At 42.3% G+C, this 57,671-nt stretch carries 51 protein-coding genes and 2 tRNA genes (2 of these 53 running past the window's edge); 27 read left to right on the top strand and 26 right to left on the bottom strand.

Annotated features, from left to right (window positions below; genetic code table 11):
- Positions 1-121, bottom strand: partial view of a septal ring lytic transglycosylase RlpA family protein gene (locus ACQKCP_RS08270; protein ID WP_057757673.1) — the 5' end (the start) only. Its footprint begins 242 nt before the window's first position; 121 of the gene's 363 nt are visible here — the first part of the coding sequence; the start codon lies at positions 119-121; the stop codon falls past the left edge of the window.
- Between the two features lie 689 nt (positions 122-810).
- Between ACQKCP_RS08270 and ACQKCP_RS08265 the strand changes: the two genes are divergently transcribed.
- The gene (locus tag ACQKCP_RS08265) at positions 811-1,836 is read left to right on the top strand and encodes a DnaJ C-terminal domain-containing protein (protein WP_427611967.1); all 1,026 of its coding nucleotides are present in this window, start codon (positions 811-813) and stop codon (positions 1,834-1,836) included.
- 100 nt (positions 1,837-1,936) lie between these two features.
- A complete protein-coding gene (locus tag ACQKCP_RS08260; RefSeq protein ID WP_102083164.1) occupies positions 1,937-2,260 on the top strand; it encodes a chaperone modulator CbpM in 324 nt (107 codons plus the stop codon).
- Between the two features lie 80 nt (positions 2,261-2,340).
- On the opposite strand, the gene sstT is transcribed toward ACQKCP_RS08260, so the two are convergent.
- The 4 genes from sstT to ACQKCP_RS08240 form a co-directional block, all read right to left on the bottom strand.
- Positions 2,341-3,543 carry a serine/threonine transporter SstT gene (gene sstT / locus ACQKCP_RS08255; protein ID WP_057757687.1) on the bottom strand — a complete coding sequence of 401 codons (1,203 nt, stop codon included), beginning with the start codon at positions 3,541-3,543 and terminating at the stop codon, positions 2,341-2,343.
- Positions 3,544-3,836: 293 nt separating this feature from the next.
- Positions 3,837-4,334: a DNA polymerase III subunit chi gene (locus tag ACQKCP_RS08250; protein WP_427611966.1), complete on the bottom strand. Its 498-nt coding sequence runs from the start codon at positions 4,332-4,334 to the stop codon at positions 3,837-3,839.
- Between the two features lie 7 nt (positions 4,335-4,341).
- A complete protein-coding gene (locus tag ACQKCP_RS08245; RefSeq protein ID WP_427611965.1) occupies positions 4,342-5,997 on the bottom strand; it encodes a leucyl aminopeptidase in 1,656 nt (551 codons plus the stop codon).
- Positions 5,998-6,222: 225 nt separating this feature from the next.
- Complete coding sequence (locus ACQKCP_RS08240) at positions 6,223-6,840, bottom strand: cysteine hydrolase family protein (protein WP_427611964.1); 618 nt, start codon at positions 6,838-6,840, stop codon at positions 6,223-6,225.
- Positions 6,841-7,333: 493 nt separating this feature from the next.
- Between ACQKCP_RS08240 and ACQKCP_RS08235 the strand changes: the two genes are divergently transcribed.
- Both ACQKCP_RS08235 and lptG read left to right on the top strand, forming a co-directional pair.
- Positions 7,334-8,650, top strand: coding sequence for an LPS export ABC transporter permease LptF (locus tag ACQKCP_RS08235; RefSeq protein ID WP_427611963.1), 1,317 nt, complete (start codon positions 7,334-7,336; stop codon positions 8,648-8,650).
- Entirely contained in the window at positions 8,650-9,858 is a 1,209-nt protein-coding gene (gene lptG, locus ACQKCP_RS08230; RefSeq protein ID WP_427611962.1) for an LPS export ABC transporter permease LptG, read from the top strand. Before ACQKCP_RS08235 ends, lptG begins: the two co-directional genes overlap by 1 nt.
- A gap of 120 nt (positions 9,859-9,978) precedes the next feature.
- Here lptG and ACQKCP_RS08225 read toward each other — a convergent pair whose 3' ends face one another.
- Positions 9,979-10,587 (bottom strand): class I SAM-dependent methyltransferase, encoded by a 609-nt coding sequence (locus ACQKCP_RS08225; RefSeq protein WP_427611961.1) that lies wholly within the window; start codon positions 10,585-10,587, stop codon positions 9,979-9,981.
- Between the two features lie 241 nt (positions 10,588-10,828).
- Here ACQKCP_RS08225 and ACQKCP_RS08220 point away from each other — a divergent pair, with 241 nt between their 5' ends.
- Positions 10,829-11,272, top strand: a complete 444-nt coding sequence (locus ACQKCP_RS08220) for a PH domain-containing protein (RefSeq protein WP_427611960.1) — start codon at positions 10,829-10,831, stop codon at positions 11,270-11,272.
- A 63-nt stretch (positions 11,273-11,335) separates the two neighbouring features.
- On the opposite strand, the gene ACQKCP_RS08215 is transcribed toward ACQKCP_RS08220, so the two are convergent.
- The 7 genes from ACQKCP_RS08215 to recN all read right to left on the bottom strand — a co-directional run bounded on the left by ACQKCP_RS08215 (position 11,336) and on the right by recN (position 16,774).
- Complete coding sequence (locus tag ACQKCP_RS08215; protein WP_427611959.1) at positions 11,336-11,665, bottom strand: DUF3817 domain-containing protein; 330 nt, start codon at positions 11,663-11,665, stop codon at positions 11,336-11,338.
- 68 nt (positions 11,666-11,733) lie between these two features.
- Complete coding sequence (xerD, locus tag ACQKCP_RS08210; protein ID WP_427611958.1) at positions 11,734-12,672, bottom strand: site-specific tyrosine recombinase XerD; 939 nt, start codon at positions 12,670-12,672, stop codon at positions 11,734-11,736.
- Between the two features lie 66 nt (positions 12,673-12,738).
- Positions 12,739-13,065 (bottom strand): sulfurtransferase TusA, encoded by a 327-nt coding sequence (gene tusA, locus ACQKCP_RS08205; RefSeq protein ID WP_114701432.1) that lies wholly within the window; start codon positions 13,063-13,065, stop codon positions 12,739-12,741.
- Positions 13,066-13,157: 92 nt separating this feature from the next.
- Positions 13,158-13,652 (bottom strand): hypothetical protein, encoded by a 495-nt coding sequence (locus ACQKCP_RS08200; protein WP_427611957.1) that lies wholly within the window; start codon positions 13,650-13,652, stop codon positions 13,158-13,160.
- A gap of 86 nt (positions 13,653-13,738) precedes the next feature.
- Positions 13,739-14,314: a Holliday junction resolvase RuvX gene (gene ruvX / locus ACQKCP_RS08195; RefSeq protein WP_427611956.1), complete on the bottom strand. Its 576-nt coding sequence runs from the start codon at positions 14,312-14,314 to the stop codon at positions 13,739-13,741.
- Between the two features lie 50 nt (positions 14,315-14,364).
- Positions 14,365-14,928, bottom strand: coding sequence for a YqgE/AlgH family protein (locus ACQKCP_RS08190; protein ID WP_101204671.1), 564 nt, complete (start codon positions 14,926-14,928; stop codon positions 14,365-14,367).
- A 166-nt stretch (positions 14,929-15,094) separates the two neighbouring features.
- A complete protein-coding gene (gene recN, locus ACQKCP_RS08185) occupies positions 15,095-16,774 on the bottom strand; it encodes a DNA repair protein RecN (protein ID WP_427611955.1) in 1,680 nt (559 codons plus the stop codon).
- Positions 16,775-17,538: 764 nt separating this feature from the next.
- On the opposite strand from recN, the gene ACQKCP_RS08180 reads away from it, so the two are divergent.
- On the top strand, positions 17,539-17,874 hold the full coding sequence (locus tag ACQKCP_RS08180) for a pyrimidine/purine nucleoside phosphorylase (protein WP_427611954.1): 336 nt from the start codon (positions 17,539-17,541) through the stop codon (positions 17,872-17,874).
- Positions 17,875-18,094: 220 nt separating this feature from the next.
- Positions 18,095-18,865, top strand: coding sequence for a 23S rRNA (guanosine(2251)-2'-O)-methyltransferase RlmB (gene rlmB, locus ACQKCP_RS08175; RefSeq protein WP_057757732.1), 771 nt, complete (start codon positions 18,095-18,097; stop codon positions 18,863-18,865).
- Here rlmB and coaE read toward each other — a convergent pair.
- The 4 genes from coaE to pilB form a co-directional block, all read right to left on the bottom strand.
- Positions 18,828-19,514 (bottom strand): dephospho-CoA kinase, encoded by a 687-nt coding sequence (gene coaE, locus ACQKCP_RS08170; protein ID WP_427611953.1) that lies wholly within the window; start codon positions 19,512-19,514, stop codon positions 18,828-18,830. The genes rlmB and coaE overlap by 38 nt on opposite strands.
- A gap of 129 nt (positions 19,515-19,643) precedes the next feature.
- A complete protein-coding gene (locus tag ACQKCP_RS08165; RefSeq protein WP_427611952.1) occupies positions 19,644-20,543 on the bottom strand; it encodes a prepilin peptidase in 900 nt (299 codons plus the stop codon).
- A gap of 7 nt (positions 20,544-20,550) precedes the next feature.
- Positions 20,551-21,774, bottom strand: coding sequence for a type II secretion system F family protein (locus tag ACQKCP_RS08160; RefSeq protein WP_427611951.1), 1,224 nt, complete (start codon positions 21,772-21,774; stop codon positions 20,551-20,553).
- Between the two features lie 220 nt (positions 21,775-21,994).
- Positions 21,995-23,710: a type IV-A pilus assembly ATPase PilB gene (pilB, locus tag ACQKCP_RS08155; protein WP_397476692.1), complete on the bottom strand. Its 1,716-nt coding sequence runs from the start codon at positions 23,708-23,710 to the stop codon at positions 21,995-21,997.
- Positions 23,711-24,094: 384 nt separating this feature from the next.
- Between pilB and tpiA the strand changes: the two genes are divergently transcribed.
- The 14 genes from tpiA (at position 24,095) to pnp (ending at position 37,907) form a co-directional block, all read left to right on the top strand.
- Positions 24,095-24,907 (top strand): triose-phosphate isomerase, encoded by an 813-nt coding sequence (gene tpiA, locus ACQKCP_RS08150; RefSeq protein WP_427611950.1) that lies wholly within the window; start codon positions 24,095-24,097, stop codon positions 24,905-24,907.
- A 214-nt stretch (positions 24,908-25,121) separates the two neighbouring features.
- Positions 25,122-25,430: a preprotein translocase subunit SecG gene (gene secG, locus ACQKCP_RS08145; RefSeq protein WP_021814138.1), complete on the top strand. Its 309-nt coding sequence runs from the start codon at positions 25,122-25,124 to the stop codon at positions 25,428-25,430.
- A 141-nt stretch (positions 25,431-25,571) separates the two neighbouring features.
- Positions 25,572-25,655: transfer RNA gene (locus tag ACQKCP_RS08140), tRNA-Leu, on the top strand.
- Between the two features lie 123 nt (positions 25,656-25,778).
- Positions 25,779-25,855, top strand: a tRNA-Met gene (locus ACQKCP_RS08135).
- A gap of 452 nt (positions 25,856-26,307) precedes the next feature.
- Positions 26,308-26,808, top strand: coding sequence for a ribosome maturation factor RimP (gene rimP / locus ACQKCP_RS08130; RefSeq protein ID WP_057757748.1), 501 nt, complete (start codon positions 26,308-26,310; stop codon positions 26,806-26,808).
- A 135-nt stretch (positions 26,809-26,943) separates the two neighbouring features.
- Positions 26,944-28,428: a transcription termination factor NusA gene (gene nusA / locus ACQKCP_RS08125; RefSeq protein WP_057757751.1), complete on the top strand. Its 1,485-nt coding sequence runs from the start codon at positions 26,944-26,946 to the stop codon at positions 28,426-28,428.
- Positions 28,429-28,576: 148 nt separating this feature from the next.
- A complete protein-coding gene (infB, locus tag ACQKCP_RS08120) occupies positions 28,577-31,303 on the top strand; it encodes a translation initiation factor IF-2 (protein ID WP_057757754.1) in 2,727 nt (908 codons plus the stop codon).
- Between the two features lie 200 nt (positions 31,304-31,503).
- Positions 31,504-31,893, top strand: a complete 390-nt coding sequence (locus ACQKCP_RS08115) for a ribosome-binding factor A (RefSeq protein WP_102078739.1) — start codon at positions 31,504-31,506, stop codon at positions 31,891-31,893.
- Positions 31,894-31,902: 9 nt separating this feature from the next.
- Positions 31,903-32,994, top strand: coding sequence for a tRNA pseudouridine(55) synthase TruB (gene truB, locus ACQKCP_RS08110; RefSeq protein ID WP_427611949.1), 1,092 nt, complete (start codon positions 31,903-31,905; stop codon positions 32,992-32,994).
- Positions 32,995-33,394: 400 nt separating this feature from the next.
- Complete coding sequence (locus ACQKCP_RS08105; protein WP_102091361.1) at positions 33,395-33,919, top strand: type 1 glutamine amidotransferase domain-containing protein; 525 nt, start codon at positions 33,395-33,397, stop codon at positions 33,917-33,919.
- Positions 33,920-34,016: 97 nt separating this feature from the next.
- Complete coding sequence (locus ACQKCP_RS08100; protein WP_185156577.1) at positions 34,017-34,178, top strand: hypothetical protein; 162 nt, start codon at positions 34,017-34,019, stop codon at positions 34,176-34,178.
- A gap of 113 nt (positions 34,179-34,291) precedes the next feature.
- Positions 34,292-34,468, top strand: a complete 177-nt coding sequence (locus ACQKCP_RS08095) for a hypothetical protein (protein ID WP_427611948.1) — start codon at positions 34,292-34,294, stop codon at positions 34,466-34,468.
- Between the two features lie 379 nt (positions 34,469-34,847).
- Positions 34,848-35,114 (top strand): 30S ribosomal protein S15, encoded by a 267-nt coding sequence (gene rpsO, locus ACQKCP_RS08090; protein ID WP_045443035.1) that lies wholly within the window; start codon positions 34,848-34,850, stop codon positions 35,112-35,114.
- Positions 35,115-35,804: 690 nt separating this feature from the next.
- On the top strand, positions 35,805-37,907 hold the full coding sequence (gene pnp / locus ACQKCP_RS08085) for a polyribonucleotide nucleotidyltransferase (RefSeq protein ID WP_427611947.1): 2,103 nt from the start codon (positions 35,805-35,807) through the stop codon (positions 37,905-37,907).
- A 119-nt stretch (positions 37,908-38,026) separates the two neighbouring features.
- Here pnp and ACQKCP_RS08080 read toward each other — a convergent pair whose 3' ends face one another.
- The 4 genes from ACQKCP_RS08080 to ACQKCP_RS08065 form a co-directional block, all read right to left on the bottom strand.
- Positions 38,027-38,590: a hypothetical protein gene (locus tag ACQKCP_RS08080; RefSeq protein WP_427611946.1), complete on the bottom strand. Its 564-nt coding sequence runs from the start codon at positions 38,588-38,590 to the stop codon at positions 38,027-38,029.
- A gap of 34 nt (positions 38,591-38,624) precedes the next feature.
- Complete coding sequence (locus tag ACQKCP_RS08075) at positions 38,625-39,173, bottom strand: hypothetical protein (protein ID WP_427611945.1); 549 nt, start codon at positions 39,171-39,173, stop codon at positions 38,625-38,627.
- Between the two features lie 142 nt (positions 39,174-39,315).
- On the bottom strand, positions 39,316-39,573 hold the full coding sequence (locus tag ACQKCP_RS08070) for a YheV family putative metal-binding protein (protein WP_134292263.1): 258 nt from the start codon (positions 39,571-39,573) through the stop codon (positions 39,316-39,318).
- Positions 39,574-41,769 (bottom strand): M3 family metallopeptidase, encoded by a 2,196-nt coding sequence (locus tag ACQKCP_RS08065; RefSeq protein ID WP_427611944.1) that lies wholly within the window; start codon positions 41,767-41,769, stop codon positions 39,574-39,576.
- A 487-nt stretch (positions 41,770-42,256) separates the two neighbouring features.
- Here ACQKCP_RS08065 and ACQKCP_RS08060 point away from each other — a divergent pair, with 487 nt between their 5' ends.
- The 4 genes from ACQKCP_RS08060 (at position 42,257) to ACQKCP_RS08045 (ending at position 46,605) form a co-directional block, all read left to right on the top strand.
- Positions 42,257-43,369, top strand: a complete 1,113-nt coding sequence (locus ACQKCP_RS08060; protein ID WP_427611943.1) for a hypothetical protein — start codon at positions 42,257-42,259, stop codon at positions 43,367-43,369.
- 208 nt (positions 43,370-43,577) lie between these two features.
- Positions 43,578-44,333: an endonuclease/exonuclease/phosphatase family protein gene (locus ACQKCP_RS08055; RefSeq protein WP_427611942.1), complete on the top strand. Its 756-nt coding sequence runs from the start codon at positions 43,578-43,580 to the stop codon at positions 44,331-44,333.
- 186 nt (positions 44,334-44,519) lie between these two features.
- A complete protein-coding gene (locus ACQKCP_RS08050) occupies positions 44,520-45,551 on the top strand; it encodes an NADP-dependent oxidoreductase (protein WP_427611941.1) in 1,032 nt (343 codons plus the stop codon).
- A 196-nt stretch (positions 45,552-45,747) separates the two neighbouring features.
- Positions 45,748-46,605, top strand: coding sequence for an EcsC family protein (locus ACQKCP_RS08045; protein ID WP_427611940.1), 858 nt, complete (start codon positions 45,748-45,750; stop codon positions 46,603-46,605).
- Positions 46,606-46,637: 32 nt separating this feature from the next.
- Here the strand turns inward: ACQKCP_RS08045 and ACQKCP_RS08040 are convergent, their stop codons facing one another.
- The 3 genes from ACQKCP_RS08040 to ACQKCP_RS08030 form a co-directional block, all read right to left on the bottom strand.
- Entirely contained in the window at positions 46,638-47,255 is a 618-nt protein-coding gene (locus tag ACQKCP_RS08040; protein WP_427611939.1) for an alpha-ketoglutarate-dependent dioxygenase AlkB family protein, read from the bottom strand.
- 20 nt (positions 47,256-47,275) lie between these two features.
- The gene (locus tag ACQKCP_RS08035; RefSeq protein WP_427611938.1) at positions 47,276-48,166 is read right to left on the bottom strand and encodes an alpha/beta fold hydrolase; all 891 of its coding nucleotides are present in this window, start codon (positions 48,164-48,166) and stop codon (positions 47,276-47,278) included.
- 85 nt (positions 48,167-48,251) lie between these two features.
- On the bottom strand, positions 48,252-50,168 hold the full coding sequence (locus tag ACQKCP_RS08030) for an ABC transporter ATP-binding protein (protein ID WP_427611937.1): 1,917 nt from the start codon (positions 50,166-50,168) through the stop codon (positions 48,252-48,254).
- A gap of 369 nt (positions 50,169-50,537) precedes the next feature.
- Between ACQKCP_RS08030 and ACQKCP_RS08025 the strand changes: the two genes are divergently transcribed.
- Positions 50,538-51,386, top strand: coding sequence for an EamA/RhaT family transporter (locus tag ACQKCP_RS08025; RefSeq protein ID WP_427611936.1), 849 nt, complete (start codon positions 50,538-50,540; stop codon positions 51,384-51,386).
- A 175-nt stretch (positions 51,387-51,561) separates the two neighbouring features.
- Entirely contained in the window at positions 51,562-52,452 is an 891-nt protein-coding gene (locus ACQKCP_RS08020) for a fructose bisphosphate aldolase (RefSeq protein ID WP_427611935.1), read from the top strand.
- A gap of 100 nt (positions 52,453-52,552) precedes the next feature.
- On the opposite strand, the gene ACQKCP_RS08015 is transcribed toward ACQKCP_RS08020, so the two are convergent.
- Both ACQKCP_RS08015 and thiC read right to left on the bottom strand, forming a co-directional pair.
- The gene (locus tag ACQKCP_RS08015) at positions 52,553-55,807 is read right to left on the bottom strand and encodes an autotransporter domain-containing protein (protein WP_427611934.1); all 3,255 of its coding nucleotides are present in this window, start codon (positions 55,805-55,807) and stop codon (positions 52,553-52,555) included.
- Positions 55,808-56,138: 331 nt separating this feature from the next.
- Positions 56,139-57,671: the 3' portion of a phosphomethylpyrimidine synthase ThiC gene (thiC, locus tag ACQKCP_RS08010; RefSeq protein ID WP_427611933.1), read on the bottom strand. 582 nt of this gene lie beyond the right edge of the window; only the last 1,533 of its 2,115 coding nucleotides appear in the window; its start codon lies beyond the right edge, outside the window; it ends in the stop codon at positions 56,139-56,141.

Below are 57,671 nucleotides of genomic sequence, written 5' to 3'. Positions count from 1 at the left end.
TACCACTCGCTGTGCGCTTGCCATGAAACTTACTACCATAATAACTGGTATTGGCAGCGAAAACTGTGGTGCTAAGTAGTAGCGATAAAGTGACAACCAAAGACTTGATTAAATAAGACATTTAATACCTTTAAGCAATTAATAAAATAGACAGATGCTCTTGCCTACGTTATCTATACTCCCTATGAGTATGAATAATAGGGGATTCTACAAGAGCTAGCTTGTCATATTATTACTGCCGTGTAAAAAACTCATGAGGTCAAATACCTGTTTTTTAAGGAAAAATAGCTATTTTTTAGCAAAAATAATGATGATGTAGGTACTAAAATTAGACTTATAAAGAGTGATTCTCATAAAGAAGCCGACAAAATACTGGAAAGCCAACAACACAATATAAATAGGTAATATATAAAGACCAAATCTATCGATATAGCATAATTATCGTTATGAAAACCCAATTCAAAATAGATAATATAATGTAAAAAAACCTTGCTATATTCTTACTATTTTGTAAATAGAGAAGGTTTAGCATTATTACAGTTCTAATATAGAGCTGATAATACTAAATTTTTAAGAAATCTAACTTAAGGTAAAGATAAGGTGTTCGCTTACCTGCATTAGAGAGTATTGTAGATATCGCTTGGCATCACTACTGGTAATATTTATATAACGGTGTTTGTTGTAATTATTGTTATGATGATAAGTAGGCTACAAAAATTGCTATAGCAAAATCTAGTAGCCATTTATACCGTATCGTTTGAAGTTGGCAGACTGATACCACTAATATGTTTTTATTTTGGGGAAAATAACATGGCAGAGAAAAACTACTATGACATTTTAGGGGTCAAAAAAGACGCCTCAGACGCTGATATCAAAAAAAAATACCGTAAGCTCGTTCGTCAGTACCATCCCGATGTCAGTGATCATCCAGACGCTGATAATAAAATTGCAGAAATAAACAACGCTTACGAAACGATCAGAGATAAAGAAAAGCGCGCCGAATATGACGCTATGCTCAATAATCCGTTCGCGGGTCAAAGTAGATCAAGTGGGTTTGGGGGCAGTGGGCAAACTGGCGCAGGTCAAGGTGGTTTTCGCTGGGAAGATATCAAAGATCAGTTTGGCGACGGTGAGGCCTTTGGTGATGGTGGTTTTCGCTTCGATGACATTTTTTCAGCATTTGGTCGCGGCGCACGTGGGTCAACTGGGGGACAAACCGGCAGTCACTCTCAAAGCAGCGGCTTCGATCAATTTGGTGGTGGCTTTGGGACGCAAGATAGCAAAGGTCAGGATCAGCATGCCGAGATTACCGTTGATTTGTCTTCAGTATATAGTGGCGACGACTACAGCATTAAGCTAAACGTCCCTGTTCGTCAGCCCAATGGTAATGTCGACTACGATAATAAAACCCTTAAGATAAAAATCCCTAAAGGCATCACTGACGGTAAGCAAATTCGTTTAGCAGGGCAAGGCGCTGCTGGTAGCAGTAATGGCAAAAATGGCGATTTGTTTTTGAAGGTTAAAATTCGTCATGATGCCAATATTCGTATAGAAGGTGCAGACGTTTATCAAACTGTGAATATTGCACCGTGGGAAGCGGCATTGGGTGAAAAAATCAACGTCAGTACGCCAGCGGGTACGCTTGGTGTGACCATTCCTAAGAACAGTAAGTCCGGTAGCAATTTACGTCTTAAAGGCAAGGGTATCCCTGCCAAGCAAGCAGGTGACCTGTATCTAACTCTAAATATTGTCAACCCTGATGTCAGTAGTGATGCGTCGAGACAGGCTTATGAGCAGCTAAAACAAGCCTTTGCTGATACCAATATTAGTCGTTAAACAAGATTATGAATAACCGTTACTCATTATTGAAGTAATAAACGAATAGCAGAGATGAACACGATACCGATGAAATAAAGAGAAAACGAGGATAATAGTTATGAACCACTCGACTGAATTTACAGACATCATCATGAGCTTAGATGAACTGGTCTCTGCCTGTGGCCAAGAGCGCCAATGGGTCATCGAATTAATCGAAGAAAACATCATTGAGTATGATGTACCAGAGCATGAAAAATTTACTGGTTATCAGCTGACGACAGTGCGCCGTGCATCGCGACTGAGTCGTGACTTTGAAGCCAGCGTACCAGCAATTGGTTTGATACTTGAGTTGTTAGATGAAGTTGAGCAACTGCGCCAACTTAAACGTCAAATAGAGCAGCAAACACCAGTCATCGAAGTCGATATAGACAATTTAAAGTAATCAAGTAATCGAAATACCGCATAAAAAAAGGGCCTTATAAAGGCCCTTTTTTATGTCTATAGAAAACCCTTCAGCAGAAATTAACGCGAATACGTCGGATCAGCTGCTGCTGTAAATAATACATCAGTAGAAGAGTTCAAGGCAGTCTCAGCTGAATCCTGAATCACACCGATGATAAAGCCAATCGCAACCACTTGCATCGCGATATCATTTGGAATGCTAAATAAGCTAGCAGCGAGTGGAATCAATAGTAATGAACCACCAGCAACACCAGAAGCACCGCAAGCACTAATCGTAGCAACCAGACTGAGTAGCAGCGCTGATGCAAACGTCACTTCGATACCCAACGTATGAGCGGCAGCAAGCGTTAAGACATTAATGGTAATCGCAGCACCAGCCATATTGATCGTGGCACCTAGTGGAATGGTCACCGAATAAGTGTCTTCATGCAATCCAAGCTTACGAGCAAGGTTCATGTTGACTGGAATATTGGCCGCTGAACTACGTGTAAAGAAGGCAGTAATTCCTGATTCGCGCAGACATCTGAACACGAGTGGATAAGGGTTCTTGCCAGTTTTAATAAGGACAATAAGCGGATTGGCGACCAACGCAATGAATAACATACAGCTGATTAATACCATTAAGATACGCGCGTAGCCTGCCAAAGAAGCAAAGCCTGTCTCAGCAACCGTGCTAGCGACTAGGCCTAAGATACCAAATGGGGCTAAAGCAATAATCCATTTAACCACTTGTGAGATGGCATCAGCGAAATCGCCAACGACATTGCGCGCAGTATCACTGGCTTGGCGCAATGCAAAACCGATAATAATTGCCCATGCTAAGATACCAATATAGTTGGCTTCAGCGATTGCATTGATCGGGTTGGCGACCAAGTTCATGAGCAAGTTGGTCAAGACTTCTTTTAGGTCAGCAGGTGGTACTTGCGCGATATCGGCGTTGATCAAGACCAGCTCAGTTGGGAACAAAAAGCTGGCACCGACTGCCGTTAGCGCTGCCAAAAAAGTGCCAAACATGTACATGATAAGCACCGGCTTTACGTAGACTTCATTACCACTGCGATGTTGACTAATGGCTGCCATAACCAGAATAAATACTAGGATGGGAGCGACTGCTTTTAGTGCGCCGACGAAGAGTGTACCAAGCAACCCTATGGCGGTGCCGATACTTGGCGCTAGCCAACCAATTAACACCCCTAACACCAAACCAATAATAATAAGCGGCACCAGCCCTATACGCTGGTACATCGCAATCAATGAACGCATCTGTACACCCTCAAGTCCGTTAAAAGTAAGTGAATTGTCACAACAGAAAATTTATCGAAGGATGGTAGCATTTTTTGACATATTCGCATACCGCTCATAGCAGTAGCTGTTGCGTGCAAGCAGAGAGATAGTAGAGTTATATGACTAGTATGAAAAAGAATGCGCACTTATAGGCAAGAGCTAGCTACTCAGAATACCTCATCAATGAGAGAGTGAAAGTAGTGATATAGGTAGTGATATATAAGGTAGGAAGACCTTCCGCTGTAAAAGATGAAGGGAAATAAATGGCAGAGCTATACCTTAAAGTGGGTCAGATCGTAACCTAATTGCTGGTAAGCCTTATATTTATTGCGACCTTCTTGTGTACTTGTAGCATCAGGTCGGATCAGCTCAAGGACTCGGGAGGGGTTTGAATTATTGGTAGCAGCCATAAAATCGTTGACGGGACGTGTCGTTGTATTGAGCACGATACCATTAAAATCAGCTGGCATATGATTGCCTAGCAGTACAGGCGCTAATGATTTATGAGTAACAATGTTGATGTTGCTATCATCAGTACCTCTATCACTGGTACTTTTATTGTCAATATCAGAAAGACATTGATGCGGTATAAAACTCGTAGGCTCTTGTGCCCAAAGTGCTGTATCTAGATTTGATAGTAATGTCTCATCTTCAATTAAAATCAGCAAAGACTGAGCGCTTTTGTTAAGCGCCGTCTGAGTCAACTGACAAATAAAGCCCAAGAAATCTTGAGCCTTACTTTCACTTAATACATAAAAACTGATTTTCATAAATGGATTAAGCCATCTCTGCGCTGTTTTTTAGATATTGCATAAACAATGGTACAGGACGTCCAGTGGCTGCTTTGTCTTTGCCTGAATTCCATGCAGTACCAGCGATGTCTAAATGCGCCCATGCTTGACCTTCTTCAATGAAACGCGATAAGAAGCAGGCGGCAGTTACCGCACCAGCACCTTTACCACCGATGTTTTGCATATCGGCGATTGGTGAGTCAAGCTGAGCTTGATATTCGTCATCTAAAGGCATATGCCAAATAAGATCGCCTGATAGGTTGCTGGCATTTTCTAAATCAAACAGGACGTCTTCATCATTACTAAATACGGCTGAACGAACATGGCCTAGCGCAACCACACAAGCGCCAGTCAAGGTGGCAACATCGATGATGGCTTTTGGCTGATAACGCTGCACGTAGCACAAGGTATCTGCTAGGACTAAACGACCTTCAGCATCAGTGTTTAAGATTTCAACTGACTTACCATTCATTGCTTTAACGATATCGCCTGGACGTGTTGCATCACCTGATGGCATGTTTTCAGCACAGGCTAGCGCACCAACGACGTTGATTGGTAGACGAGCTTCACACAACGCTTTGATTGTACCAAGTACTGACGCCGAACCACCCATGTCAAACTTCATCTCATCCATCGCCGCACCTGGCTTGATTGAGATACCGCCTGAATCAAAGGTCACGCCTTTACCGACTAATACAATAGGTGCGTCGTCATTGGCCGCTTGTGCATTGTCATTGCTATTTTTACTTGCATTTTTAGCTGACTTTTTGGTTGGTAGTTTATCGGCCAATGCCTTTAGACCACTCACTTTTGCGTTGCTAGTAGTTTGCTCGGTAGTGCCTGCATCTGAACTAAATTCTGATTTGCCACGGTATTCCATGAGTACCAGCTTACCTTCTTTGGTAGAGCCTTGTGCAACGGCCAAGAAGCAATGCATACCTAGCGCTGCCATCTCGTCTTCACCTAGTACTTTCACGGTTAATAGGTCAGGGTAAGTTTTTGCAAGCTCTTGAGCTTGTTCAGCCATATAAGCTGGGAAGCAAATATTGCCAGGCTCATTGGCCACATCACGAGTGAGGCTCTGACCAGCAAATACTGACTGAGCGAAGGCAAGTGCAGGCTTTAGTGACTCATCCGCTAATAGATAAACATTAGTCAATACAGGACTTGCTTGCTCAGATTTATACTTGTCAAAGCGGTAGCTAGCTGCCAACAGATTAAGGGCAAATTGACCAAAGTGATTTTCTTCCAGTGCATCACCCAAGGCGACAGTGATAGAAGACACACGCTTTTGTGTGCTGCTATAGATGGTATTGGCGATTTTTTGCAGTACGGTGTTGTTGAACTTATCAGTGTTACCTACACCGACCAATAGCAGTTGTACAGGGTTTTGCTTAGTGGTTTTTTTATCACCTGCCAGCGCATAGTCAGCAACAGTCTCACAGGTAGTACCCTTGAAATGTGATACTTCAATCAGCTGCTCAATACGAGTGGTATATTCGGTCAGTACAGATTCAGCCAGAATGTTTTTCTTGTCATCGACCAATACAACCAGACAAGCATCGTCTTTACTTTTGGCTTCTTTTTTCAAGATTTTTTGCGTATGGGTCTTTGGTAAATGCTGAGATAATTTGATATTCATATAGTTATCCTTATTAGAGTTATGAAAATTGCAGGATTTGGATGACTGCTTATACCTGTCAGATTATTAGATTATTTGGTCTGTTGAGCAATCACAGTAGTGTAGCATATTGCGATAATCGTGCGCAGTTAGCAAGGCTTAGGTAATACGTTTGAATTATTATGCTGTACTAACTTACGTTATGGTTTAGCGGTTACATTATCATTTTCCGATGATGCCAACATACTAGCCATTGACCAATTCATCGGTCGTTACCATCGCGGCAAATCTGTCTTGTAGTGCGGCCATGGCAGTATCATGCATGATTTCAGCGCTTATCGGCTCTCTAGTAGCGCTCGGTAGGTCGCGAGTGGCACAGGCATCGTGACAGACGAAACTATCGAAACCTAAGTCAAATGCGGCGCGGACGCTTGAGCTGACGCACATATGACTCATAAAACCCGCAAAAACAATCTGCTTCTTTTCTGCTGCTGAAATCAGTGATTGTAATTGCGTATCATAAAAGGCGTTCGGATGCTTTTTGGCAATCACTGTTTCGCCATCTTGCGGCTGCAACTGTTCGACTATCTCAACGTTAGCTGATAAGGGATCAAAGACATTGCCATTTTCTGCACCGTGATGGGTAATGTGGAATATAGGTAGATCTTGCTGACGCGCTTTATCGAGTACTAGGCGTGCATTGGCGATGGCTTTTGCCCCAGCGTCCCCTAATGGCATAGCGCCATCGACATATTCGTTTTGATAGTCGATAAGAACGAGCGCACAATTTGACCAATCAAGCGCATCGAATGTGCCGCCAGCGAGTTCAAGTAGGGTAGAGGGTGTAGAGGTCGTGTTATTCATTAGTATTATTCTCCGTTTGACGATATAAGTATATTTTTCTATTAGTCAGTCTAGCAATTAATAACAGAGATAAATGTTCGATGATACGAATGACAAACAAACCTTTCTAAAATAAATAAAACAAAAACTTAGCGCTATAAATACTATCAATTCGATGTAATTTGAGGTTTTAGCAATTATTTATCCAATATTTGCTATATTTGTTACTTACTGTCAATAATGCGCTCTCAGCAAGGTGTAGGTAATGTTTTCAAACACATTTCACAGCCATTTTTGGGCAAAACATGCTAGCATTAGCGGTTATATTTGTCGCTTGTGTTTATTGAGTATGACTAACCAGTCGCTTAGTAACGTTTACCGTTATTTGAGTATGTAAATGACTCATATCATGCTGGTGATATGTCGTCGTACGTCCTAAATATTCAATAAGCTCATCATCAATCGCGCGCATACCAACCGTTTAAGAGTACCCATTGTGATATTACGCCGCTACATGACACAACAAGTTGCCTCGACCACTGCCTTAGTGTTGGGGTTTTTGGTAGTGATGATGCTCGGCGGTCGTTTGATACGCTATTTTGGCATCGCTGCTGAAGGTCGTTTGGACGTCAGCCTACTGTTTACGATCATTGGGTATAACCTACCGTACTTTTTAGAGCTGATATTACCGTTAGCATTCTTTATCGCTTTGATGCTGGTATTTGGTCGCTTGTATGTCGATCAAGAAATGGCAGTGATTAATGCTAGTGGCGTATCTCGAGGTAAGCTTGCTCGGTTAATGACACCATTAATATTGGCATTGTTCGTCGGCGAGGCGGCGCTATCTGTCGTTGGTAAGCCTTGGGGTGTCCGCTCGTCTGAGGCTGTCTGGCAGCAGCAAGCATTGACCAGTGCGTTTGATTTGATTCGTCCGAACGAGTTTATCAGTAGCGGTAATTACCATTTATACGTGGGTAGTCTCAGCGATGATAAGAAAAAATTGCAAGATGTCATATTAATCCAATCTGAACCTACGAAAAAAGGTAGTGCTGCTGAAGATGTCGATGCTAGTGCCACTGCTACTGATATGAATAACACGATTGACAGTGAGACGGCCGAACAAATTGGCATCTCTGATATCCCAAAAGATATTATAAATAGCGGTGCAAAGGACATTAGCAAAGACACGATCACGCTGGCTAAGCGTGCTGAGCAAGTTGATACTGGCAATAGCGGCGTGACCCAGTTGGATCTGTTCCAAGGACGTCGTTACGAAGTTGGTGCAGGCAGTCTGAAATATAATCAAGTCGCTTTTGATCGTTATCGCATTACCTTGACTGAGTCTTCACAGGAAGTTATCACCGAAGACAATATTGAAACGCAAAAGATTGGACCATTGTGGCAAGCCGCCACGAGTAGCTCACCATCAGGCACTAACAGTGCAATGCGCGCTGCACAAGGCGAGCTTGGCTATCGTTTGGCGCTACCATGGCTGATGATTATCGCGCCTATGTTGGCCGTGCCACTGGCGCAAGTGCGTCCGCGTCAAGGACGTTGGCTGCGCTTGTTTCCTTCTATCTTATTATTTGTCAGCTGTGCATTAGGTATCATCTCGCTCAAAAACGCAGTGAGCAAAGACAGCATCAGCGTATGGGCGTATGCATGGCTTATCTTAGGATTTATGGCATTGGCGCTTTATATGAATTGGGGTAGCCGTGTGCAACATCGACTACGCTTTCGCAAACAAGAAAATAGACTAGCCGCTGCCACAACTAGTTCAGTTAGCGACATAGATAATCAGAACAACAGCTCACAAGGAGGGCAGTCTTAATGCGCTCTTTATTTGCTAAGTCAGCCAAGTCTGATCAATTGGCTAAAAAACCTGCCAATTTAAAAGTCCTCAGTCGTTATGTCAAACTTAATGCTCTATTGGCTATTATCGCTGCCGTCATTGGTTTGTGGGCATTACAGCTGATTTTTTCTTACTTATCAGAGCTTGATTCGTTAGATGATAACTACACCATGGGCGAGGCGCTCAAATATATCTTTTATCGTTCGCCTTACTTTTTAGAGCAATTTATCCCAACGGGTGCGCTATTGGGTGCTGTCATAGGGTTAGGTTTGCTAGCTAATAAAAGCGAGCTGGTCGTCATGCGCGCGGCTGGGGTCAGTATTTATCGTATCGTCGGCTGGGTATTACAGCCCGCTTTGATATTTGTACTGTTGGCATTAGCTATCAACCAGTTCGTCCTACCGTCTTCTAACCAGTTAGCAAAACAGATTAATGATGAAGACAGCACCTCATTGGTCACATCAGTACGCGGCTACTGGACGATACAGCCACGATTCGAAACCGCAGAAGATGGCAGTGCTACACCTGATGGTAGCGATGTTTTATATATTGATTATGCTGATGTCGCAGGCAACATTGGCGAGGTGAAACGCTGGCATTTGGATAATAATGGCAATTTGCAAACTGCTGTCCATGCGGAAGGTGGAAAGTATACTGGCCGTGAACCAATTGATGTAAATAGTGAAAAGCCAAGCGAGCAGTATCGCTACGAGTGGCAGTTAAACGATATGGTTAAGCTTTCTATCAATCAGGGATTTGAGAGTAGCCAAGCTATTTCACCATCAGATACGTTAAGCTTACCTTTTGCCCCAGAGTCTGTGTATCTGCTAACGCGTAAGGCAGAGGATTTGTCATTGACGCAGCTGTATGAGCATCGCACGTTTATGCGCCAACAGGGCAATCGCTCTTTAGATCATGAAGTGGCCTTTTGGCAAAAGCTACTATCGCCATTATCGATATTGTCGCTAGTGATTGTCGCTTGCTCGTTTGTCTTTGGCTCACTACGGACGCACAGCTTAGGCTTGCGTATCGTCGTGGCGTTGTTGTTTGGTCTACTATTTAGCTATATTCAAGACCTAGTTGGTTTTGTATCGCTAGCGACAGGCTTTTCACCGATGCTTATGGTGCTATTGCCGATTATCGGCAGCGCGCTATTGGGCGGATATTTGATAAAACGCCAGATGTAAAAAGACAATTGGTCATACAAAATAAAAAGCACGCTAAAATTAATTTAGCGTGCTTTTTTATGTCGATTTCAATTTGAGCTTCAGTTTAAATAGCCGAAACTTAATCAGGAAAAGCTAAAACTAGTCTTTGGTCGCCATCGTAATCGTATAGGTTTTACCTTGTTTGATTTTATCGCTATTGCCAAAAACTTCGGTAAACGAGCGTTTCACAAATTGGCGCAGACCATTGATGGTCACGACATAAAAACGGCCACCTGTACGCATGCGTGCATAGGCATCGAGGAAGTATAAATAATGCTGCTCTTTGCCTACTTTGGCTGGCAAGTTCGACATCACAAGGCTAAAGTCTTTGTCTTTTGCCACATGATTAAAGCCATTTGATAAATGCACATCGACATTGTTTAGACCATTTTTCTCACAGTTACGGCGTGCGTATTCTACCGCCATAAAGTCTTTATCAATCAGCGTATGCTGACCATTTGGACATTCACGTGCTGCCGTCATACCAAGTACACCATAACCACAGCCCAAATCGATCGAGTCATCATCTTGCTCAAAATCCACATAATCAAGTAGCATTAAGCTACCGTCATCGAGTTTTTGCGGTGAAAAAATGCCCCACGTGGTCGCAAAATCAAACGGCTTACCCAGCACTTCTTGGCGAAAATTGATATCTTCGCGCCAGTGTTCGGCGTTTTTTAATAGGTCAGCAGGTGGTCTATGGCTCATGGGATTCTCGGATAATAGATAGGTAAAAGGTGGTGCGCAGCCCAGTTAGGCAGCATGTATATCATGATGCACTTTAATAAGGGTATTGTAACGAGAAAAGGGCAGGTTTGCAGCTATCTATTTCTAGAACTGTATTTTGCTATATCGCAAGAATTTTTAAGAAACAATGTTAGAGACATTAGATAAGAGGTATCGCTTAAGATAGAATCAAACTTAACCTGATAGTTTCTAAGTATTATTTATGCAAGACATTACATTCGTATCCAAAATAGACTTTTGGCTCGCAATGCTACTCTGGGGTTTGAGCTTATTTACTGTGTCTGTTCCATTATGGCAGTGGAAGCGAGGTGCTCACAAATCCCTCATACAAACTATATTAATGACTGTTATTCTCATACCTTTTGCAGCACTAATGCTCATCCCTTTTTTCGGTACCGAGTACACATTAACGAATGACCAGCTACAAGTAGATAGTGGATTCTCTGTTCAAAACATCGAGCTTACAGATATCACCTATATTATGCCAACACAAAGCATGAGTTCTGCGCCAGCACTATCACTGGATAGGATTAAAATATCATATCAAGATGAAGAAATACTAATTTCACCAAAAGACAAATCACGTTTTTATCGCGAGATACGGGCACGTAATCCTAAAATAGTGATAGATACAGCAGGCGAATAGAGTGTCATTATCGTTAGCCGGATTCAGATATACATCGTTCTTGATATTGAAGGTTTCTTGAAACTACTTTCTCAAACTCTTCTTTAATAAATGATCAAATACAAATGGTCCAAATGGCAAGAATGAGCCGAGCACACCTGCAGGTAGCGCCCACAGCGGCATTTTTATTCTGCTTGCCGTAATGATTAGCACCACGACATAAGCAACGAATAATACCCCATGCACTGGACCGACATAGCTCACCGCTTCTGGAATATCGAACATATATTTGAGTGGCATCGCGATACCAAGTAACAATAGAAAGGAAGTACCTTCTAAATAACCCATGATAGTGAGGTTTCGGAGTGCAGAGTTTTGACGCTTCGTTAAGGTAGACGGTTGAGCTTGCGACACGGTATATTCCTTTTACAATCATCAATAATATTAGATTTCAATGCTGCCCATATGGCAATATGGCAAGGCTACCCTCGCGGATGATGCTCGGCATGTAACTTCTGCAATCTCGCTGTTGCCACATGAGTATAGATTTGCGTGGTTGATAAATCGCTATGTCCTAGCAATAACTGCACACTACGCAAGTCTGCGCCGTGATTGAGTAGATGCGTGGCAAATGCGTGACGTAGCGTATGCGGGGATAATTCTTTATCGATACTGGCAACTTTGGCGTACTTCTTAAGTAGATACCAAAAGTTCTGCCGCGTCATATAACCGCCTTGCGCCGTCAAAAATACCGCTTGGCAATTGCCCGATTTTAAATGAGCAATCAAATCGCCACGTCCATGAGAAAGATAATCTTCCAATGCATCCGCTGCATATTCGCCGAGGGGCACCAGTCGCGTTTTATTCCCTTTCCCCGTGATTTGTAGCCAGCCAGAGTTAAGATTCACTTGCTCTAATGAGAGATTGATCAACTCGCTGACACGTAGACCGCAGGCGTATAAAACTTCTAGCATGGCTTTATCACGGAGACCGAGCGTAGTACTGGTATCAGGCGCGGCAAGGAGGTTGTCGACATCTGCTTCAGCTAAGTCTTTTGGTAACGGTCGTCCGAGCTTTGGGCTTTTGATACGCTCACAAGGATTGTCCTCACGCAGATTACTGGCAATCATCCATAGATAAAACTGACGCAAGCTTGAGAGCATGCGTGCTTGGGTACGTGGGGTTTTGCCATCATAAGCAAGGAGAGACAGACAGTGCAGCACATCATCAGGCTGCCAACGTGTCAGGGCGATAGGATTGGTCAGCTCGCAAGAGCGTAGGTCACGGACGTACGCATTACGAGTACGCGTCGCTAGACCGCGTGCCAACATGGCTTGACGAAACTCAGTCATATAAGCTGGCTCATCATCGACCGCCAATGCTTTAGGTTGTCGTTGTTGCACGGCGCGATCACGACTCATAAGATAATACTCAGGTAGGGATTAAGTGAGCGATGACAGACAGTCATTAATATAACGTCCAACCTATCATGCCATTTTTTTCTTAACCAGATAGCGATATAGCGTCACGCTTGCAGGCGTATCATCATCGCTATCAATGGTGATTTCGTCAGGATCAGCGTCTAAGCTTACATTTTCAGCTAGCGTTTCTTGACCGATTAGCTCATGACCCAAATGACGACAGAAATTCGGAATGTCGCGCGTGGTAGCCGGATCTGTCGCCAATATTTCAATCACTTCACCGCCATCTGCTTTGCGAATGACGCGATGTAGCATCATGACGGGCTCAGGACAGATCAGCCCTTGAGTATCTAAATGATGGTGGATAGGCGTGTCTGGTATCGAAGTGGTCATAGTCATTATCGTAAAGCTAAATAAGTGGGTTTAAGGACGAGTAGGGTAAGTAGTTTGCTTAAGTACTTATCATGGCGTACTTTGTAGGTCGTCTATGCTTCAGTACTTTCAGCCTCTTCGTCGACTTCAGGTACATCAGCTACTTCTAAAAAGTTAAAAAATCGCTTAAAACTTACTTTAAATAAGAATGCCACGCCTAGCCAACAAGATAATCCTAACCATGCAGTATCAGCAAAAATTAATCCACCAACCAATATAATGGTTGATACACCAATACTCATGGCAATCATCGACGGTTGATTTAAGCGATAACGATAAACGACCAATGCATCATAAATAGTAATGGGAATCGTGAGGGCTACAAGGGCATATGGCAAATTGTAAAATAACTGATAAAGCAGCTGGTTATCATGGAAAGCTTTGATACTAGCAATCGTGCCAAAGACCATAAATGCAAAAATAGCCGCATAAATGAGATAAATCGCTATTTGGTTGGCACGCTGTGCGCCTTTAATACGGGCAATAGCAAGTGGAGCAAAACCATGCTGTGACTTATGTTGCGAAGGTTGGTCTGAGACAGTGGTCATAGTAATCAGTCATTTATCCGTTGAGAAGTACGATGTATCGAAGTGGCATTATAGCCGCACACGTGTCTTTTACCTATTTGGCTGCTTTATTCTGCTTTGATTGCATCGATAGCGTTACTGCTATTAGGATCAGCAAAATAGGTCGACATTAGGATACAAGCAGAGATATCATCGATTGGGTCGCGTTCGTTTTTGATCCAACCATTGTCCCATGCGATTTCTCTTGCTTCGATTGAAGTCAGCCGCTCATCACACAATGATACGGTCACTGGCAAATGTTGCTCCATCACTCTATGAGCTAGACGACGAGCGAATTTGTGCGCTCGTTTTGAAAGCATAGAGCTAGTGCCATCCATATTAAGCGGTAGGCCAACCACGACTTGCGCCACGCCCCAGACTTTGATGATACCAATTAGATTGTCCCAATCTGGCTGACCGTTATTCATTGCCAAAATATCAAAGGCACGCGCCGTCTGTGTGATGGTATTACCGAGCGCCATGCCCATCTTTTTGACGCCGTAGTCTAGCGCCAAGATAAGATGCGGCTTTACCTCTGGCTCGATAGTTTCAGCAGTGCTATTGCTATCGTTATCGAGAGTATCAATATCAATGTCATTATCTATAGCGTCTGTGCTATTGGCTGTAAAAGTACTATCTACCATAGTAATGGGTATCCTTTATGTCTTTATCTAAATTCGCAGAGCGTATGAGATTACGCATGACCTATGTCACTACTAAGATAGTCGAAATTGACTCCGATTTTGTCGGCTGCGATTTGCCAGCGTTCTTCAAACGGGGTATCAAATAATAAATTCAGATCGGCAGGGCAGACTAACCAATCACCATTACTCAGCTCTTGGTCTAGCTGTTTTTTGCCCCAGCTGGCATGACCTAGACACAGCTGATAGTGACCAACACCTTGCCCTGCAGCGATACGCTTTAGAATATCTTGGCTAGTCGTGATGCAAACGTTCTCTGAAATAGCAAAGGAAGAGGCCCATTCTGGCTGACCAGTATGCAGCACAAAGCCAACCTCAGGATACATAGGGCCGCCTTCTAATGCCACATCCTCCATCACTTGTGGATTGGTCACTTCAATATCCAAATCTTCTAGCAACTTACCTACGCGAGATTGCTCAAGCGGACGATTGACCATCAGACCTAGGGCACCGTGCTTATCATGACGGCAAATATATATAAGTGCCTGCTCAAACCTCGGGTCTGACAGCTCTGGTGCTGCAATCAAAAAATGATGGGTCAAATTGGTTTTAGACATAGAAACAAACGCAACCTAATAATAAGGGTGAAAGACCACTATATGGTGATAATCAATAGAAAAGCAAGATTCGCACTAATTGCTACTGACCATCATACAGACTCAGATAACCATCCGTTTTGATGAAAACGAACGATTATTTAAAGTTAGATAGGTCAGATAAGCGTTATTTAACATCGGATAATAAGCTGCGGGCATGATCGCGCGTGACATCAGTGATAATGACACCACCAGACATACGCGCCAGCTCGTCTACTTGCGCACTGTTGGTCAGTATGAGTAGCTCGCTTTCGGTCTGTTCTTGATGGTGCTTTTGTACCAAGATATGTTGATGCGCTTGCGCCGCGACTTGTGCTTGGTGTGTAATAGCCAGTAATTGCTGTGTTTGCCCAAGCGAGCGTAGCAGTTCGCCAACCACTTGCGCAGTACCGCCACTGATACCGACATCGACCTCATCAAATACTAGCATAGGCTTGGCGGCATTGTTATCAGCATTGGTCGCTTGTAAGACTTGCATCACGAGCGCCATACGTGACAGTTCACCACCTGAGGCAATTTTATGTAGGGGCTGCATTGGCATACCGACATTGGCGCTGAATAATAAATCAATATCGAAGCAACCTTGGGCATTGTACTGACTAGGTTCGGTTTTTTTGGTAAAAACAAATTCACAGCGAGCATTAGGTAGCGCAAGCGGTTGTAGTTGTTTGATGAGTTGCTTACTAATTATCGGGGAAGCTTTTGTGCGCTCTTTATTTAACTGTGTCGCCAGAGCGAGATAGTCTTGCCAAGCCTGATCAATTTGCGCTGCCATTGCATCACTGCTTGGCTCGTTCTCTAGCTGCTCTAATTGCGCCTCCCAGCCTTTTGCTTCATCAATTAAATCATTCGCTGGCAAGCTATGCTTACGTGACAGACGATGTCCTAAGCTGATTAGGTTGTCTAGTGTTTGCAAACGTTCAGGATCAGGTAGCTGCTGTTCGGCGTAATCTGATAGCAGGGCAGTTACCTCAGTGATTTGCTGCTGTGCTAGATGGAGCTGTTCGGAAGCTTGTTCAAACGTTTGACTGACGCCTACTTGGTTGTCACAGAGTTTAATCGCTTGCCCGAGCAAGGTCATGACATCTGGCTCGTCAGTATCGTTGTCGAGCAAATGCAGACCATGACTGGCCTCTTGCATTAAGGCTTCAATGTTGGAGAGCTCTTCGTGTTCAGATTCAACTTCTGCGTAGTCCACAGCCAATAACGGCGCAATATCTGCTAATTGGCTCTGCAACAACTGAATACGATCTTGACGCTGGGCTTCGCGGCTCGCGATGTCGTCCGCGCGACGTTTTAGCTGCTGATAGGCTTGATAGCTACTGGTAGTTTGGTTGGCTAACGGTGTTATCTGGGCCATCTCATCAAGCCATTGCACCACAAATTGTGGCTTGAGCAATGCTTGCTGAGCATGTTGGCTATGTATATTGACCAATAAAGCGCCTAAATTCTTTAGCTCCGCTAAGCTAACCGGTGAACCATTTAGCCATGCTTTTGAGCGGCCAGTATTGCTTAATTGTCGACGAATAAGTACTTCAGGCTCTTCTAGCGGTCGCTCATTTTTGGTAAACCATTCAGCGACAACACTGTTATTTTCTACATCAAATTGAGCGTAGATATCTGCATGCGCGGCGCCATGCCTGACCATCGCACTGTCCGCTCGCTCACCGACACACAGTGATAGCGCATCTAGCAATAACGACTTGCCAGCACCTGTTTCACCAGTGATAACATTAAAACCTTCAGCCACGCTCAGCTCATGCTGAGAAATCAATGCAAACTGATGTAAAGTTAACGATACTAGCATCAACGCCTCTCAGGACAGACAATGGACATCATATAAATCTTAGGAAGCCATCTATAAATAGGGTAAATAAGAAAGTGAAAATATCTGTTTAAACTTGCTAATTAGATAAATATTGTAGGCAAATAGTATGGTGTTAAATGTGCGTAAATACAAACTTTAAGACGAGGTGTAACAGAGTTTATTATTGGGAGATTACCATAAAACTATTAAAAACTGACAATAAATCATCGACATAATACCTATGATATTAATCATTAGGGTAATTTTATATCTAAAGATAAGCATAGTATACAAAGAAGTATTTTGACTGATAATAATAAAAATATACCTAAGATAATGGCCTAGCATCCGCCTAGAAAGATACGAAATGAATATTAAATGAACGGGTGGATACTTGTTATCAAATAGAATTTTCCTAGTCGCTTTAACAAACTTTATAGATATAATGTGGTAGCATAATCTCACATAATGATAAACTCTTCTTATGAGTTTGATGCGCTATGCAACCTAATAACGAGTCATGATTTTGTAAAATTGTAGGCGTATAGTGGTAAAAACAGGCCACTCGATCATTATTCAAAAGCGTTTTCATAGAACCTGTGGCTACCTTTAGCGCGCAGATATCTACTATAGAGGGATAAGGTGCCTAAAGCAGGCGTATTTGCTTACTGGTCGCGTATTTGAAGCCCAGTGCAACTCTGTCGGTACTTTAACCCGTTACTTATTTTTTAGTTTTGCCATAATTATTTGATAAGGAAGCCACTATGACAGCGGCGCAATTTACTAACGTAACAGTTAATGCCCAAGCGACAGTATCTTATGATGGTCGCTGCTCAAGCCATACCATTATGTTTGAGGATGGTCGCCATAAAACGCTAGGCGTGATCTTACCTTGTGACAACTTGGTTGAGCATTACCACTTTAGCACCAATACTTCTGAACGTATCGAAATCACTAGTGGTGAGTGTGAAGTGAAGATCAATGGTGATGATGAATTCAGCTACTACCGTGCAGGTCAATCATTTGTCGTTGAAGGCAATAGCGGTTTTAACCTACGTACTGAAGAGATTGTTCAATATATCTGTCATCTAGAAGGCTGATATTATTAATAGGGCGCTTGAGCTTTCATTCTAGCGCCTGCTCTATCACACATTAATGTTTCGAGAAATAAACAATATCGGATTGGTATTGTTTATTTCTTTTTTGACGTTTGGTTTACTGTTCTCTCATCATCAATGAGCTATGACATTTAAAGCCGACGTTATCCTCTTTTATCCCGTCGCCTAGTGCGATATCCACTTTATATTTAGTAGGCCTATTATGGCAAAACCCATTTATTTTTACGGCATTCATGCCATTGATGCATTACTTGAACATCGTCCTCTTGATGGTCTTAGCTTGTTTGTGCAGCAAGGGCGTGAGAGTGACAGTCATGTACAAGCTATCATGGCCGAAGCGGAAGCAAACGGCATTAGCATTCAACCAACCCAAAAAGACAAGCTGACTCAGTTATGTGGTAGTCCGCAGCATCAAGGCGTGGTGCTCAATGCTCGTCCGTTAGGTTTCGCTGATGAAGGTTTGCTTGATACTATTATTGGCCGTGAACAGTGCTTATTATTGGTACTAGATCAAATTACTGATGCACATAACTTTGGCGCCTGCCTACGTACCGCAGTGGCTATGGGTGTGGATGCAGTGGTTTGTCCAAAACACCATGCAGCGAGCCTAACGCCAACAGTCGCTAAAGTATCAGTTGGCGCAGCAGAGATGATGCCGATCATCAGCGTTACGAACTTGGCACGCACATTATCGCAAATCAAAAATGCAGGCGTTTTCGTATTTGGTACGGCACTTAGTGAAGAGGCTAAACCAATACATGCTGCTGACCTAACTGGCAAGACCGCTATCATTATGGGTTCAGAAGGAGAGGGTATGCGTCGCCTAACAATGGAGAGCTGTGATGAGTTGGTTTATATTCCAATGTCAGGAAACGAGCATGGTAATCTACAGAGCCTAAACGTGAGTGTTGCTACTGGCATGGCATTGTATGAGGTTAATCGCCAGCGAACTTTAGCTGCTGGGCAAGCGTAAGATATTCTTGATGTAAAGGTTCTAGTTGTAGATATAGAGAGACGAGGTCGCTCTCATTGAGTATGACATTGTCTGCATGACGATTACGCTCTTCACGACTAAGCTGATTGGTCATAATGGCTTTAATCTTTTGTATGCTTTGATCATCACGCTGACTGGCACGCGCAAGCTGCGTGTCTTCGGTCGCATCCATGACCAAAATACGTTGACATAAATTGGCCAGTCCTGCCTCTGCCGCCTCTATAAGTAGGGGCGCAGACAAGATTATATACGGTGAAGTACTAGCATCTAGCTGTGCTTTTGCTGTCTCACGTATTGCTGGGTGAGTGATAGCCTCAAGCTCAATCAGCGCTTCAGGATTTGCAAATACGTGTGTACGTACAGCAGCCCTATCCATAACGCCCTCATCCGTCAATATCCAATCACCAAATTTTTTCTGGATTTTCTGCAGAGTAGCGCTGCCTTTAGCGACAATCTCATGGGCGATCACGTCTGCATCAATGATATCGATGCCTTGCTCAGCAAACCAAGCACTAGCGGCAGATTTACCACTACCGATACCACCCGTCAAACCGACTACGAGCTTCTTATTTTTTGGTTGCGTGGTTTGTGGTTGGTGTGAATAAGAGTGCGATGTATTTTTTGACATAATAATGGCTTATCTGACAGATAGAACAATGGATGCAGCTTTAAACTCACAATTGACCTTTTAAGGCTTTATTTATAAGTCACTACCGAAAATTTACGACAATAATCTAATGTATGCTATCAGTTATTATTAGACATACATACCAAGATACCAGCTGACGATATCTGAGCCGTATAATAAAGCAACAATACCTGCGATAGCGATATAAGGGCCAAAAGCAAAAGGTCGGCTTTCACCCTGTTTTTTCATCAAGATCAGCCCAACAATAGAGCCAAGTAAAGATGATAGTAGAATAATCAAAGGTAACATCATGGGTCCAAGCCAAGCACCTAATACTGCTAGTAGTTTAAAATCCCCTTGACCCATTCCATGTTTTTTAGTTATTAAGTAAAACACTTTGACTACTATCCATAGTGATAAAAACCCAAGTAGTAATCCCCATATTGACTGTGTTGGTGAAACGAACCAGCTTTGTGAGTTTACTGCCAATCCTAAGCCTGCCAAAGGGAAGGTTAGACGATCAGGTAGGAGCTGTGTGTCAAAGTCGATACCTGTTAGAGCGACCAGTGTCCATACTAAAACCAATGCGGACAGGCCTGTAGTATTTACCCCAAACTTATATATTACTAATACGGACAGAAGAGCAGTGACTAGCTCAACGAGAGGATAACGCAGACCGATAGCCGCTTTGCAGCTTGAACAGCGTCCGCGTAGTAACAGCCAACTTATTAAAGGGATATTTTCATACCACTTAATTTTATGTGCGCAATGAGGGCAGCGTGAAGCAGGGCGACTTAGGGTAATCGGTTGGTCAGTAGCGACAATATTTGCTATGGGCAGCGTATGCTCGCGTGGCATATCTGCCTGTTCAGACATAAACTGGCTACACTCTTGTCTCCAACCATACACCATCATCAGCGGTATGCGATGAATCACAACATTTAGAAAACTGCCAACGCAAAGACCTAATAGGCCAAATAAGAATAAAGCTAGGGTACTGTTCTCTTGTAGTAACTGTATAAATTGCATCAAATCATTATCCTACTACTGCGCCCATTTGGAAGATTGGCAAGTACATTGCAATGACTAGGCCACCAATTAATACACCCAATACCGACATAATGAGTGGTTCCATCAAGCTGGTTAGACCATCAACCGCATTATCAACTTCATTCTCGTAGTAGACAGCGACTTTATCTAGCATTTCTTCTAGGCTACCAGATTCCTCGCCAATACCGACCATTTGAATAGCTAAACTTGGGAACAAGTTGGTAGATCGTATAGAGAACTGTAATTGCTGACCAGTAGATACATCACTCTTAATTTGCTGGGTAGCATTGTAAAAAACAACATTATTGGTCGCACCAGCAGTAGAATCTAAGGCATCGATAAGCGGCACACCAGCAGCAAAAGTTGTAGATAGTGTACGAGCGAAACGAGCAATAATTGCCTGATAAGCAATGTTTCCAAATATCGGAGCCTTTAGCGTAGCCCGATCCAAAAAGTCACGGAACTTTTTAGAGCGCTTTTTAGCCTCAGTAAAGCTGATAATTGATCCACCAATGACAATGATCAAAATAAACCACCATGCCTGCATCCATTCAGACATCGCTACTACCATCTGAGTAAAAGCAGGCAGCTCTGCGCCAAATGATTCAAATAATCCAGAGAATACAGGTACTACCTTTACGAGCAAAATTATAGTGACAATGATAGCAACTACGATAACAGCAATAGGGTACTTCATCGCCTTTTTGATTTTTGCTTTTAGAAGCTCACTCTTTTCTTTGTAAGTAGCGACTCGTTCAAGCATCGTTTCAAGTGCACCTGATTGTTCACCAGATTCGACGAGTGAGCAGAATAAATCATCAAAGTAACGAGGATGTTTGCGCAAAGAAGAGGCAAAGGTACCACCTGCCTCAATATCTGCTTTGATTTGCAATACTAAGTCTTTCATACTCGGATTATCGAGGGAGTCGGCGACGATTTCAAAAGACTGGGTCAATGGTACACCTGCTTTCATCATTGTTGCCAACTGCCGAGCAAAAATAGCAATATCAATGGCTTTAATGGCTTTTTTAAAGGTATAAAGTGGCTTTGGTTTTTTCTTAATTCCTTTAACCGTGATACCTTGTTTGCGTAGGGTCGCTTTTGCCAGTTCTAAACTACGACTGGTAGTTTCGCCCTTAACTTTCTGTCCGCGTCGATTCACACCGTCGTAAACAAAATCTAACAACATATCGGTCTTAGCTTTTGCCATATTACTACCCTCAAAATTGTCCAATATAGATATTGTAAACCTACAACAAAATACCAGACTTGAAGTATTAGTCAGGCATACTTTATTTTAGCTTAAAAAACCAGTGTTTATCTGTTTTATTTTTAAAGTTATACGATAAAGAACATTGCTAGTTTATAATTTTTCTAGCAACTGAAAGTCAAGATGCTAAGACATAGCATATATTTTATGATTTCACTTATTATTCAGAAGTTACCCGCATCATTTCTTGAATACTCGTGACACCTTGCAGCACTTTTAAAATTCCAGAACGTCGCAAGTCGCGAAAACCGTTTTTAATGGCAGCGTCTTTGATATCTATTGCGTTACCATCTTCCATGATAATGCGTGAAATATCAGGGCTGACTTTCATCACCTCATAGATACCTACACGGCCTTTATAACCTTCACGGCATTCATTACAGCCGACTGGTTCATAAATGACATTATCAGTGTTATCTAGATCAGTATCGGTAAAACCAATCTCTAATAAGCTCTGACGCGGTATGCTAATAGGTTTTTTACAGTTCTTACAGAGACGTCGTGCCAATCGTTGGGCAATAACTAGGTTGACTGATGTGGCAATGTTAAAAGAGGCAACCCCCATGTTACGTAGACGCGTTAATGTTTCAGGTGCCGAGTTAGTATGCAAAGTAGAAAGAACCATATGGCCTGTCTGCGCAGCTTTAATCGCGATCTCAGCAGTCTCAAGGTCACGAATCTCACCGACCATGACAATATCAGGGTCTTGACGTAAAAAAGACTTAAGCGCATTGGCAAACGTTAGACCAACTTTGGCATTGACATTGACTTGGTTAATTCCTTCAAGGTTAATTTCGACTGGATCTTCAGCCGTTGAGATATTGGTTGCGCCAGTATTCAAGATGTTGATACCAGTATAAAGTGATACCGTCTTACCAGAACCAGTAGGACCAGTGATAAGCAACATGCCTTGTGGTTTGTGTAATGCCTCTAAAAACATTTCCTGCTGATCTGGTTCATACCCTAACGCATCAATACCTAGCATGGCTGATGATGGGTCAAGAATACGCAAAACAAGCTTTTCACCGAATAACGTCGGTAATGAGTTGACCCGGAAATCAATCGCTTTATTTTTAGAAATTTTTAGTTTAATACGCCCATCTTGTGGTACCCGACGTTCTGAGATATCCATCTGAGACATGACCTTTAAGCGTGCTGCAATTTTATTCGCAAGCTGAACCGGTGGATTGGCCATTTTTTGCATGACGCCATCGACACGAAATCGTACTCTGAAAGATTTTTCGTATGGCTCGAAATGTAAATCAGAAGCACCCATACGGATAGCATCGACTAGCATTTTATTGACGAATTTTACGACAGGTGCTTCATCGACGCCGTCGCTCAGCTGAGTTTCGCCATCCTCTTTATCTTCATCACCATCTTCAAAGCCAACGCTTAAATCATTATCAGAAAAGCTATCAAAACTTTGCATCGTATCCGCGTAAATATTTTCAATACGCTTTTTAAGCTTATTTTCTTCGACAACAATGGTTTCTATCGATAGTCGAGAATTAAAGGCAATCGCATCAATGGCATCAACTCGTGTTGGATCACTCAGCGCGACAAATAGGCGTTGTCCTCGTTTAAATAATGGTAACGCATTAAACTTACGAACGATTTTTTCATCAACCAAGTCTTTTGGAATAACATCAACGTTTAATGCATCAAGATCAAATAGAGGGTCACCGAAAGCTTGGGATAGCATTTGGGCAAGTTGATATGCATCGGCCAATTTATTGTCTACCAGATAAGGCACCAGTCCTATTTGCTGCTGTTGCGACTCAATCTGCGCCGTCTTCATATTCGCTTCGCTAACGACACCGTCGCTAATCAGTTGCTGCGCTAGACCGCCGTACTTACTGGTTGCGATAGACATTGTAACCTCTCCTTTGATACAAAATATGCTGTAGAACTGCTTGGTATTAGACGTTATATACTTGTCGTTGCTAGTCGATAACTCGCTTGAAATATCTTGCTTTGTTTATCTTATCTACCTGTATATCTATATATAGAATTAGCAACAATATTTGATTTTATACATTCCGTAGTATAGAACTTTACTTTAGTTTGAAAAAATTATATATACCATTAGACGACTAGCTCGTAAAAATAATGGTCTATTGATGCATTGTCTGTAGATAAGTTTGCAGAAGTGATTCTGCTCATGGTGGCACGCTACTATAGCACTTACGAATTATTTGTTATACTGACGCGCATATTAGCCGAATTGGCATGAATACATGAGACAAGGTAAATAAGTATGCAAGCTTGGGTAATTGGCAATTGGAAACAGAATCCTGCGACTAACAGTGCTGTCAATGAACTGTTAGACGACTTATTGACGAAAATTAATACTGAAGAACAAGCCAACTCGCAGGCGTCAAAAAACCGCTGTAAATTAATGGTAGCACCCAGTTGTGTTCATTTAAATACAGTGAGTACGCGTCTAGCAGATAGCTCAATACTCTGTGCAGCACAGGACGTTAGTACTTATAGTGCAAGTACAGGAGCTTATACTGGTGACTGCTCAGCACAACAGGTAGCAGATGCAGGTGCTACTTGGACGTTACTTGGCCACTCTGAGCGTCGCCAATATCACCAAGAGTCTCATGATTGCCTGATAAGCAAATTGTCTCATGCGTTTTCTCAGAACTTAGGCGTGGTGTTTTGCATTGGCGAAACGCAAGAGCAGTATGACAATGGTCAAACACTCGACGTTATCAATGAGCAACTCTCGGTGATTAAAGACTTGCTGACTCAGCAGCCAGAGTTAGCATCATCGTTATCTGAAAAGCTGCTCGTCGCTTACGAACCTGTATGGGCCATTGGTACAGGTAAAGTGCCTACTGTGGCAGAAGTGAGTAAGACTCATCAGTACATCAAACAAACGGTTGCAAGCTTTGCTGATATAACAGATACGATTATCGTACTGTATGGCGGTAGTGTTAATGCTGATAATGCCAATAGCTTTGCTTCTGACGCTATGATTGATGGTGCATTAGTAGGCGGTGCTTCGTTAAAAGCAGAGAGCTTTCTAGCGATTGCCGATGCATTTAACCCAGCCAATGCTTAAATGAATAAATAACGCTCAGATATCAAGATCATAGCTTATAGAGAGTATGGTTTTATCGGTTAGTAAAAGTAGGTTTAACACTGCCCTTGCAATCGTGTACAATGCGCCTTATTTATATAGTCGATTTGGCATTTGAACATGCCAAGTGTCATTCTATTAACCTTATGTTTTATTTTCCGTTATCAGTCGTCATTACGCGGCAAAAGAGGCCACCATGTTTACGTTTATATTAGCCCTGCATATTATTGTGGCCATTGCCATGATCGGCTTGATTCTGATACAGCATGGTAAAGGGGCAGACGCTGGAGCTTCTTTTGGTGCCGGTTCATCAGGTACAGTATTTGGCGCAGCAGGAACTGCTAACTTCTTGACGCGTGCTACAGCAGTACTAACGGTCATATTTTTTATTACGAGTATGACGCTTGCTGTTCATGCGCGTAAGCAAGCAGAAGATCAGTTTCGTCTAGATGCGCCAGTTTCAGCACCGCAAACGCCGCGTCCATTGACTCAAAATCCTGAGTAAGCCTCTTTTAAGTAGGCAGCGCTTGCTATTTTGGTAGGTTAGATTTACAATGCTTTCCTGGTTTCGCAACTCCTGTTCTATAGATGCCTACCTTAAGCATCATTAATTATAGACTGGATGATAGAGACAGAGCAGTACAATGCGATTGTGGTGGAATGGTAGACACGCCATCTTGAGGGGGTGGTGGCGAAAGCTGTGGGGGTTCAAGTCCCCCCAATCGCACCAAGTTTTACAGGCGCAGCATAGCGTCAGGTTGGATTTTTAGCAGATAATACTTAATTTATAATTAATTTAAAAAAAGTATTGACACTTCTACGAAACCTCCCTATAATATGCGTTCTAGATTGATGCGGGGTGGAGCAGTCTGGTAGCTCGTCGGGCTCATAACCCGAAGGTCGTTGGTTCAAATCCAGCCCCCGCTACCACTTTTTATACTGATGTTTTGTACACTAAATTTGTCAGTACCGATTAGCCCACCATTATGTTTGTGGGTTTTTTTGTATCTGAAGGTCAGTGTTATCGCGGTATCTATCCTACTTATGCTAAGCTCTAAGTCTATAGAGTACGATATTACTCGTCACTGGTCATCATCGGCCGCTACCGGCACGATGCTTCTTAAGCAACACTATCTTTTATTCCTCATACTTTTATCGATAGTAGTGCTTTATAAATAATAAAAGCATTGTCTGGCCGAGCTTGATGTTTTTTACGCTCGTCCCTATATAAATGCACAATATGTATCATATATTTGTGATTTAAAATTATATACTGACCGTGATTCTTATCATTATAAGATTGCTGTATATAGATAAGAGTCAATCTTTAATACGGTTTACTAAGTACGATAGATAAGTGAATAGGAAAATACAAAGAGATTATGAAGCTTTCGACTAAAGTTGCAGAACTGACTAATATTATTGCCCCTGCCGTGGCCGCTTGTGATGTGTCATTATGGGGTATTGAGTTTGCGCCACAAGGTCGTCGCTCTTTACTACGTATCTATATTGAGGCATTGCCAGAAGAGCAAGCCCAAGATAAACAAGTAACGATTGAAGACTGCGCGGCAGTAAACCATCAAGTAAGCGGTATTTTAGAAGTTCATGATCCTATCGCTGGTGAATACATACTAGAAGTATCTTCACCTGGCTTTGATCGTGCGTTTTTCTCAGATGAGCAAATGCATGCATATGTTGGTCAAACTGTGAGCTTGCGTCTGATTCAAGCCATCGGTACAGGCGATCAAAAACGTCGTAAAGCCACAGGTACTTTAGATAGTATTGATGAAAACTCTTTAAAACTGACGTCAAGTGATGGCGAGCAGTTTGAGATTGCACTAAGTAATATTGATAAAGCCAATTTGATTTATGAAGATGCCTAGATTCTTACTAGGGTAACTGTTTATAGATAGACAGTTTTATCTTCTAATAGCTTATGTGGCTTATAGCAACTATATAATAGCAGCACCCAAATTATAAAATTTAAGTCAATTAAAAAATGATAGGACAGGTATAGCATGAGTCGTGAAATCTTAACGGTAGTAGAAACTGTCAGTAATGAAAAGGGCTTAAATCCTGAAGATATCTTTGAAGCAATTGAAGACGCTTTGGTGGTATCGACTAAGAAAAAAGTATATACCGAGCAGCCAGAAGTGGCTGTACGGGTAGCAATCGACCGTGCAACTGGCGATTACGATACTTATCGTTACTGGACAGTGGTTGCAGATGAAGACCATGAAATGCCAGCTTGTCAGCTTGCTATCACCGATCTTGATCAAGAAGAATGGTCAATTGGTGATATTAAAGAAGAGCAAATTGAATCAATCGAATTTGGTCGTATCGCTGCCACTCAAGCCAAACAGGTCATCATCCAAAAGATTCGTGAAGCTGAGCGTGCACTAGTTGCAGATGCTTTCGAGCCGCGTGTTGGTGAGATGATGTATGGCGAAGTCAAAAAACAGACTCGTGATGGCTATATCATCGATTTGGGTGACAATGCTGAAGGTTATTTGTCACGTGATCAAATGTTGCCACGCGAACAACTCCGTGCAAAGTCGCGTATCAACGCTATCTTGTATCATGTGAACCGTGAAAACCGTGGTGCACAGTTATTGTTATCCCGCACACATCCTGAAATGTTATCAGCATTGATGCAAAAAGAAGTGCCTGAGATCGCAGAACAAATTATCGAAATTCGTAACGTCGCTCGTCTGCCAGGTACTCGTGCTAAAATAGCCGTGAAAACCAACGATCATCGTATTGATCCAGTTGGTGCCTGTATTGGTATGCGTGGTACACGTATCCAAGCAGTACAGCAAGAGTTAGACGGTGAGCGTATTGATGTGGTGGTATGGTCAGATGATCCTGCCCAGTTCATCATCAGCTCTCTAGAGCCTGCTGACGTAAGCAGTATCATTTTAGATGAAGATACTCAAACAGCAGATATTATCTTTAGCACCAATGATCAATTGGCGCGTGCTATTGGCTCACAAGGTCAAAACGTACGTCTAGCGTCTGAATTGACGGGCTATAAGCTTAATATGATGCTCGAAGAAGAGTATCAGCAACGTCAACAAAACGAATCAAAAGCGTTTATTGAATTATTCTATGAGCGCCTAGAAGTAGATAAAGATTTAGCACAAGCATTGGTTGATATTGGTTTTACCAGTATCGAAGAAGTGGCCTATGTACCAGTTGAGACTTTCTATGATATCGAAGGTCTAGACGATGAAGCGATTGATATGATTCAAGAGCGCGCTAAAGAAGTTGTCATCGCTGATGAACTGGTCAAACAACAGAACATGAAAGAGCCAAGTCAAGAGCTTCAAGAGCTTGAAGGTATGACAGTCAGTTGGGCTTATAAAATGGCGCAAAAAGACATCATTACTGTTGATGATTTGGCAGAACAAGCCGTCTTCGATCTAGAAGATATCGAAGGATTAGACTCTGAAACTGCAGGAAAACTCATCATGAAAGCTCGGGAATCTTGGTTCGATGAATAAGCGGTAACTGCATATCGCTGTCTTTTGGTGATATGCTATTGAGAATAAAGCGCTGATATCTATTTATAAGTATCAGCCTTAACCCAATCATTTGTAGCCAACAACTGAATTGAACATATAGCAAATAATAGACAGTAGGTGATAATAAATGGCAGATAAGACCGTCAAAGAACTGGCAGAAATGGTAGGCAAAACTACAGATGCTGTAAAGCAGCAATTAGTAGATGCTGGCCTGCCTGCTCGCGCAGAGGATGACCTAGTCACCGAGCTTGAGCAAGAAAAGCTGGTGACGTATTTAAAGCAAAGTCATGGTCAACAAGAAAAGCGTCGTATTAGTCTTAAATCTAAGACGACCAGTACTGCACGTGTGACCGGCTCTTCTGGTAAATCTAAGAGCGTCAATGTAGAAGTGCGTAAAAAGAAAGTATTCGAAAAGCCTGATCCAGAAAAAATGGCTGAAGAGCTAGCTGCTCGTGAGCAGGCTCTGATTGAGTCTCAAGAACGTGCAGCAAAAGAAGCTGAAGAACGTGCCGCTACTAAGAAAAAAGCGGAAGAGCGTCAAGCAGCAACGCTAGCAGCAATGCGCGCAAGCTTAGGCTCTAGCAAAAAATCAGATGACAAAAATGATGATATTTCTACATCAGTTGTTGTCAAAAAAGGCGGTAAAGCGACGGCTGAAGTTAAGCCTAAAGAACAGCCGAAGAAGAAAGTTGCTGCAACTAAGCCTAAAGTTGAAACCGCTGCTGAACGTAAAGCTCGCGAGACTCGTGAGAAAGAAGAAGCGCGTCTGCGTGAAATCGAATTAGAAACTCGCCGCACACAAGCTGAAGAAGCGCAAAAGCGTACACTTGAGCAAATGCGCAAAATGGCTGGTAAATATACAGATCGTGAACCTGTTACTGAAGTACGTAAAGATGAACCATTGGCTGAAGGTTTGGTCGGTGATGCACTAGAAGAGTCTTTCGAAAAAGAACGTCGCGAAATCAAACGCGGTTCGAACAGTACTGGTACTCGTGGTCGTCGTCGTAAGAACCAAGATGAGCGCGAAATCAAAAACCGCAAAAACGGTTTGCGTTCAACTCAGGCATCACAGCATAAGTTTGAAAAACCTGTCGAAAAAATCGTCTATGATGTCGAGATTAGTGAGCAAATTTCAGTTGCTGATCTTGCACAGCGTATGGCGGTTAAAGCTCGCGAAGTAACCAAATTACTTATGAAAATGGGTGAAATGGCTCGTGAGTCAGATACGATTGATCAAGCAACCGCAAGCTTGCTTGTTGAAGAAATGGGTCACAACCCAGTACCAGTTAGTGATACTAAAGTTGAAGACGACTTACAGTACGCAGTTGATGAGCGTAGTAGTAACATTCAAACTCGTCCACCAGTAGTAACTATCATGGGTCACGTTGATCATGGTAAGACCTCACTACTAGATAAAATTCGTGAAACGAAAGTTGCGAATGGTGAAGCGGGCGGCATTACACAGCATATCGGTGCTTACCATGTAAAAACTGATCGCGGTGTTATTACTTTTCTTGATACTCCAGGTCACGCAGCGTTTAGCGCAATGCGTTCACGTGGTGCTCAAGCGACTGATATCGTTGTATTGGTGGTTGCAGCTGATGATGGCATGATGCCACAAACAGCAGAAGCCATTGATCATGCACGTGCAGCTGGTACGCCGATTATTGTTGCTATCAACAAAATGGATAAGCCAGGTGCTGATCCTGACCGTGTTCTTAATGAATTAACGACGAAAGAAGTTGTTTCAGAAGAATGGGGCGGCGATACACCAATGGCTCGTATCTCAGCCAAAACAGGCGAAGGTATCGAAGACCTACTAGAATTCATTAGCTTACAAGCTGAGTTAATGGAACTAGAAGCGCCATTAGACGGTGCTGCTCAGGGTGTGGTTATTGAGTCAAGACTTGAAAAAGGTCGTGGTCCTGTCGTTAGTGTCCTAGTGAAAAAAGGTACATTGAAACAAGGCGACTTGGTTCTAGCTGGTGAGCATTATGGTAAAGTTCGTGCACTAACCGACGAGCATGGCCAACGTATTAAATCAGCTGGTCCTTCTATCCCTGTAGAGATTTTAGGTCTGCCTGAAACACCTGCTGCTGGTAGTGAGTTCCTAGTGGTAACGGATGAGAAAAAAGCTCGTGAAGTTGCGGACTTTAGAACCAATCGTGAGCGTGAGCGTCAACTTGAGCGTCAAAATGCCATGCGCTTGGAAAGCATGTTTGATCAGATGGGCCAAGGCGATGTGTCATTCTTGAATATCGTACTGAAAACAGATGTACGTGGTTCACTTGAAGCACTACTAGCTGCCCTAAATGAACTGTCTACTGACGAAGTAAAAGTCAGAGTGATCAGTTCAGGCGTTGGTCCTATCTCTGAGTCTGATGTAACCCTTGCCGAATCGAGTGAAGCGGTACTGTTAGGCTTTAACGTTCGTGCAGATGCTACCGCACGTCGTAAAGCAGATACTGCTAATATGGATATTCGCTACTATAGCGTAATCTATGGTTTGATCGATGATGTTAAATCAGCAATGAGCGGTATGCTTGCTCCTGAACATCGCGAGAAAATCCTTGGTGTTGCAGACGTTCGTGAAGTATTCCGTTCTAGTAAGTTCGGTGCTGCTGCTGGTTGTATGGTGGTCGAAGGTACAATCTATCGCAACAAACCTATCCGCGTATTGCGTGATGACCAAGTTATCTTTACTGGTCAATTGCAATCATTGCGTCGTTATAAAGAAGACGTCAATGAAGTACGTACTGGTATGGAATGTGGTCTGGCCGTTCGTGGTTATGATGTTGAAGCTGGCGATAAGATCGAAGTCTTTGAAATCCAAGAGTTCGCACGTACTATCTAAAGCTGCTGTTCGATAGCAGAGTATGTATTAATGCAATATGCGTAATCCGCTGAGCTTTTAGATACTTTGCTAATATTCAGCTGTACTTAGGCCTAACAGGTACATCCTGCTAGGCCTTTTTTAGCACATATCAGTGCAACATCTATTAATCAGCAGACTTATACAGTAATAAAATAAGCCCATTAAAGTAAGGTAACAACATGAACCAACGTTTACAAAGATTGTCGGATCAGATTCAGCGTGAGCTTGCTGTTCTTATTCGCGATGAAGTCAATGACCCTCGTCTAACAGGTTTTGTCACGATCTCTAGTGTCAAAGTTAGCCCAGATTTAGGTTATGCGGACGTCTATGTCACTATCATGGAGCCTGAGCTCAATGATGCTATGAACAAGACCAACCATGAAGAAAGCATCAAAGTATTGAATAAAGCGGCAGGGTTCTTGCGTACAGAATTAAGCCATAGCTTAAAGACACGTACTACGCCGCGCCTACGTTTTCATTATGATGAAGTGACTGCTCGTGGTAACTACATGATGGACTTGATTAGTAAGGCCGTGACTAAAACTGAGCAAAACGAGAATGACGAGTAAATTATTATTATGTCTATAGCGTCTAAGCAAGTTGATAAAAAAGCCAATATGACGCCTGAAAAAGTAAAAGTTTCAGGTGTCATATTGGTGGATAAACCCAAAGGTATGACCTCGCAGCAAGTCGTGTCAAAAGTGAAGTATTTATTTAAGTCACCGATACACGATAGTAAAAAGGCAGGACATACAGGAACGCTTGATCCGATGGCAACTGGCCTGTTGCCTATTTGCTTGGGTGAAGCTACCAAGTTTAGCCATTATCAACTGGGTGCTGATAAATCTTACCAAGCGACTATCTTGCTAGGTAGTCAAACCAATACTGGTGATGCTGATGGCCAAATCGTAACGCAGGCATCTATCCCAGAATTTGATGAAGCCTCATTAGCGACTATTGCCCAGCAGTTTTTGGGTGCTCAGCAGCAGATACCACCGATGTATTCAGCGCTAAAAAAAGATGGTAAAAAACTGTATGAATATGCTCGCGCTGGTATTGAGGTTGATAGACCGCCCAGAGATATCACGATTAAAGCAATCAATCTACAGATGATAGATGATACCCAGATTAATCTCACGGTTACTTGTACGAAAGGTACTTACGTACGTGTATTAGCGGAAGATATTGCAAAGCAGCTAGGTACGCTAGGATATCTGACGGCATTACGTCGTACACAAGTAGGGAATTTCAGCATTGATGATGCTATCGCTTTATCATCGTTAGAAGAGCATGTTTTAGAGGAGCGTCAGTCTTGGCTGCTGCCTATCGATGCTTGTATTGATATTGATGCTGAACTGATGCTGACAGAGGAACAATGCGCCCGCGTACATATGGGGCAGCGCCTAAACGTATTTGATGAGCTAACAGGTAAGCTCAAAGATTATGTTGCTAATATGGTTTCTAACCAGCTGTCTAATGATAGTTCTGTCGGTATCGATGATGACGCTAGTACCAATGGTAAAGCTGATACTGATCTCGATGTGCCTCAGCTCCTAGAGCACGAAATACCAGTTGATATACGTCTACTCAATGAGCAGGGAGAGTTTCTTGGTTTGGGGTCTGTGAGCTTAAACGGACGTTTACAACCTAAGAAATTGATTCAGCGCTAATAGTAACGTTTTCATCAATGTTACTTAAATAGGGAAACTACCACCTAATATTGGCCTGATTTACTAATAGTTTACACTAATCACATACCGTCACATTTTATTGCAGGTTTCGCCTATGGTGAAACCTGTTTTTTTTGTACTCTAGATTCATCAGATAGGGAATGCTGAGCTAAAAAATAAAAAGGATAAATATTGTAAAAATAAAAAATTGCCATAAGGTTAATAATTATAATAATAGACACTTAGAAGTAACTAATTAGAAGAAAAAAGTAATGCAAAAAGGACGCATTTAAATAAAAACAAAATAGTTCAAAGGAACATGTACTACCGAATAATAATAAAATTAGCTTGTAAAAATATACTGGCTCACAAAAACTAATAGATAAGAAGAAGGAAAGTTATGAAAACGATCGCTTTTTTACTACATAATCACTTCGAACAAGCAGAGTACGAAGACGTCAATAATCAGTTAAAAGATAAAGGCTACAAAACACTTCTCATAACAACAAATGATAAAAAAGAAGTGCAAGCCATGCAGCAAGACGTAGATAAGAGTGATACTTTTACTGCTGATATCTTTGCAGAAGATGCCAACGTCTCTGACTATGATGCATTGGTGTTACCAGGTGGTACTGTCAACGCTGATACTATTCGTGGTAACGAAAAGGCTCATCAAATTATCAACGCTATTAATGAAGCAGGAAAGCCGTTAGCTGTTATTTGCCATGCTCCTTGGGTTCTCATCAATACAGGTATTGCTAAAGGTAAAACCCTTACCGCTTACCCTACTTTGCAATTAGATCTAGAAAATGCTGGAGCAAACTACGTAGACAAGACAGTACAAGTAGATGGTAATCTTATTACTTCGCGTAACCCAGATGATATTCCTAATTTTGTTGATGCCATAGATAAAGCATTATCTTAGACTTTCGACTTCTAATTAAACAAGCCTAATTAACTAAGTACTATTAAATTTCAACTCTGTACAACTAACATTTATAACCATAACTAAGGAAGATATTATGTCAAACTCTAACCCAAACGATACTAAGCTTGAGCAACAACGTTCTGATTCAGCAGAAGCAGCGCTTAAAAGTCAAACTGAAGATAATCATAGTGAAAATAGCGAAGCAGCAGCAGAACGTATCGCAGCTAACTTAGAAAATGCGAAAGAAGACAAGTAGGTTTTTAATATGCCACCTGTAATAGGTGGCATTGATATGTTTATAGTTTGCACGTCTTATGATCGATGAGTGCAACTACAGTTAGTCCACAAAATAATAATTCAGGAGCTAATATGAGTAATTCACCGAACAATATGGACGAGCAGGAAAAAGAGATTGAAAAGCTTGCAGAAGAAATCAATCCAAGTGAGCATACCGCCCCAGATAGTCTAGCAGAAGTGACTACTGCCGCGCCTCTTGAAGATGATGAATTAGGCAGCAATGCGACAGAGTCTGACGTTAATAAGTAGCCTAGGTAGGATTTCAATAGATAACTATCTATAGAATACTAGCTACTAGAAATTAAATGTCGCTTTACAAGTATTATGAAAAACTGCTGCTAGTTCAGCAGTTTTTTGTTATAATTACCCCCACATTTAAATTAGGTTTTGGATGATGTACTGTAATTAGCCCATTGCTTTAATTAAGTAGTGCTGTAGCTAACTGCAATGTACGATTCAAAACATACTAAATGGTTGTTAACTAAGCCTGTCGTACACTAGGTCAACTCTAGTAATGCAGGGTTGTCCTGAATGGCGTACAGGTTATTTTATTTATTATTCTATTGCTTTAATACTGACTAAAATTGCAGTCCCTTTATTAAAGTTTTTAGCATTGCCGGAGATATTTATGCTAACTAATACCGATCGTGAACAAATCATCGCTCAATACCAACGTGGCGAAAATGACACTGGTTCTCCAGAAGTTCAAGTAGCTTTGTTAAGTGCTCGTATCAATGATTTGCAGAACCACTTTAAAGCACACAAAGCTGACCATCATAGCCGTCGCGGTCTTATCCGTATGGTTAACACGCGTCGTAAACTGCTTGATTACTTGAAAGGTAAAGACTTGGGTCGTTACACTACTCTAATTAGCCAGTTAGGTCTACGTCGTTAATCTAACGACAATAGTACGAGTGGATGCTAAATTTTTTGCTAAATCGCTTGGAAATTGTTTGTTGTTATCGATAAAATAGATTTTTCTAAAAACGGTGTGGAATAGTTTCACGCCGTTTTTTTATGCTTATTCGTTTTAGATACCGTGCTCAAATAGTAAGAGTTATAATTCCTTCTATAGAATAGTTAAGAGGGATATTGGTATAAACTGTACTAACCAAGCCTCAAGTACGGTATTTTCTGACGATAATTGCGCTACTGTGCAATTAATTGGTCAATGGCTATAAATCACTGTAAAATAATGCCTTATGAACTTGATAGCGCATCTGCTACAGATATGGCAATTACTGATGAAATATTTATTATTTGGCTTGGTAATCAGCGCAGATAGCTGATATTTGAAAGTTCAGAAAATAGCCTGTAGGGTTTTTAGCATCGAAGTCTTTTGACTTAATGTCTTTTTGATAGTATTTATAGTAAAGCCAAAATTGCACGACCGAATATACATAATAGTACGATGTTTAACTCAGACAAATATATGAGACAACCAAGTAACGTTATTGGCATTGGTTGCGATGATTTCTAATAGAAAACATGTCAACTGATAGCCATATACACAGAATTTTAATGACAGATATCAGCTTTTTTTGATGCTGATGTCAGTTTTGTCAGTCAACATTAGGAAGATTATATGACAATGTTCAACACCATTAAGCGTGAATTTCAATATGGCAACCAGCAGGTTGTTATCGAGACAGGCCGTATTGCCCGTCAAGCAAACTCTATTCTAGTACACATGGGCGGCGTAACAGTATTAGTTGCAGCAGTCGTAAAATCAGAAGCTAAAGAAGGTCAAAACTTCTTTCCGCTAACGGTTAATTATCAAGAAAAAATGTATGCAGCGGGTAAAATTCCAGGTGCTTATGGCAAACGTGAAGGCCGTGCGAGCGAATTTGAAACCTTAACTTCGCGCTTGATTGATCGTCCGATTCGTCCGCTATTCCCAGAAGGCTACGTAAACGAAATCCAAATCACCGCAACAGTTGTATCATCAGATAAAACTCAGTCTGCAGATATCGCTGCACTAATCGGTGCTTCAGCAGCATTGGCTATTTCTGATGCACCATTTAATGGTCCTGTTGCTGCCGCTCGTGTTGGTTTCATTAACGGTGAATACGTTCTAAACCCAACGTCTGAGCAGCTTGAAACCAGTGATCTAGATTTGGTTGTGGCTGGTACTAAGTCTGCGGTATTGATGGTTGAATCTGAAGCGGCAGAGCTGTCAGAAGACCAGATGTTAGGTGCAGTATTGTACGGCCATCAGCAACAACAAATCGTTATTGATAACATTGCTTCAATGGCTGAAGAAATCGGTACTGCTAAGCAGCAATATTCTGCTCCTGAGCGTGATCAAGCACTTACCAGGAGCATGAAAGAGCAGTTCGGCGAGCAAGTTGCTGACGCTTATACCATTACTGATAAGCAAGCACGTTACACGAAGCTTGATGAAATTAAGCAGTCAATTATTGATGCACTTGCTGGTGATGCTGAGTCAGAAACTTATGCTGATACCGTATCTGAGCTTAAAGAAATCTATAACGACCTTAAATATCGTACCGTTCGTGACAACATCTTGTCAGGTAAGCCGCGTATCGATGGTCGTGACCCTGAGACAGTTCGTGCGCTTGACGTACAAGTTGGTGTATTGCCATATACGCATGGTTCAGCACTGTTCACACGTGGTGAGACGCAGGCATTGGTTACTACCACACTTGGTAACAGCCGTGACGTCAACATGATTGACTCACTAGGTGGTACGATTCGTGACCATTTCATGCTGCATTACAACTTCCCGCATTTCTCAGTTGGTGAAACGGGCCGTGAAGGTATTCCAAAACGTCGTGAAATCGGTCATGGTCGTTTAGCGCGCCGCGGTGTACAAGCAATGTTGCCAGATAGTGAGCGTTTCCCGTATGTGATTCGTGTGGTATCAGAAATCACTGAATCTAACGGTTCGTCTTCTATGGCTTCTGTTTGTGGTGCAAGCTTGGCATTGATGGACGCAGGCGTACCATTAAAAGCACCAGTTGCTGGTATCGCAATGGGTCTGGTTAAAGAAGGCGATCGTTTCGCTGTATTGTCAGATATCCTGGGTGATGAAGATCATTTAGGTGATATGGACTTTAAAGTAGCCGGTTCTAAAAATGGTATCACTGCACTTCAGATGGATATCAAAATCGAAGGTATTACCCCTGACATCATGGAGCAAGCGCTTAAACAAGCTCATGCAGGTCGTATCCATATCCTAGAAGCAATGAACCAAGTATTGCCTGAAAGCCGTACTGAAATCAATGCTCATGCACCAAATTACGCGGTTATCGAAATTAACCCAGACAAGATTCGTGACGTTATCGGTAAAGGCGGCGCAACTATCCGTCAGCTAACGGAAGAAACTGGCGCGGTTATCGATATTGATGATGCAGGTACTATCCGTATCTTTGGTGAAAACAAAGCAGCGACCAAAGCAGCTATCGGCAAAATCGAAGCACTAACTGCTGAAGTTGAAGTTGGTAAAACTTATGAAGGTACCGTTGCTCGTATCGTCGACTTCGGTGCATTTGTAAATGTCTTGCCAAACACTGATGGCCTAGTACATATTTCACAAATCGCAGAAGAGCGCGTAGAGAATGTATCAGACTACCTAAAAGAAGGTCAGGTCGTTAAAGTACTCGTACAAGACGTTGACAACCGTGGTCGTATCAAACTAACTATGAAAGGTGTTGAGCAGAACTAATACTCAATATCTGATGTGGTTTAAGTAATAAAAAACCGCCTTGAGATGCTCAGTAAGAGTACTCAAGGCGGTTTTTTTATGTGTCCAAAAAGATGATGACTGGCTAGCTAAAAGGCCATTTATAAATCAACGCTTTTAGGCAGGTGTATATCGATACGAAGTTTTGGTAGGTCTTGTAAGTACTCAGTCAGTAATGGCAAAGTATCAGCATGCCAGTCTAAAGGCAGGGTATCTACTGTATTGCTTTCATTGGATACGATATCACGTGGTCTGCCTGAGATAAGCGGCCGCGCAAGCAATGCAACTCTGCGTATACCTTGGTAACGTATAAGCGGCATTATTTGCTGTTGTAAATCAACTAAAGCAGCAGTCAGCCAATGTGTGCGCGCTGGATGGTAAGGATGGTTTGATATCACAAGGTTGGCAATGTAGTTTGGCTGGTTACCGTTACTACTGATACCAAGTCCGACTTGCTCACGTGTACGCTTATTAAGCAAGCAGCTACCAACATTCAGACTACCATCGCGGCACGCACGATGATAGCGACTATAATTATCGGGAAATAGAGTTTTTGCTCGTGTAAGTACAGGATCTAAAATGACACCAGCATTATTGACAGGTAAAACAAGCAACTGTGCATTGCTATTTAAAATAGAGGCATGTGTGAATTGCAAAATCGCCATCGTAAGCCTCTCTATAACCAAATCAAGTATACGGTTATTGAACCGTCGCTTTATTAGAGTCGTTTGCTTCTAACTGAGCAATTTGTTGTTCGAGTAGTGCAATTTGTTCGGCCTTCATATCAGTCAACTGCTTATTCATAGCCACTTGTTCAGCCGCTAACTTTTCTTGTTCGGCCAGTCGCTGACGTTCATCTTCTAAACGATCAATCTCTTCTTTAGCCAAGCTGTTATTTTCTGGTAGAGGCGCATCTAATATAGCAGTAGGATTTGGTATCGCAGTACTGTCATTATTGGCTGCTCCAGAGTTTTCATCCATGAGCACACCGTCGTCAATCACAGAATCATCTGGTATATCAGATATATTGTCTGTTGTTGACTCTGTCGGCGTTTGCTCAGTTACTGGTGCTGAAGTAGCAGTGTTAGCAGGTAAAGTAGATTCTGTGTCAGACTTACCCAAAAACAAATAGCCGATGGCAATAATCAGCAGTACTAAAATAAATACTGTCCAAATTTTCCGGCGTGTTTTAGTCGCTTTTTTCTTGGAAGCGTGAGTGGGTAAAGGACGAATGTTTTCTCGTTTCATATTATGATCGATTCATGTCAAGAATATAAGTAGCCATACTATAGCAAACTCAAAATAAAAAGCCTATCTATTGATAGATAGGCTTAATAGACCATTAAATAATAAAGTATTTAATCTGTTTTTAGATATGAAAACTAAATAACTAAGGCTTAAATTTCACGGTGCCACTAGTACCAGTTGCCATCGCATCACGTGCCATCTGATCTTCTAAATGGTTCTTGGCGCTAATGGCATCAGGATCGGGGCGGTGCTCTGTGTGTCCACACTGAGTACATTCAATATACTCATCTGGGGCAGGGGTGACGATATTGACTTGCACCACAGCATCCATCTCCTGACATTTCGGACAACGTACCCCTGCTAAGAATCGGCGCTTAGGACTAGATGACTGATAACGCATTTAAATGACCTCGCGCGTCGTTTGAGTATTTGCGGCATCAATATTTTTAGCATCAGTGAAACCATTATGACGTAGCAAGGCGTCGACACTGGCGCTACGACCGCGGAAATTTTCAAAGTTGGTCTTCGCTGAGAAACTGCCGCCAACAGATAAGATAGATTCACGGAACGCTTTGCCTGTCACTGGGTTGAAAACCCCGTCTTCTTCAAACTTGCTAAACGCATCCGCTGATAGCAGTTCCGCCCATTTGTATGAGTAATAACCGGCAGCATAACCACCCGCGAAGATATGACTAAAACCATTAGCAAAACGGTTATAGTCAGGTGTTTGCATAACGGAGATATCATTACGGACAGTATTGAGTGTCTCTAAAATGCCATCGTAATTAAGTGCTGGCGTATGAGCGTGAATGAGTAAGTCAAATAGAGCAAACTCAATCTGACGTAGCGTTTGCATGCCGCTTTGAAAGTTTTTCACTGCCAATAGTGCCTCTAATTTGTCTTTAGGCAATGGCTCACCAGTCTCAACGTGGCTGCTGATAAGCGCGATACCTTCAGCGTCCCAAGCCCAGTTTTCCATAAACTGACTAGGAAGCTCGACCGCATCCCATTCGACGCCATTGACACCGGCGACATCACCGACCGTGACTTGAGTCAATAAATGATGTAAGCCATGACCGAACTCGTGGAATAGAGTTAGTACTTCATCATGGGTCAATAAACTAGGTTTGCCATCAAGTGCTGGCGTGAAATTACTAACCATAAAGCAAACGGGCAACTGCTGATGGTTTTGTTCTTCATAGCTATAGCGAGATTGGAAACCATTCATCCATGCACCGCCACGCTTACCACTACGTGTAAATAAGTCAAAGTAGAAGCCACCGAGCAAGCGATCATCAGCATCGAATAATTGATAAAAACTCACATCGTCATGCCAGCGAGAGACTGAGTCACTTTCTGCATCTTTATGACCTTGCTCTTGTACTTTGATACCGTATAGACGCTCAACGATAGTAAACAAGCCATTAATCACTTTAGGTAATGGGAAATATGGACGAATTTCCTCTTGCGATAAGCTGAACTCACTTTGTTTTACCTTTTCAGCGATATAGGCGCTATCCCACGGTTGCAACTCGTCAATGCCATAGTCGCTAGCGTATTTCTGTAGCTGTGCCAAATCTGCTTTGGCAGCAGGGGTCGCTTGCGTTGCTAAGTCACGTAAGAATGTTTCAACTTCTAAGACACTATCTGCCATCTTAGTCGATAACGATACTTCAGCATAATTTGCAAAACCAAGTAGCTTGGCTTTTTGTTCACGTAATGAGAGGATTTGACTCATATTGTTAGCGTTATTTAATGAGTTGCCTTTTGCATTGGTATGCGTATCAAACTCAGAGGCGCGTGTGACATAAGCATGATACAGCGTCTCGCGCAGGTTGCGATCGTCCGCATGAGTCATTATCGCTAGATATACAGGGATATTTAAACTGGCCACATAGTAAGGAGTAGGAAGTGCATCTATATCAGCTTGGCTAAGAGCACCGCTAGCAAGCTCACGCGCCTTGTATTGCTCACCTGCATCTGCCAATAGTGCCAAACCACTCTCTGTTAACCCCTTTAACTGAGATTCTTCTAAAGGCAGGGCAAATGCTTGCGTTGCATCCAAGATATTGTCCGAAAAGGTTGCAGACAAGGTAGATAACTCACTTTGGATAGCGGCAAATTTTTCTTGCTCAGCTTGAGGTAACGCAACGCCTGATAACTCAAAGCTACGTAATGCCAGTTTGATTGCACGTGCACGAGCAGGCTCTAACGTAGCAAAGAAATTTGTGTCATTAACAATAGCTTGATAGCGATTAAACAATGGCTGATGTTGGCCAACTCGCGTACCGTAAGCAGATAGCTTTGGTAGCAGCTCATGGTGAACATGACGAATCTCATCATTGCTCATCACGCTATTGAGATGCGACAAAATGCCCCAGCTACGATCTAATGCCAAATTGATATGGTCAAAGCTCATCACATCTGCCAAAGCTTGTTGAGCGCTTATTTTTTCAGAACTGTCGCTTTCTATCGCGGTTAAGGTATCTAAAAAAGCATTGGCAGCGTCAATAGCGTCAATCACTTGGTTTTGTAACGTACACGGCGCAGTGTCGGCAAAATCGACAAGGCGTAAATCTAAAGGGGAAGATGTCATATAGGTATCCGGTATCAATGAATTATTAATCAAAATGAGAAAAGTCTGGCTATTATTGAAATATACAGTGTGTTCTTATTTTATATATAGATTATATAAAAGATGGGTTCGTTTGGTAAAAATACAACCTAAGCATTTTTATACAACTCAAGTAATTAGGACAGTGCTAGCAATCTGAAAGTAACTGTCGAGATTCTGATATTTAGATTCCACTTCTCAAGATAATTATCTGAATATGTAGTTATGCTCGCTAAGAAAGTTCTTTAACAATACAGAGTGCTCTACTTACAAAGCGCTATCATTTGCTTGCAAATTAACCCTACAGGGAGTGGGGTATAGCTGTTAGCATCAAGATAATGGAATTTAAATATTATGCATCGACAGGATGCAAGAAAAACACGGATAGAAATTTCTACACTTATAACAGTATATGAGTGAAGAGATACATAAAGTTAAAAATGAACGATAATAAAACAAGGAGCAATATATGAAAGCGACTCTTAAAAGTTTACGTGAGACTAAAGCGAATCCTGCTGTAAGTATCTTTGTTAAAACGCATCGTGAACATCCAGCTAATGAGCAAGATCCTATCGCTCTAAAAAACCAATTGAAAGTTGCCGAAGATCGTCTGACAAAAGAGTACGATAAACGCACAGCGACCACTATTCTAGATAATATTCAAAATAAAATCAGTGAGCTCAATCACAATTATAACCTCGATACATTAGCTATATTTGCTAGTACAGATGATGTGCAAGTTATTCGTATGCCAATTGATACGACAGAACGTGTTGTGATTTCAGATAGGTTTGCTACGCGTGACTTGGTTCGTGATATGGCAAGTGCGGTTCATTATTATACTGTGGTATTAACCCGTGACAATGCTCGTTTGATTGAAGCATCCAATGACCGTGTTGTGAGAGAGTTCGATAAAGATGACGATGCACAAAACAACATGGAGAACATTCAGTTCCCTGTCGAAAACAACGGACTATACACAACAGGTGACGGTGGCTCAGATCGTTCATCAAACAACGAAAGCAGTCACTTAAAAGAATTCTTTAACCAAGTTGATAAAAGTGTCCAAGAACTATGGGGCGAGCATAAAATGCCTCTTGTCATAGTTGGTGATGCAAAAAATATTGGCTACTACAAAGAAGTCTGTGATCGTCCAGATAATATCATCGCTACGGTATCGAATGCGACCAATCTAGAAGACGGTAGTGCTCAGCATATCGTAGATAGTGTGCAAGAAGCCGTAGAAGAGTATCGCACTTCACTACATAAAGCTGCATTGGGTGAAATCGATAAAGCTCGCGGCGCGAATATGTTGCAGACAGATTTGCAGGAAGTATATCGCAGTGCCTTCCAAGGGGCTGGTGAGACACTCTATGTACGCCGTGGTTATATACAATCTGCTAAGATTGACGAAAAGGCACAAACTTTAAGCCCTGCCAATAATGCTAATACGGAAGGCATCACAGATGATGCAATCGGCGAAATCATCGAACACGTCATTCACAATGGCGGCGAAGCTGTATTTATGCCACAAGACATCATGGGTGAAGATCAACCAATAGCGCTAGTAACTCGCTACTAATCTGACGATGACACCTATGCGCGATGTTCATTTATGAATCAGCCATTTATGAATTAGCCATTGATAATACATAGGTGTACTATGAGAGCATTGGTTCAATACGAGCCAGTGCTCTTTTTATGTCTGTCATTACCATCACTATGGGTGCTATCGTAGCTGAGCTATTGATCTTTACTCCATAAATAATGAGCGTACAACTAACCAAACTATGACTACCACCTCTTTTGTTTTAACCAGCTACAACATCCACAAAGGCATGTCACCGCTGAATCGCCAAGTGAAGATGCAAGGTATTGCTCAGGCGCTAGAGTCTGTGGGTTCAGACGTCTTGTGTTTGCAAGAAGTGCAAGGCCAAAACCTCAAACGTAATATGCAATACAACGAGTACCCCGATCAATCACAGCATGAATGGTTCGGCGAATTTTTAGATTTGCAAAACAGTTACGGTAAAAACTCCGAATACGAAAACGGCCATCACGGCAATGCAGTATTGAGCCGCTTCCCGCTAGATCCCAAACACAATGTAAATATTACGGTCAACAAGCTTGAGCAGCGCGGTGTCTTGCACTGTGAGGTACAGCCTATCGGTTGGGAGATGCCAGTTGTCGTATTGTGTGCACATTTAAACTTGTTTGAGCATGATCGTATCAAGCAGTATCAAGCGATTAGTGATTATGTGCGAAATGAGATTGCGCCGAATCAACCGCTTATCTTGGCAGGCGATTTTAATGATTGGAAAAAGATGTCTTGTGACAAACTGGCATCGGATCTAGGTATGGTAGAAGCGTTCAAACATTGTCATGGCAAGCTGTTGCCAACCTTTCCCGCAAAACTGCCAGTACTCAGCTTAGATCGTATCTATGTGCGTAATTTGCTTGTAAAGGATGCTTGGGTACACACTGGAAAACCTTGGTCATCGCTATCAGATCATTTGCCTATCAGTGCAGAGCTGATGCTACCCTAATACCTAACTATAATAATTCGTTTAAATGTATTATATTGGCAATCTATCGATATATGAACAATTGTCTTTATTGATCATATTGTTGATTAATTATGCTCTCGATTGAAAGTGCTATTAACAGCACAATTTTTCAATAAAATAAATAACAAGTACAGCCTAATAAGCAAAATATAAGGATATTCTACGATGGCAACAGCGTCTACTACTGATAATAATCAACATGCTAACCACAACATACCTAAGACTCAGCACGCCGTACTCATACGCGAGTTCGGTGAGCCTGAAGTAATGAAATATCAAGATGGTGCTGATGTCCCTGAGCTACAGGACGACCAAGTACTAGTAAAAATTGCCTATGCTGGAATTAACCCTGTCGATTATAAAACCCGCCAAGGTAAAGGCTGGGGTGCGGAAAACATCCGTAAAGACAAGTTTGAGAATGATCAGCCAGCTATTTTGGGATTCGATGTATCAGGCGAAGTAGTCAGCAGTAATAGCGACGAGTTTGTTGTTGGCGATAGAGTAGCGGCTTTGACCTTTAGCGGTGGCGGCTATGCGCAATATGTGGCAGTAGATGCCAAGCTACTTGCGAAAGTACCAGATAATGTCACTTTAGAGCAGGCAGGTGCTTTGCCTTGTATCGGACAAACGGCGCTACAGTTTGTAGATTTCGCTGATATAAAAACAGACGAGCATGTGGTGATTAATGCACCAGCAGGCGGTGTTGGTCATTTACTAATTCAACTGCTCATGAATAAAGTGGCGCAAGATAATATTAAGGTAACGGTAATTTGCTCGCCAGAAAAGTATGCCAAGCTTGATGAGCTGATAAACGCATCTAAGCTGGCGGGTTGGATAGATTATACAAAAAATGAAGCATTTCCTGACCTACAAGCCGATATGCTACTTGATTTAGTCGGTAATGACGCAGGTGTCCGTGCGCTTAGCGTACTCAAATCAGGTGCCCGAGTGAATGTGTTGCCAACTATCTGGGTTGATAAGCTCAAAGAAGCCGGTCAGCAAAAAGACTTGGAAGTAGCAGGCTATAAAGCGCAGCGTAGTGGTCAAGATATGGCGCGTGTTTTACAGGAAGTAGCCGATGGTAAGCTAACTTTAAAAATTCAAAAGACCTACCCACTCTCAGAAGTCGTTGCAGCGCACCATGAGCTTCAAAAAGGCGATGCTTTTGGCAAGATTGTCTTGGCCGCTGCTGAGTGAATGTCAAGATTGTCCAAGTATTAGGTAGTGTTTGGTAGGATTTATTAGTAAAGGGGATGTCTGTTGAAACCCAGTAAACTTAACTGATGACTTAACAAATCATACAAAAGTTTTATTTTGAACAACAGAACGTCCCTGTAGTCTTCGTTTATTTATCATAGGATAGAAAGCGAACGATACTAATAAAGGGAATAATATGACTATCAACAATAAGACTACTAATGAAAAAACAGATGACCACATTGCTTATGAAGCAAAAGTACGTGCAGAGATAGAAGCATGGAAGAACCCTGATAAAGGGATTTTGGATAAGACGCTAGCAGTGCTTAATACCCCTGTGGTAGCCGCCGGTGATGCGTTGATGGAAGCTCCACAATTTGGCAATTCTCTAAAAAAAGCAACTGAGGAAACGATTACTGCTTTGAGTGATGCAGCCAACTGGACATTGGACACTCAAGGCATTATCGATAACTATCAAGAAGAAGCAGATATCAACGACTCTTCTATCAAAACGCTGTCTGACATTAAAAGTCTACCTATTGCGGTTGTAGATAAACAAGTTAAGATTTTTAAAAGCAAATATGTAGCGCTAACCAGTGCGCAAGGGGTGACTACAGGGGTTGTAGGCTGGGCAGGTATCCCTGCTGATGTCGTTGGGCTTATTACAGCCAATCTACGTGCGATTGGAGAATATGCAACGTACTATGGCTTTGATATCAATGATGAAGGCGAACAGTTATTTGCGATGTCTTTGTTGGCTGTAGCAACTTCTGCCTCTGTTGAGGAGCGTAAGGCGGCGTTAGATGACACTCAGGCGATGATTAAAGATCCAGAAACTCAAGCATTTAATCAGATTAATGAAGAAGTCATGTCTCGTGTACTGCGTCAGACAGCGACTAAGGTAGCCACTAACATCGTTAAGACAAAAGCGGCGCAAATCATTCCAGCGGTAGGCGCAGTAGTCGCAGGTGGTGTTAATGCTAGCTACACTGCCAATGTTTGTGAAGCTGCTTACCAGTGTTATCGTGAGCGTTTTTTAGATCGTCTCGCGTAAGAATTAAATGACTCGTTAAGTCAGCGATAGTATCAAGATGTAAGCATATGCCGAAACGTTAGACTGATTCGCCCAGCATCCACCGTCTTCGTCTTAGTAATCGTATGCTTCCAAAAGGTCTGTGTGTCACCATGCATCACAACGAGCTGACCAGACTCAAGATAAAGTTCAACTTTGTCTTGAGTTTTTTTATGCTTAAAAACAAATTTGCGTGTAGCACCAAGCGATAAGGAGGCGATGACTGGTTGCTGACCGAGTTCTTTTTCGTCATCGGCATGATAGCCCATACCATCAGCGCCAGAAGGATAGTAATTAAGCAGGCAGGTATTAAAATTGGCAATGACACCAATCTCTGCTAAAGCTTGCTCGATTTTCTGTTTCACGTGAAACAACATATCTGACCATGGAACAGTTTGCCGCACGTGTCCTGAGTATTGATAGTCTGCATCTGTATCTCCCATCCAGACAATTTTCCGAGTGGTTATATGGGTCTTACCAAATAACGTCACGATGTCTGATTGCCAAGGTAGCTCATTTAGTAGAGTGTTATAAAGGGCAGTAGCACCGTCGATAATCACGCCTAGATCATTCACCTTACCATCATAGGGTAGTAAGTTATCCGTGGGTGCAGGGGCAAAGAGGTCAGTCATAATTTAGTCGTTGTAAATCCTTATTTGTTGCTTTGGTAGTGCTCGTTGATGATTTGAGCACATAGTTCAGGCGCTTCCATTGGCAATAAATGACCATAATCCGACAGCGAAATAAGACTGCTATCTGGGACAAATTTTTTCCATTGCTTTCGTACTTTGTCATTAATAAACAGAGTAGGCTTGCCCGTAATCAACGTGTAGGGACAGCGTATTTTTTTGAGTGCAGCATCGATATGAGGTGCGCCAAAATAATTGGCCAGCTCTTGTTCTGGGGCAAACATAAGCGTATAGCTACCATCTGTATTTTTGCTCAAGCTTTGCTCAGCAAATACTTGTAAGTGTTCATCGCTGATACGCTTATAAGCACGCTGCGCACGTAGGCTCTCGTAATAACTATGGGTACTTGGCCAAGTAGATTGCTTGGTTAACGTACTTTTGAAAGGCTCGCGGCTCAATAGGACAGAGCGTGGCAAAAGGTTATATAAGGTAGCTTGGTGTTTGGTAAATGTGACAGGCTCGATCAGGTATAATTGCGAAAACAACTCTGGACGTTTGGCAGCGGCCATTGCTGTAGCCGTCGCCCCTTGCGAGTGACCAATACCTACGACAGGCTTATCTTGGGTCTTTTCTAAAAACTCAATCAGCATATCAGCATCTTGATCGCGCGTCAGACGACGACTTTGCGGCTTATCATACCAGTAGCCACGTAGGGCAAGTGAGCTGATATCAAATTCGGTGGATAGCTTGTTCAATAGTGGTGTATAAGTGCCAACGGTAAAACTATTACCACTATAAAAATGTGCTGGTGCGCGGGGAGTAAAGCTTGAATCTAACGGCTGATTAAATTGGCTAAGGTCATAGTAGCGTGCCTGTTTTCCGCCAAGATTAATACGGTTTGTGAATGCTTCCATAAAATAAACACTTCCTTGTGACTTATTTTGAGTGATTTGTTTTCTTGTAGTTTTGCTTTTTATGATTGAGCTGACTTAATGAATCCTAGTTGTCTTCACCTAAGAAGCCACCACTTTGACGCTGCCACAGTCGAGCGTAGACACCATTCAATGCTAATAGTTCATCATGACTACCTTGCTCAATGATGCTACCTTGATGCATAACGACCAGTCTATCCAATGCGGCAATAGTAGACAGGCGATGGGCGATAGCAATAACGGTCTTGCCGGTCATGATGTCATTTAAGCTTTCGGTAATGGCATATTCAATCTCAGAATCTAGTGCACTGGTCGCTTCATCTAAAAGTAAAATCGGCGCATTTTTTAGCATAACACGTGAGATAGCGATACGCTGACGTTGACCGCCAGATAGTTTGACTCCGCGTTCACCCACTTGGGTATCAAGTCCTGTATTGCCTTTATCATCGTACAGATCTTTGATGAAATCCCATGCCTGAGCTTGTTTGGCAGCGATTATAATCTCTTCGTCAGTAGCATCAGGACGACCATAGGCGATGTTTTCACGCACGGTGCGATGTAGCAATGACGTATCTTGAGTCACCATACCAATTTGTTGACGCAATGATTCTTGCGTAACCGCATCAATAGCCTGACCATCAATTAGAATCTTACCGCTATCGACATCAAAGAAGCGCAGTAGCAGATTGACCAAGGTTGATTTACCAGCACCTGAACGCCCAACCAAACCAATCTTTTCACCCGGCTTAATATCTAAGTGGAAGTTGTCCAACAGTTTGATATATGAGTTAGGAGCGTGTTTAGCAATGCTGGTACTATCAACAGGCTCGCCAGTTTGTCCATTGTCTTCTTCGTCATTCTCATAACTGAAGTCGACATGGTCGAACACGATACGTCCGTCCGTGACGGCTAGCGCTGGCGCGTCAGGTTTATCAATGATCGTCTGCGGTGCTGACAACGTACGCATACCGTCTTGAACTGTACCGATACTTTCAAACAAACTGGCTGTCTGCCACATAATCCAACGCGTCAAACCATTTAGACGTAACGCCATAGCAGTCGCAGCAGCAATAGCACCAACACCAACTGCGCCTTGTTGCCATAAGTACAATCCAATACCCGCCGTACTGCTGACCAAGATCACACTGATAAGATGGGTCGATACTTCTAAATAGCTGACCCAGCGCATCTGCGCATGTACCGTACCTAAAAATTGCCCCATGGCGTTTTTGGCATAGCCAAGCTCACGACGCGAATGGCTAAATAGCTTTACGGTCATGATATTGGCATAAGCATCAGTGATTCGCCCTGTCATCAAGGCACGAGCATCCGCTTGCACAATCGCTGTCTCTTTGAGTTTGGGGATAAAGTACCAAATGGTGATGGCAACCAAGACCAGCCAAATAACAAAAGGAATAAGTAGTAAGCTGTCTAAATTAAACAAAATCACCCCTGAGGTGATAAAGTAGACAGAGACATACATAAACATATCGGTGACGGTCATCACGGTATCGCGTACTGCTAGCGCTGTCTGCATTACCTTAGCTGAGACGCGACCCGAAAACTCGTCCTGATAAAACTGCATGGATTGCCCAAGCATGCGCTGATGAAAACGCCAGCGCATCTGCATGGGAAACACGCCTTGCAAGGTCTGAAAGTGGATAAACGATGACAAGGCAATCCACAATGGGCTAACTATCATGACAGCGAGCATGATGAGCAACATGTCGCCTTTTTCTACCCATAAGTTTTGCGGCGTATAAATGCCCAACCAATCGACGATATTACCAATCCAAGCAAACAGCATGGCCTCGTAGATACCGATACCAGCGGACAAAATCATAAAGATTAGTAGCCAGCCGCGTAGGCCATTGGTACAGGCCCACAAAAACTTCAGCATACCATCGCGAGGTGATGGCAATGGCATAGGGGTGTCTGGAAAGGCTGGTAGGCGGTTTTCAAAAAAGCGAAATAAAGCATTCATAGGCAGTAATAAAACATCAATAGCAGTACGTCAAGATGAACGAGAGGACTCGTTATCTAGAATCTTTACTTTTGTGATTGGGATTAGGTGCTATTTTAGCAAAATTACTAATCATACCTGCATGCTAATTGTAATTTGCTTAAGAATAGCTATGTTTTGAAAGCTTCAGTTATTACCATAATAAATAGATTGCTGTAGAAAACATATTTTGTTACATTCTACATCCAAACTTATTTATGGTTTGAATATTGCTTTTATAAGCATGATTTTATTGCAAAAATCAGCTGATTAGCAGGCATTTTATTTAATGGTTTTTATAAATATACGAACAGTAATAACTCAACATTGAAGTTCAAAAGGTAGCAGTGAATGATGTATTTAATAATAGCGGTGCTATGTAGCGTTGCTGTCTCAGTACTTTTGAAAATATTGCGCCAGAAAAATATAGATATTCGTCAGACTATCGTGGCAGGCTATCCTGTGGCTTTTTTACTGACTTGGGTGTTACTAAAACCTGATGTGGGTGCTATACATGCGCTTGATAGCGCCTGGGGCATCATCATTGCGCTTGGGGTACTATTGCCTGCTGTATTTATCATCCTCGGACGAGCTATTGAAGCGGTGGGGATGGTAGCAACCGACGCGTCTCAGCGCTTATCACTCATTATTCCCATCGTAGCGGCTTTTTTGCTATTCGGTGAGGTGCTGACTGGTACACGTATACTTGGACTGGCGTTGGGTTTTCTGGCATTAGGTGCGCTCGTCTATCGACCACAGCATAACGATATTACTCGGCAAGCAAAGCAGACGCCACTATGGCTATTCGGGGTATGGGCAGGCTACGGCATTATTGATATTTTGTTCAAACAAGTTGCCAAACAAGGGGCAGCCTTTCCATTAACTCTACTGGTTAGCTTCGGCGTAGCAGGCGTATTGCTTTTAATCTATTTACTTGTCACACGGGTACGTTGGCAAAAACAAGCGCTTATGACAGGTTTGTTGATCGGCGCATTAAACATGGGTAATATCTATGCCTATGTACGGGCACACCAAGTACTGCATGATTCTCCTAGTATTGTTTTTACTGGTATGAATGTCGGTGTTATTGCCGTAGCGACATTGATTGGCGTAGGAGTGTTTAAAGAGCAGCTAAACCGTATCAATATAATAGGATTAGTATTGGCAGTCTGCTGTGTAGGGGTGCTGTTTTTAGCGTAATGGACTCTGTTCAAAGTACTGGTTTCATAATTTTTTAGCTATATTGTCACGTATCCTATATAGGCATATAAATCATCCTATGATAAGGTTATCTACAAATAACACGGCTTGTATGGAATAAAAAAGCTTAGTTTATGATATTTAACTTAACCAATAAAAATAGGATGCAGGCTCAATGGAATACGATAAGCAATTACAGCGTATAAAAAATAGTTCAGGTTTTATTGCTGCTCTTGATCAAAGTGGCGGCAGTACACCGAAAGCGTTAGAGACTTATGGTGTCAGCAGCGACGACTATGATAACGATGAAGCCATGTTTGATTTGGTTCATGAAATGCGTGCTCGTATCATGACGTGCGACTGTTTTGATAGCGAGCGTGTACTTGGTGCAATTTTATTTGAAGATACCATGGAGCGCGAAGTCAATGGCAAGTCGACGGCTAATTACCTATGGGAAGATAAAAGTATCGTACCATTTTTAAAGGTAGATAAAGGACTGGCTGAGCAAATGAGCGGCGTACAAGTTATGAAGCCAATTCCGAATCTAGATCTATTATTAGATAAAGCAAAAAACTATCCTGTATTCGGTACTAAAATGCGCTCAGTCATCTATGAGCCAAATGTCGATGGTATCGAGCTTGTGGTACAGCAGCAGTTTGATGTGGCAAAGCAAATCATCTCAAAAGGCTTGATGCCAGTCGTTGAGCCAGAGGTCAACATCGACAGTGCCCAAAAGCATGAGTGCGAAGTACTGTTAAAAGCCAATATCCTGCGCAATCTGGAACGCTTAAATGACGAACATCAAGTGATGCTGAAGCTAACATTGCCAGAAGAAACAGGGTTTTATCAGGAGTTGATTGACCATCCAAAAGTACTAAAAGTTGTGGCGCTGTCTGGTGGTTATAGTCGTAGCGATGCTTGTGCCAAGCTCAAACAAAACCCAGGTATGATTGCGAGCTTCTCGCGTGCTTTTACCGAAGGTTTGAGTAAGCAACAAAGCGATAGCGAGTTTGCTGAGACAATTAATGCTTCAATTGAAGAGATTTATGAAGCATCGAAAGTGTAAAACCAAATACGTACTAGTAAATTTAAGTCAGTAATACAAAAAAGCTTGAACCTAATATGATTAGATTCAAGCTTTTTGCTTTATATAGATATATTGAGCTTTAGAAGGTTGTTTGTAAGGACACATTAGCGCCTTGACTGTCGTAATTATCACGCCACTCACCACGATAACCTACAGATAGCTTAGTATTGATGGTTGGTGTATAGCTCAAACCAATGCCTACAATACCAATCTCGCTTCCAATTTCTTGACCAATGGTAGTGAACTTATCATTAGGCATACTAATAAAGCTTGCCGTAACATCAGATCGACGGTCACCATTCTCAACAGCAGCAGCCAATTGACCAGTCAGTGCAATCGCTGGTGTTAGAGCCTGCGATAAACGTAGTCCTGCAGTCCAACGCATTGACTCATAGGTATTTTCATCAACGTTCAGATTGTAGACACCAGCCCCTGTTTCACGATAGCTATCGCTCTCGGCACGCGCATAGTCTACCTGAGCGAACGGAGTAACATTACGCTGCTGAGTACCAATACGATGAGCAACTCCTAATCCTGCTTGTAAGGTATCAACAGAATAATCAGATTGTGCAACAGCATCTGTCAGTATGGTTATACGACGTTCACCTTCGACATCGCTCTTACCTAGACCTGCATGGAAATTTAGATCAGTCGCATCGCTTACAGCATAGTTACCGTAGCCAAGCACTTGCCAGTTCTTGGCGGTTAGCTCCTGATCAAGACTGGTGCCATCGGTATCAGCATCGCTCTTGATATAAGAGAACGCAACGCCTAGATTAAGATCATTATTAATAGGGGTGTCTAATCCTACAATGGCACCATATGCTTCAGAATCATAACCAGTAACGCCTTCTTCTGCATCATGGCTACCGTTATTGCCAATTAGCTGAGCCCAAAGGTTACGTTGAGGAACAGTCTGGCTATGTTCCTGAATAGCATCAGATGCTGCATAGTTAGCATCAGTAATGATACGGTTGGTCGCGCCCATAAATAATGGCTGCAACTGGTTGGCAGCTGTAGCAAGCTGAGACTGATTAAAGTTGAGGGTCGAGCTAATCAAGCTATCAGCCAACGCATTATCACCGTTTGTCACACGATCTTGGATGGCTTTATCTAATACATAAGCGATGCCTGTGTCATTTCGATTAGAACGACTGATCACTGATTGAAGGAACGTTGTATTGGTTACTGGTGGCTCAGGTGTAACTACTGGTGGCTCAGGTGTAACTACTGGTGGCTCAGGTGTAACTACTGGTGGCTCAGGTGTAACTACTGGTGGCTCAGGTGTAACAACAGGTACTATCATTTTGAGATTTACAGCATCAGCATTACTATAATCTGCTTCAAAGCTCACCAATGGACTATTATCATTGATAGCAGTGAATTCACCAGTACGACTGCTTGCGCTAATAATATCTGTCCACTCATTACTACCAGTCATTTTTGTCACAGCTTCTGATGCATCGACTTGCAACTGACCCTGACTAATGTCAGCAGCACCTGTCACAACTAGTTGACCATAGTCATCAAGACTATTTAAGCTAATACCTAGTATTTCACCATCACGCATGGTGTAATCGCCGTCTAGACTAAGTGTACCTTGTTTAATGTTAGTAGCACCTGTCCACTGTTTGGCAGTAGTCGCCATCGCTAGCATGCCAGTACCTTTCTTGGTAAAGTCACCTGCACCAGTGATAACAGCACCACTGCCTGCTAGCATAGTATTTTCGAATAAGCGCGCATTAAATCCAGCGGTATCAATTGTACCGCCACCTGCGCCTAAATTAATGAGGTTGTCACCCGTGAAGTTTCTGAATAATTCTGGCTGAAACTCTGTCAGTTCCAATGTGCCATTGTCAAAGTTGACTTCCGATTTTACAGAGTTCTCAAATCTTTCGATATTTTGAGTATTTACGACGCCATTGTTAACAACATTTAATGTACCGCTGCCGAAAGCACCTACGACAGTTACGGGCGCGATCAAAGTAGCATTATCTACTGTCAATTCACCTACTGCATTTGCGCCTTCAGTATCAGAGCCACCGAGCTGCAACTGACGAGTCACTTCTAGTTTGCCTTGATCGGTAACATCAACTTGACCTTTACCTCTAGCAGCAGCCCCTACGAAAAGATCCATTGTAGATACTTTGGTATCTTTTCCACCTATCTCTAAAAATGCAGTTTCAAGCTCTGTTTCAGGAGTAGGATTGCCATACCGAGAATCAGAAACACCAATATATAAGGCTTCTTCATTATTCCACTGTGCACCACTTACCAAGGATACTTTTGTATCTACGTCAGCAGATGAAGCAATATATGTGTTAGTAGTGTTCAAAACAGCTGCGTCATTAATATTAATACTGATATCATTAATATCATTAATATCATTAATACCATTATAATAAGCACTACTAACGTACAAATTACTTGCACTCAATGAGGTTCCATTACCGCTTATATTCACGATACTATTGCTAGAGATATTAGAGTCTATATTTCTAAATGCGAGTACATCTAAACTATTCATCTCAACCTTGCCGCCGTTTTCTACGGTAAGTGTGCTGGTTGAACCTTGAGAGACAATATATGACTGATCTTGGATATTAAGTGATGAGCCTAAACCGTTGACATAAACACTAGACTTACCACCTGTTGCTAGTTGAGATCCCTGACTGTCATCAATATATGAGTATATTTGTAGATAGTTTGATTCGACCTTGCCACCGTTTTCTACGGTAAGTGTGATTGCTTGTGCATTTCGAGCGTTAATTGCTAGAGAGTCTCGAGCCTGTAGTAATGACTCTGAACCATTTACATTAATTCTAATATCACCAGATACTTGTTGGTTAACTGGGCTGTAGAAGCCATTTGTATATATATCGTTAGCTTCTAAACGTCCTCCAGCTTCAATATTTACTAATGCATTGTTACTGATCTGGAGCTGGTCAGTCTGTACTACTCCGTTGTCTGTAATCAGAAGACGTGAAGGTATCTCTTGATCACCATTCATCTGCATATAATAATTGGTATTCACATCATCATCATTATTCTTCAGAATGGTGCTATCATTTTTCACGATATCGTCAACGATAGTATAGCCATTACCTACCATGTTTACTGCACCATTGTCATAGGTGATGGCATGAGTCACACTGGCTATACTCAGTCCGAGCACGCTAAACAGAGCAGTTGATAATGCGCGTAAGGCAAAATTGTTGTTTGAGGTAGAGGTTGATGATTTACCAGAAGATTTGCCACAAGTTTTGGCAAGTTCAGATACGCACTGATAGACACCTAAAGAATGATTAAAGACAACACGATAAATATGATTCATGCTTTTACCCTGAATGTTAACTAACGGAAATGTTAGTGTTTCTTACGGATATATTACTCGATATATAATAATTGTCTATTTTTATTTGTCTGGATATATATTATTTGTAGGTTTGTACTAGCTTTTTTATACTCTGTTTTTATCCGAAATAGATAATATCTCTCTCGCCCAAATAGTACCTACAAGGATTTATCTATATTTGAGTTCATTCTGAATAATGGTATAAAAGCATTGTCACTGAATGTCAGATTACAAAAAAGCCCTACTAGATAAGTGTGCAAATACTTAAATAGTAGGGCTTTTCTTATTTCAAAAGTATCGGTTATTAATCCTACACCTCTTTATACAACTGACGTCCTTCGTTGTTATATTTCTTAGTCATCTCCGCCATGCCTTGGCGAATTTCCTCAGCAGTGGCTTCACCAACTTGTCCGACGAGCTCTGTATCTACCTCTTTGATTAGGTGGCCAGCATCGGTTAGGTCGCCTGTTTGCGGCGTCACTTTTTTATTAGCAGCATCTTTATCCAGTCCCGCTGCATATTCACGCACGTTTTGAGTGATTTTCATTGAACAAAACTTAGGGCCACACATGGAGCAAAAGTGTGCCGATTTGTGTGCGTCTTTTGGCAACGTCTCATCATGATATTCGCGTGCAGTATCTGGATCGAGCGCTAGATTAAACTGATCATCCCAGCGGAATTCGAAACGAGCTTTAGATAGTGCGTTATCACGTGCCTGTGCTCCTGGATGACCCTTAGCAAGGTCAGCAGCGTGTGCAGCAATTTTATAAGTAATAATACCGTCTTTGACGTCTTTTTTGTTTGGCAGACCCAAGTGTTCTTTTGGCGTGACATAGCACAGCATCGCTGTACCAAACCAACCAATCATCGCAGCTCCGATAGCGCTAGTGATATGGTCATAGCCTGGAGCGATGTCTGTCGTTAATGGCCCTAAAGTATAGAAAGGCGCGTCAGCACATAGCTCAAGCTGCAAGTCCATGTTTTCTTTAATGCGGTTCATTGCCACATGTCCAGGGCCTTCGATCATTACCTGTACATCGTGCTCCCATGCGACTTTGGTTAATTCACCAAGTGTACGTAGCTCACCGAACTGTGCTTCATCATTGGCATCTTGCAAGCAACCAGGACGTAGGCCATCACCTAGACTAAATGCCACATCGTACTGTTTCATAATCTCGCAGATGTCTTCGAAATGCGTATATAAAAAGCTTTCTTTGTGATGGGCTAGACACCACTGCGCCATGATAGAGCCGCCGCGTGAGACGATACCTGTCAAACGTTTTGCGGTGAGCGGTACATAGCGGAGCAGAACGCCGGCGTGAATAGTAAAGTAGTCCACGCCTTGCTCTGCTTGTTCAATCAACGTATCACGGAATATTTCCCACGTCAGATCTTCAGCGACACCATCGACTTTTTCTAATGCTTGATAAATCGGTACCGTACCAATCGGCACAGGAGAGTTACGGATTAGCCATTCACGGGTTTCATGAATATGATTACCCGTTGATAAATCCATAATGGTATCCGCACCCCAACGTGTTGCCCACGTCATTTTGGATACTTCTTCATCGATAGACGAACCAAGCGCTGAGTTACCAATATTGGCATTGATTTTCACCAAGAAATTGCGCCCAATGATCATCGGCTCAGATTCAGGGTGGTTGATGTTGTTTGGGATAATTGCGCGTCCAGCCGCCACTTCATCACGAACAAATTCAGGGGTAATGATTTGAGGCGTATTGGCACCGAAGCTTTCGCCATCATGTTGACGCATATCGGTCAGTTCATGCTGCTTTTGCGTTTCGCGTATGGCGATATATTCCATCTCAGGGGTGATGATGCC

Source organism: Psychrobacter sp. NPDC078631 (assembly GCF_050268165.1).
Taxonomy (GTDB): domain Bacteria; phylum Pseudomonadota; class Gammaproteobacteria; order Pseudomonadales; family Moraxellaceae; genus Psychrobacter.
The sequence above is the reverse complement of the archived record's forward strand: the minus strand, read 5'-3'. Positions and strand labels throughout refer to the sequence as shown.

Bases quoted from the DNA above. Each gene is read 5' to 3' on its own strand.
- ACQKCP_RS08265 (WP_427611967.1), top strand. From the start codon at position 811: ATGGCAGAGAAAAACTACTATGACATTTTAGGGGTCAAAAAAGACGCC.
- ACQKCP_RS08260 (WP_102083164.1), top strand. From the start codon at position 1,937: ATGAACCACTCGACTGAATTTACAGACATCATCATGAGCTTAGATGAA.
- sstT (WP_057757687.1), bottom strand. From the start codon at position 3,543: ATGCGTTCATTGATTGCGATGTACCAGCGTATAGGGCTGGTGCCGCTT.
- ACQKCP_RS08250 (WP_427611966.1), bottom strand. From the start codon at position 4,334: ATGAAAATCAGTTTTTATGTATTAAGTGAAAGTAAGGCTCAAGATTTC.
- ACQKCP_RS08245 (WP_427611965.1), bottom strand. From the start codon at position 5,997: ATGAATATCAAATTATCTCAGCATTTACCAAAGACCCATACGCAAAAA.
- ACQKCP_RS08240 (WP_427611964.1), bottom strand. From the start codon at position 6,840: ATGAATAACACGACCTCTACACCCTCTACCCTACTTGAACTCGCTGGC.
- ACQKCP_RS08235 (WP_427611963.1), top strand. From the start codon at position 7,334: ATGACACAACAAGTTGCCTCGACCACTGCCTTAGTGTTGGGGTTTTTG.
- lptG (WP_427611962.1), top strand. From the start codon at position 8,650: ATGCGCTCTTTATTTGCTAAGTCAGCCAAGTCTGATCAATTGGCTAAA.
- ACQKCP_RS08225 (WP_427611961.1), bottom strand. From the start codon at position 10,587: ATGAGCCATAGACCACCTGCTGACCTATTAAAAAACGCCGAACACTGG.
- ACQKCP_RS08220 (WP_427611960.1), top strand. From the start codon at position 10,829: ATGCAAGACATTACATTCGTATCCAAAATAGACTTTTGGCTCGCAATG.
- xerD (WP_427611958.1), bottom strand. From the start codon at position 12,672: ATGAGTCGTGATCGCGCCGTGCAACAACGACAACCTAAAGCATTGGCG.
- tusA (WP_114701432.1), bottom strand. From the start codon at position 13,065: ATGACCACTTCGATACCAGACACGCCTATCCACCATCATTTAGATACT.
- ACQKCP_RS08200 (WP_427611957.1), bottom strand. From the start codon at position 13,652: ATGACCACTGTCTCAGACCAACCTTCGCAACATAAGTCACAGCATGGT.
- ruvX (WP_427611956.1), bottom strand. From the start codon at position 14,314: ATGGTAGATAGTACTTTTACAGCCAATAGCACAGACGCTATAGATAAT.
- ACQKCP_RS08190 (WP_101204671.1), bottom strand. From the start codon at position 14,928: ATGTCTAAAACCAATTTGACCCATCATTTTTTGATTGCAGCACCAGAG.
- recN (WP_427611955.1), bottom strand. From the start codon at position 16,774: ATGCTAGTATCGTTAACTTTACATCAGTTTGCATTGATTTCTCAGCAT.
- ACQKCP_RS08180 (WP_427611954.1), top strand. From the start codon at position 17,539: ATGACAGCGGCGCAATTTACTAACGTAACAGTTAATGCCCAAGCGACA.
- rlmB (WP_057757732.1), top strand. From the start codon at position 18,095: ATGGCAAAACCCATTTATTTTTACGGCATTCATGCCATTGATGCATTA.
- coaE (WP_427611953.1), bottom strand. From the start codon at position 19,514: ATGTCAAAAAATACATCGCACTCTTATTCACACCAACCACAAACCACG.
- ACQKCP_RS08165 (WP_427611952.1), bottom strand. From the start codon at position 20,543: ATGCAATTTATACAGTTACTACAAGAGAACAGTACCCTAGCTTTATTC.
- ACQKCP_RS08160 (WP_427611951.1), bottom strand. From the start codon at position 21,774: ATGGCAAAAGCTAAGACCGATATGTTGTTAGATTTTGTTTACGACGGT.
- pilB (WP_397476692.1), bottom strand. From the start codon at position 23,710: ATGTCTATCGCAACCAGTAAGTACGGCGGTCTAGCGCAGCAACTGATT.
- tpiA (WP_427611950.1), top strand. From the start codon at position 24,095: ATGCAAGCTTGGGTAATTGGCAATTGGAAACAGAATCCTGCGACTAAC.
- secG (WP_021814138.1), top strand. From the start codon at position 25,122: ATGTTTACGTTTATATTAGCCCTGCATATTATTGTGGCCATTGCCATG.
- rimP (WP_057757748.1), top strand. From the start codon at position 26,308: ATGAAGCTTTCGACTAAAGTTGCAGAACTGACTAATATTATTGCCCCT.
- nusA (WP_057757751.1), top strand. From the start codon at position 26,944: ATGAGTCGTGAAATCTTAACGGTAGTAGAAACTGTCAGTAATGAAAAG.
- infB (WP_057757754.1), top strand. From the start codon at position 28,577: ATGGCAGATAAGACCGTCAAAGAACTGGCAGAAATGGTAGGCAAAACT.
- ACQKCP_RS08115 (WP_102078739.1), top strand. From the start codon at position 31,504: ATGAACCAACGTTTACAAAGATTGTCGGATCAGATTCAGCGTGAGCTT.
- truB (WP_427611949.1), top strand. From the start codon at position 31,903: ATGTCTATAGCGTCTAAGCAAGTTGATAAAAAAGCCAATATGACGCCT.
- ACQKCP_RS08105 (WP_102091361.1), top strand. From the start codon at position 33,395: ATGAAAACGATCGCTTTTTTACTACATAATCACTTCGAACAAGCAGAG.
- ACQKCP_RS08100 (WP_185156577.1), top strand. From the start codon at position 34,017: ATGTCAAACTCTAACCCAAACGATACTAAGCTTGAGCAACAACGTTCT.
- ACQKCP_RS08095 (WP_427611948.1), top strand. From the start codon at position 34,292: ATGAGTAATTCACCGAACAATATGGACGAGCAGGAAAAAGAGATTGAA.
- rpsO (WP_045443035.1), top strand. From the start codon at position 34,848: ATGCTAACTAATACCGATCGTGAACAAATCATCGCTCAATACCAACGT.
- pnp (WP_427611947.1), top strand. From the start codon at position 35,805: ATGACAATGTTCAACACCATTAAGCGTGAATTTCAATATGGCAACCAG.
- ACQKCP_RS08080 (WP_427611946.1), bottom strand. From the start codon at position 38,590: ATGGCGATTTTGCAATTCACACATGCCTCTATTTTAAATAGCAATGCA.
- ACQKCP_RS08075 (WP_427611945.1), bottom strand. From the start codon at position 39,173: ATGAAACGAGAAAACATTCGTCCTTTACCCACTCACGCTTCCAAGAAA.
- ACQKCP_RS08070 (WP_134292263.1), bottom strand. From the start codon at position 39,573: ATGCGTTATCAGTCATCTAGTCCTAAGCGCCGATTCTTAGCAGGGGTA.
- ACQKCP_RS08065 (WP_427611944.1), bottom strand. From the start codon at position 41,769: ATGACATCTTCCCCTTTAGATTTACGCCTTGTCGATTTTGCCGACACT.
- ACQKCP_RS08060 (WP_427611943.1), top strand. From the start codon at position 42,257: ATGAAAGCGACTCTTAAAAGTTTACGTGAGACTAAAGCGAATCCTGCT.
- ACQKCP_RS08055 (WP_427611942.1), top strand. From the start codon at position 43,578: ATGACTACCACCTCTTTTGTTTTAACCAGCTACAACATCCACAAAGGC.
- ACQKCP_RS08050 (WP_427611941.1), top strand. From the start codon at position 44,520: ATGGCAACAGCGTCTACTACTGATAATAATCAACATGCTAACCACAAC.
- ACQKCP_RS08045 (WP_427611940.1), top strand. From the start codon at position 45,748: ATGACTATCAACAATAAGACTACTAATGAAAAAACAGATGACCACATT.
- ACQKCP_RS08040 (WP_427611939.1), bottom strand. From the start codon at position 47,255: ATGACTGACCTCTTTGCCCCTGCACCCACGGATAACTTACTACCCTAT.
- ACQKCP_RS08035 (WP_427611938.1), bottom strand. From the start codon at position 48,166: ATGGAAGCATTCACAAACCGTATTAATCTTGGCGGAAAACAGGCACGC.
- ACQKCP_RS08030 (WP_427611937.1), bottom strand. From the start codon at position 50,168: ATGAATGCTTTATTTCGCTTTTTTGAAAACCGCCTACCAGCCTTTCCA.
- ACQKCP_RS08025 (WP_427611936.1), top strand. From the start codon at position 50,538: ATGATGTATTTAATAATAGCGGTGCTATGTAGCGTTGCTGTCTCAGTA.
- ACQKCP_RS08020 (WP_427611935.1), top strand. From the start codon at position 51,562: ATGGAATACGATAAGCAATTACAGCGTATAAAAAATAGTTCAGGTTTT.
- ACQKCP_RS08015 (WP_427611934.1), bottom strand. From the start codon at position 55,807: ATGAATCATATTTATCGTGTTGTCTTTAATCATTCTTTAGGTGTCTAT.